Source organism: Pseudoduganella guangdongensis (assembly GCF_009857475.1).
GTDB lineage: Bacteria > Pseudomonadota > Gammaproteobacteria > Burkholderiales > Burkholderiaceae_D > Rugamonas > Rugamonas guangdongensis.
This window is the reverse complement of sequence record NZ_WWCJ01000004.1, coordinates 114,924-170,001: the sequence shown is the minus strand read 5'-3', so window position 1 is coordinate 170,001 and position 55,078 is coordinate 114,924. Positions and strand designations below refer to the sequence as shown.

Below are 55,078 nucleotides of genomic sequence, written 5' to 3'. Positions count from 1 at the left end.
GACGCCTTCTACGACCGCCTGTCGCCGGTCTACATCGCCGACTACGTGACCACCGAAAGCGGCACCGGCGTGGTGCACTCGGCCCCGGCCTACGGCCAGGACGACTTCGTGTCCTGCAAAGCGCACGGCATGAAGGACGACGAGATCCTGAAGCCTGTCATGGGCGACGGCAAATACATCCCTTCCCTGCCGCTGTTCGGCGGCCTGGGCATCTGGGAAGCCTCCAAACCGATCTGCGAAGCGCTGCGCGAAGCGGGCGCCCTGTTCGAACTGAAGATGTTCGACCACAGCTACATGCACTGCTGGCGCCACAAGACCCCGATCGTCTACCGCGCCACCTCGCAATGGTTCGCCGGCATGGACATCCAGCCGCTGGACGGCGGCTCCACCCTGCGCGAAACCGCGCTGGAAGGCATTGAAGCGACCGAATTCTTCCCTGACTGGGGCAAAGCGCGCCTGCACGGCATGATCGCCAACCGTCCGGACTGGACCCTGTCGCGCCAGCGCCAGTGGGGCGTGCCGATGGCCGTCTTCATCCACAAGGAAACCGGCGAACTGCACCCGCGCACCGCGGAACTGCTGGAGCAGGTGTCCAAGCTGATCGAGCAAGGCGGCATCGACGCCTGGCACGCGCTGGACGCCGCCACCCTGCTGGGCGAGGACGCGGCCCATTACGAGAAGAACAAGGACACGCTGGACGTGTGGTTCGACTCCGGCTGCACGCACCAGACCGTGCTGCGCGGCTCGCACCCGGAGCAGTCGCACTTCCCGGCCGACCTGTACCTGGAAGGCTCGGACCAGCACCGCGGCTGGTTCCACTCCTCGCTGCTGACCTCCTCCATGCTGAACGGCCGTCCGCCGTACAAGCAGCTGCTGACCCACGGCTTCGTGGTCGACGGCGAAGGCAAGAAGATGTCCAAGTCGATCGGCAACACGGTCGCGCCGCAAAAGGTGTCCGACACCCTGGGCGCCGACATCCTGCGCCTGTGGGTGGCCGCCACCGACTACACTTCCGAGCTGTCGATCTCCGACGAGATCCTGAAGCGCGTGACCGAGTCCTACCGCCGCATCCGCAACACCCTGCGCTTCCTGCTGGCCAACACCTCGGACTTCGACCACAAGGCGCACGCCGTGCCGGTCGCCGAGCTGCTGGAAATCGACCGCTACGCGCTGGCCAATATGGCCAAGCTGCAGGCCGACCTGAGCGCCCACTACGAGCGCTACGAGTTCCACCCGGTGGTGTCCAAGCTGCAGAACTTCTGCTCCGAGGACCTGGGCGGCTTCTACCTGGACATCCTGAAGGACCGCCTGTACACCAGCGCCGTCGATTCCAAGGCGCGCCGCTCGGCGCAGACCGCGCTGTGGCACATCACCCAGTCGCTGCTGCGCCTGATGTCGCCCGTGCTGTGCTTCACCGCCGAAGAGGCGTGGGGCTTCTTCGCCGGCGACGAGACCTTGAAGGCCAGCGACGAGACCATCTTCACCCAGACCTGGTGGCAGCTGCCGCAACTGGACGACGCCGATGCCCTGCTGGCCAAGTACGCCACCATCATCGCCGTGCGCGCCGATGTCACCAAGCAGCTGGAAGAACTGCGCGGCTCCGGCGCCATCGGCTCCTCGCTGCAGGCGGAACTGGAAATCAAGGCGGCCGGCGACAAGTTCAAGGCGCTGGCGTCGCTGGACGACGACCTGAAGTTCATCTTCATCACCTCCCTGGCCAAGGCCGTGGAAGTGGCGGCGGAAGCCGACGAAGCGGTGAACGTGGCCGCTTCCGCGGCGCCGAAGTGCGAGCGCTGCTGGCACTACCGCGCCGATGTTGGCGCGCACGCCGACCACCCGGGGCTGTGCGGCCGCTGCCACGCGAACCTGTTCGGGGCGGGCGAGGCGCGCAAGTTCGCTTAAAACCCTAAACCGGGACACCGGGGTCCGGCCGCAGGGCCGGCCCCCCGGCTTCCCGCTTCCCGGTTCGGGCAAGCACACAGACAAAGCAAAACATGGCCACCAAAAAGAAAACCTTCAGCAGCAACTCCAGCAGCGGCAGCATGACCCCATGGCTGGGCATTGCCTTCATCGTCATCCTGCTCGACCAGCTGACCAAGATCACCATCCTCAAGCTGTTCCACCACCGCGAAGTCATGCCGGTCACTGAATGGTTCAACCTGGTGCTGGTCTACAATCCCGGCGCCGCGTTCAGCTTCCTCGCCAACGAAGGCGGCTGGCAGCGCCACTTCTTCACCGCCATCGGCATTGGCGCCGCGCTGTACATCGTCTACCTGCTCAAACGCCACAGCGGCCAGCGCCTGTTCTGCTGGGCCCTCGCGCTGATCCTGGGCGGCGCCGTCGGCAACGTGATCGACCGCCTGGTGCACGGCAAAGTCGTCGACTTCCTCGACTTCCACTGGCGCGGCACCAGCTTCCCGGCCTTCAACCTGGCCGACACCGCCATCTGCATCGGCGCCGCCCTGTTCGTGCTGGACGAACTGCGCCGCGTGAACAAGTAGGAGCAGCACTATGGAACTGACTGGCAAAAAAATCGTGCTCGGCCTGTCCGGCGGCGTGGCGTGCTACAAGGCCGCTGAACTGTGCCGCGCGCTGACCAAGGAAGGGGCCTCGGTACAAGTCGTGATGACCGACGCCGCCACCCACTTCATCACCGCGGTGACGATGCAGGCCCTGTCCGGCAAGCCAGTGTTCAGCAGCCAGTGGGACCCGCGCGTGAACAACAATATGGCGCATATTGATGTCACGCGCGACGCCGACGCCATCCTGGTCGCGCCCTGCTCCGCCGACTTCATTGTCAAGCTGGCGCACGGCGTATGCGACGACCTGCTCTCGACCATGTGCCTGGCCCGCCCGCGCCATGTGCCGCTGCTGATCGCCCCGGCCATGAATGTGGAGATGTGGTCCAATCCGGCCACCCAGCGCAACGTGGACCAGGTGCGCCAGGACGGCATCACCGTCTTCGGCCCGGCCGCCGGCGACCAGGCGTGCGGCGAAGTGGGCCTGGGCCGCATGCTGGAACCGGAACAGCTGCTGGCCGAGATGATCGCCGCCTTCCAGCCGAAGGTCCTGGCCGGCAAACGCATCCTCATCACCGCCGGCCCGACCTTCGAAGCCATCGACCCGGTGCGCGGCATCACCAATCTTTCCTCCGGCAAGATGGGCTATGCCGTGGCGCGCGCCGCGCGTGAAGCCGGCGCCGACGTCACCCTGATCTCCGGCCCGACCGCGCTGGCCACCCCGTTCGGCGTCGCGCGCCAGAACGTCAAGAGCGCCCAGCAAATGTTCGACGCCGTGATGGACCATATCGGCGGCCAGCACGTGTTCATCTCCGTGGCCGCTGTGGCCGACTGGAAGGTGGTCAACCCGAGCGAGCAAAAGGTCAAGAAGACCGGCGACGGCAGCGTGCCCGAACTCAAATTCGAACAGAACCCCGACATCCTGGCCAGCGTCGCCACCCGCACCAGCCTGGCCGGCTGGCCCTACTGCGTCGGCTTCGCCGCCGAATCGGAGAACCTGATCGAATACGGCGCCAGCAAGCGCGAACGCAAGGGCATTCCCCTCCTGGTCGGCAATATCGGCCACAACACCTTCGGCCAGGACGACAACACCATTATTTTGTTTGACGAACACGGGCACACCATCCTGCCGCGCGCCGACAAGCTCACGCTGGCACGCCAACTGATCTCCGAAATCGCCAAACGCATCGACAAGAACTCGCTCTTCCAATGAAAACTGTAGACGTTAAAATCCTCGACCCGCGCATGAAAGACCAGATGCCGGCCTACGCCACCCCGGGCAGCGCCGGCCTCGACCTGCGCGCCTGCGTCGACGCCCCGCTCACCATCGAACCGGGCCAGACCGTGCTGGTGCCGACCGGCCTGGCGATCCATATTGGCGACCCCGGCTACGCCGCCATGATCCTGCCGCGCTCCGGCATGGGCCATAAGAACGGCATTGTTTTGGGGAATCTGGTAGGCTTGATCGACTCCGATTACCAGGGGCAATTGATGGTGTCTACCTGGAACCGGGGCTCAAGCACGTTTACGCTCAACCCAATGGAGCGTCTGGCGCAATTGATCATCGTGCCCGTGATGCAGGTTGGTTTCAATGTGGTCGACGACTTCGAAGCCAGCGACCGCGGCGCCGGCGGTTTCGGCAGCACTGGCAAGAACTAAGGAAATTGTTATGGCAGTAGAGCAAAAAAATCGTTCCCTCAACGCTAGCTGGCCGGTGTTCGCGGGCGCGCTGCTGCTCTCTGCCTGTTCCACGTTCCAGCCCGGCACCACCAGCGCGCCGGAAACCCCGGCCCCGCCGCCGCAACCGCTGCCGCCGCCGGCAGCGGTGGTGACGCCGCAAATGCAGGCCGCGCGCGACAACCTGAAGGTGATCGCCAGCCTGCAGGACCGCCTGTACCGCGTGGCGGCGCCGCTGCTGATCAATAACGCCGACCTGTGCAAATCGCAGGCGCGCAACCTGCTCGGCTTCACCGCCAAGAACAAGTATTCCTACCCCGGCGAATACGCCGACGCCTCGACCGCCGTGCTGGGCTACGACGACGTGCTGCAAGTGTCCGGCGTGCTGGCCGGCAGCGGCGCCGCCAAGGCCGGCCTGCGCAAGGGCGACGACCTGGTGGCCGCCGGCGGCAAAGCGCTGCCGAAAGGACGCGACGCCGAAAGCAAGGCCGCCGCCGTGTTCGCCCCGCTGGCCGCCGGCAGCGCCAACCTGAGCATGACCATCGCCCGCAACGGCAACAAGGAAACGCTGAACGTGCCGGTCACGCGTGCCTGCGCCTTCCGCGTCGACCTGGGCAATTCCGACAACGTCAACGCCTACAGCGACGGCAGCCGCGTGCTGCTCACGCGCGGCATGATCAACTTCGCCCAGAACGACGAGGCGATCGCCTACGTCATGGCCAAAGAGCTGGCGCACAATGTGCTCGGCCACGCCGGCCAGACGCGCAGCACCGCCACCGTCTCCAGCATCATCGACAACCTGGCCTCGATCCGCCCCGACCTGACCATGCTGGTCGGCAGCGCCGGCGTGCGCCCGATGCCGGCCGACTACGACGTGGCGGCCGACAACCTCGCCCTCTACATGCTGGCGCGCGCCGGCTACAACATCAGCAATGCGCGCGCGTTCTGGCAACGCCTGTCCGGCCAATACCCGGCCACGGTGCTGAACGGCTACACCGCGATCCACCCGAATGTCACGGCGCGCCTGGCCGCGATGGACCGCAGCGTTGCCGAGATCAAGGCCAAGCAGGCCGCCAAACGCCCGCTGCTGCCATGAAAGCGCTCGTCCCGGTGCTGGTGCTGGCGCCCACCCTGGCGCTGGCCGGCCCGTGGACCCCGCTTGCCAAAGAGCCGGACCACACCCTCCTGCTCGACCGCGGCAGTGTGCGCGCCAGCGACGGCAGCCGCAAAGCCTGGACCATGGAAAGCTACCGCAAGGCGCAGAGCACGCCCGACGGCAAACCCTACCTGTCCGTGCGTTCCCAGCACAGCTACGCCTGCGACGGCGCCACCCGCACCCTGCTGGCGCAAGCTTTCTACGCCGAGGTGCTGGGCAAGGGCGAACCGGTCGGCACCTTCAAGTACGAATCCTACGACCCCGAAGCGATCCCGCCCGGCAGCCTGGCCGAAAAGGCCCTCAAGGCAGTCTGCAAAAAACGCTGAGCCTTGCTATAGTTCCGGGCATGGACAGCATCGACCTCGAAGTGCTCAAGACTTGCGCCGCCTGGCTTGCCGCCGGCCACCGCTGCCAGTTGGTGACCGTGATCCGGACCTGGGGTTCCAGCCCGCGCCCGGTCGGCGCCACCCTCGCCATTTGCGACGACGGGCGCGTGATCGGCTCCGTCTCCGGCGGCTGCATCGAAGACGACCTGATCGAGCGCGTGCGCAAGGAAGGCATCGTGCGCGGACTGCCCGAAGTGGTCAGCTACGGCATCAGCGCCGACGAAGCCCACCGCTTCGGCCTGCCCTGCGGCGGCACCATCGAACTGGCCCTGGAACCGCTCGGCCCGCGCAGCCGCATCGACGAACTGCTGCAACGCCTGGCCGCGCATGAACTGGTGGCGCGCACCCTCGACCTGCGCAGCGGCGAAGTCAGGCTGGAACGCGCCCGGCCGGGCGCCGTGCTCGAACGCAGCGGCGAACTGCTGGTCACCCAGCACGGCCCGCGCTGGCGCCTGCTGATCATCGGCGCCGGCCAGCTCTCCCGCATGCTGGCGCAAATCGCCAGCGCCATGGACTACCACGTCACCGTCTGCGACCCGCGCGAAGAGTACCGCGCCGGCTGGCCGCTGCCCGAGGTGCCCTTGGTGCACGCCATGCCCGACGACCTGGTGCAGGAAATGCGGCTCGACACCCGCAGCGCCGTGGTCGCGCTTACGCACGACCCCAAGCTGGACGATCTGGCGCTGATGGAAGCGCTCAAATCGGACGCCTTCTATGTCGGCGCCATCGGCTCGCGCGCCAACAACGCCAAGCGGCGCGAACGGCTGCTGCAGTTCGACCTCAGCGAAGCCCAGATCGCCCGCCTGCACGGCCCGATCGGCCTTTACATCGGCAGCAAGACGCCGCCCGAGATCGCGATATCGATCCTTGCCGAGATGACCGCCGTCAAAAATGGCGTCCCCGAAATCCTCCGGCTCAACCACGCAACCGCCCTCGACACCCCGGCCAGCCCCGCCTGTCCCCGATGAGCCCCGAATTCAAAAGCAAGAACCGGGTTTCCCCAGCGTCGCGTCGATGTCAATCTTGGGGTCAGGTCCTTCGCTTGCCACGGGCAGGAAAAAAATGAATACATCGAATCTTTTGAAGTTGGTTTTGCTGGCTGCCATTTGGGGCGGCTCGTTTTTGTTTATGCGGATCGCGGCGCCGGTGCTGGGGCCGGGGGTGCTGATTGAGTACCGGGTGACCTTCGCGGCGCTGTTCCTGGCTATCGTGGCGCTGGTGCTGCGCAAGCGGCTCGACCTGGCCCGGCATTGGCGGCATTACCTGGTGCTGGGCTTCTTCAATTCGGCCCTGCCTTTCCTGCTCTTTGCCTTTGCGGCGAAGACCCTGACCGCTTCGGTCCTGTCGGTGCTGAACGCGACGGCCCCGATCTGGGGCGCCATTGTGGGGGCGGTCTGGCATCGGCACATGGTCAGCGGGCGTGTGCTGCTGGGCCTGGGGCTGGGAACCGTGGGCGTGGCAATGCTGGTGGGCTTTGACCATGTCAGCAGCCAGGACGGGGCGCTGCTGGCGATCGCGGCGGCGACCCTGGCGGCTTTCAGCTATAGCATTGCGACCACCTATACCAAGGTGGCGAAGTCGGCGCAGGGCGTTGAGCCATTCGCGAATGCGCATGGCAGCATGTGGGCGGCGGCCTTGCTGACCTTGCCTTCGCTGGCGATTTTCCCGCAGCCGGGCGAGCCGACCGTGGGCATCATGGGCGCGGCTTTAGCGCTGGGGGTGCTGTGCAGCGGGATTGCCTACCTGCTCTACTTCGGCCTGGTGCGCGATGTGGGACCGACGTCGGCGTTGACCGTGACTTTCCTGAACCCTCTGTTCGGCATCCTGTGGGGGGCGCTGTTCCTGCATGAGGTGGTGGGCTGGCATACCCTCGCCGGCGCGGCGACGGTGATCCTGGGGACCATGCTGGTGACTGGGTATAAGCCCAAATTGCCTTGGGCAAGCAAGCCCGAAGCGGTATGAAGCACGTATTTTCCTTGGAATTGCCGGCCGGCTATCGGGTGCAGGATGTGCTGGCTTTCCATAGCCGGGATGCGGAAAGCGTCGCCGAGCAGGTCGGCCCGGCCGCCATCCGCAAAGGCATGCTGCTGGGAGGGGTGCCGGTGGTGCTCGATGCGGCCCTGCCGTCTGGCGCCTGTACGGCGGAGATCGATTTGCCGCGCGCGCGCAACGTCCCGCCGGATTTGGCGGGACGCATCGAAGCGGCGGCGCGCAATATCCTTGGCTTGCGCATTGATCCGGCGCCTTTCGCCGCCTTCGCACGCGGCGATGCCTTGCTTGGGCCGCTGGTGGCGCGCCAGCCGGGCTTGCGGATTGTACAATCGGCAACGGTGTTCGAAGCCTTGACCTGGGCCATCATCGGCCAGCAAATCAACCTGCCGTTCGCGATCGCGCTGCGCCGCACCTTCATTTTGCAGGGTGGGCGCCAGCATAAGACGGGCCTCTGGTGCTACCCGGAGGCGGCCGACGTGGCGCGCCTGCAAGTCGAGGACCTGACCAGCCGCAAGTTTTCGCGCGCGAAAGCGGAAACGCTGATCCGTTTTGCGCAGCTGGTGGCGGATGGGGCGCTGGATATTGAGGAGCGCGCGGATAATCCGATCCCGGCCATCTGCAAAAACCTGCTGGCGGTGAAGGGCATCGGCCCGTGGACCGTCAATTATGCCCTGCTGCGCGGCTACGGCTACGCCGACTGTTCGCTGCATGGCGACGTGGCGATCCGTGCCGCGCTGCAGCGCTTGCTCGGCGAGGATAGCAAGCCGGATATGGCGCGCACGGAGCAGATCTTGCAGCAATGGCAACCACACCGCACAATGGCGGCGGCCCACCTGTGGGCCAGCCTTGCCGACCGCCCCAACGAAAGCGCTTGACCCTCACCTGACGTCAGGCTCCAGCATGTCGGTAACGTACACGATGACAAGGAGCTAAGATGATGTTGAAAGTGGGTGAACTGGCGCGCCGTTCCGGCCTGACCGTACGCACCCTGCACCATTACGACAGCATCGGCTTGCTCAAGCCATCGGGGCGTTCCGATGCCGGCTATCGTCTATACAACCGCGACGACGTGGCGCGCTTGCACCAGGTGCAGGCGCTGCGCCGTTTCGGCATGGCGCTGGCCGATATCGGTCATTTCCTGGCCCAGCCTGGTGCCTCCCTGCCCGACCTGATTGCCCGCCAGATCGATTCCCTCGATCACCAAATTGCCGAGGCTGCCAAGCTGCGCGCGCAGCTCTCGGCCTTGCGTGGGCAGTTGCTTGCAGGCGAGGAGCCGGAGCTGGCTTCCTGGCTCACCACATTGGAGCAAATGACCGTGTACGACAAATATTTTTCAAAACAGGAACTGGAACACATGCCCATTTACCGCGATGCGGCGGCGCGTGATGAATGGGCGCAACTGGTGGCGGCAGTTGGCGAGAAAATGGCGGCAGGAATCTCCCCGGCCGATCCGGCGGTGCAGCAACTGGCCGTGCGCTGGATGACAACGTTCTCCCAACATGCCGGTGGCAGTGCTGAAATCATGGCGCGGCTGGATAATATGTGGGCCCGCGAAGAAATCATCCGCGCCCAATCCGGCATTACGCCGGAAATGCGGGGATATATTGCGGCCGCTAATGGCGAAACCAAATTGGCGATTTACGCCAAATATATGCGGCCGCAGGAAATCGCAGTCATGCGAAAACATTTCCAATGCCGTGCACGCGAATGGCCGGAATTAATCGGCGCTATTCGTGCGCAAATGTCTTCGGATCCTTCGCCTGCCGCGCCAGCAGCGCGGGAGCTGGCGCATAAATGGTTCGAGCTATTTACCGATATGGTCGGCACGGCGCCCGACGCGCGCCTGCGGTTTCGCCAGGCCCACCAAAACGAGCCCGTACTGAATTCAGGGCGCTTGATGACTGACGAGCTGCTGGAGTTCTTGCGCCAGGCGCATGCAGGGGCATAAGCGGTACTTTTTATGCCAGCCATTAGCTTAATCGAGCTAATGGCTGGCGCAAATAATGCTGGCCGCCCAATTCGATCTCAGATAAGAAGTAAATAAGCCGCTTTCTACTGTGCGCACGCCGCAATTCAATATGGACGACGCCCGTCGCGCCGCGCGCTTTACAGTGGCAGTGGCCGTGGCATATTCATGTGGAAGCCGGCAATTTATTATCGGCGTGCGCGGCGCGGTCCCAGCTTTTCCTGGCGCAGCGCCCATGGCGATACCGCCGCAATCCGCGCTGGCAGTCCTGAGATTCAGGTGCCGCATTAATCCCGACGCGCGGACGAAAAAAAACCGTCATTCGCAATCTGCATAATGACGGCCTTCTTCGGAATTCTGGTTGCGGGGACAGGATTTGAACCTGTGACCTTCGGGTTATGAGCCCGACGAGCTGCCAGACTGCTCCACCCCGCGTCTGATGCAAGTATTATAGGGCAACGCGCCGCTTTAGGCAATATTTATCTCCCACGACCCGACGATAGATCCGATGTATGTCACCACATGCCGGGAAACGCGCATTCGGTGTAAAGTAGATGCCATGAAATTTTGCTCAGAATGCGCCCACCCTGTTGAGTTGATGGTGCCGGCCGGGGACAACCGGCCGCGTTACGTTTGCGTCAACTGTTCGGCAATCCATTATCAGAATCCCAAGATGGTGATCGGCACGCTGCCGCTCTGGGAACGCGACGGCGAGTTGCAGGTTTTGCTATGCAAGCGCGCCATCGAACCGCGCCGGGGTTTCTGGACCCTGCCGGCGGGTTTCATGGAGAACAACGAAACCACGGCTGAGGCAGCCCAGCGGGAAACCGAGGAAGAAGCCGGCGCCAATATCGATCTTGGCAAACTGTTCACATTATTGAACGTGCCGCGCGTGCACCAGGTGCATATGTTCTATATGGCGACCTTGCGCGATCTCGACTTTGCTCCGGGGGAAGAGAGCCTGGATGTCAAAATGTTCACGGAAGCGGAAATCCCATGGGATGACCTGGCCTTCCCCACCATCCGCACCACGCTGGAACTCTTCTTTGCCGACCGCGTGAATATGCGCGAAGGCGGCAGTTATGGCTTCCACACCCTGGACATCACCCAGCCGATGCGCCAGTCCGTCGCCACATGATTCCCTGGCTCGACGCCAACACCCCCTTTCCCGACGTTTCCCATGCTTTGACCACGGACGCGCCGGGGCTGTTGGCCGCCGGCGCCGACCTGTCACCGGCGCGCCTGTTGGCCGCCTATGAACGCGGCATCTTCCCCTGGTTTTCCGAGGGCCAGCCCATCCTGTGGTGGAGCACCGACCCGCGCATGGTCCTGCACACGGCCGAATTCAAAGTGTCGGACAGCCTGAAAAAGACGCTGAAGAAGGTGGCGCGCGACAGCGCACGCTGGCAGGTCCGCTTCGACAGCGCCTTTGAAGAGGTGATGCGCGCCTGTGCCGCCCCGCGGCGCGACGGCCCGGGCACCTGGATTTCGGACGACATCATCGCCGGCTACTCGGCCCTGCACCGCCAGGGCTATGCCCATTCATCCGAGTTATGGCTGGACGGGGAGCTGGTGGGCGGCGCTTATGGCGTCTCCATCGGCACCATGTTCTACGGCGAGTCGATGTTTGCGCGCGTGACCGATGGTTCCAAGGTGGCCCTGGCCTATCTCGTGCACTTTTTACGACAGCATGGCGTGCAACTGATCGACTGCCAACAGGAGACTGGCCACCTGGCGTCGCTGGGCGCGCGCCCTATAGCGCGCCGCGACTTCATCGCCCACCTGCAAAAGAACATTGTGATGCCGCAGATACGCGATTGGTGCCCTACCGCACCGTTCTAGGCCAACTACGCGTTATGATATGACGCATGACGCAGCTTAACGACCTCCCCTTCGCCACGTTGCAGTTTTATACAACGGCGCCTTATCCGTGCAGCTATCTCGACGCACGGCAAGCCCGTTCGCAAGTGGCCACGCCGTCCCACCTGATCAATGCCGACGTGTATTCGGAGCTGGTGAAGAACGGCTTCCGCCGCAGCGGCATCTTTACTTATCGTCCATATTGCGATGGCTGCCAGGCCTGCATCCCGGTGCGGGTGGAGGCGAAGGCGTTCGCGCCGACGCGCGGCCAGCGCCGGGCCTGGGCGCGCCACGCCCACCTGGAGGCGGGCGTGGCCAGCCTGTCGTTCTCGGACGAGCATTACGACTTGTACCTGCGCTACCAGAGCACGCGCCACGCGGGCGGCGGCATGGACCAGGATTCGCGCGACCAGTACGCGCAATTCCTGCTGCAAAGCCGGGTCAATACGCGCCTGGTGGAGTTCCGCGAGCCGGACGGCACGCTGCGCATGGTGTCGATTATCGACGTGCTGTCGGACGGGCTGTCGTCGGTCTACACCTTTTTCGACCCGGACGTGCCTGGCGCCTCCTTCGGCACCTTCAACGTCATGTGGCAGATCGCGCAGGCGCACGAACTGGGGCTGGATTATGTCTACCTGGGCTACTGGATCGAGGAAAGCCCGAAGATGAACTACAAGATCAAGTTCCAGCCCCTGCAAGCGCGCATCAAGGGCGCATGGGGTCCACTTAGCGCTTCATCAGGTCCAGTAACGCCGTAGTCGTGGCCAGCACGCCGGTCTGGATCGACTTCTCCGCATCGACGCGGAACAGGGGGCTATGGTTGTAGGCGATCGTGCCCTTGCCGGCGCGCGCTGCGGCCACCTGCCCGCCCGGCGTGCCGCCAATTACGAAGTAGACGCTCGGGATGCCCTGGCCGTAAATGAAGTGGGCATAGTCCTCGCCCACCATGCCGCCGCGCTGGTAACCCTTGTCGAAAATGCCCTCGCCCAGTTTGGACGACCACACGCCGCGCAGGCGCTGCATCAATGCCTTGTCGTTCAGGGTGGGCGGCACAGGGCGGTCGGTATGGCGGATTTCGGGCAGTTTATCCTCCGGCATGCCGGCGGCGCGCGCGGTGTTTTCCGCCACGCGCTTGATACCGGCCAGCAGCTTGGCACGCGCGTCGTCGCTTTCCGAGCGCACAGTCAGCTCCAGGCGCGCGCTGTCGCCGATCACGTTGCCCTTGGTGCCGGCATGGAAGGAGCCCACGGTAATCAGGGCCGCTTCGCGCGGGGCGATATCGCGCGTGACGACAGTTTGCAAGGCCAGCACGATCTGCGAGGCGATCACCACCGGATCTTTACCCATATGCGGGCTGGCGCCGTGCGTGCCGATGCCGTGCACCACGATCTCAAGCAAGTCGGCGCCGGAGAATGGCGCTTCGCTGACCTCGATCTTGCCGGCTTCGACGTCGGCAATAACGTGCATGGCCAGGGCGTAGTCCGGCTTGCCGAATCGTTTGAAGATGCCGTCGGCCATCATGTCCAGCGCGCCGCCGGTGCGTTCTTCGGCGGGTTGGCCGACCAGCATCAGGGTGCCCTTCCAGTCGCTCTTGCGCGCCGCCATCTGGTGCGCGGTGCCGACCAGGCTGGTCATGTGCACGTCATGGCCGCAGGCGTGCATCACCGGCACGATATTGCCGTTCATGTCCTTCACCTTGACCTTGGAGGCGTTCGGCGCGTCCGACTTCTCCTCCACCGGCAGCGCGTCCATGTCGGCGCGCACCATCACGGTCGGGCCTTTGCCGTTGCGCAGGATGGCCACCAGGCCGGTCTTGCCCACGCCTTCCGTCACCTCGAAGCCCGCTGCGCGCAGCTCGGACGCCATGCGCGCGGCCGTCTGCACTTCCATATAGGAGAGTTCAGGGTTGGCGTGCAGGTAGTCGTACAGCGGTGCCAGTTTGGCTTGGTAGTCGCGCGCAATGGCGGCGGCGAGCGGGTTTTCGACAGGGGCAGGGGCTGCGGCGGCAGGCAGGGCGAGGCAGGCCAGCAAGGCTAGTCCGGGCTTGATCACGTCAGGTTCTCCGTGTGGTGCAGTGTAAAATGCTACAAAATACACCAAAGCCGCCCAATAATGTCCGATAAATTCCTGTACGCCCTCGCCCGCCCCATCCTGTTCTCGGTGGACGCGGAATCCGCCCACCATTTCACCCTGCCAGCACTGAAACGCCTGTCGGCCCTGGGCCTGACGCGCGCCATGGTGCGCCGCCCGAAGGACGATCCGCGCACCGTAATGGGCCTGACCTTCCGCAATCCGGTCGGCCTGGCCGCCGGCCTGGACAAGGACGGCGCCTTCATCGACGCGCTGGCCGACCTGGGCTTCGGCTCGATCGAGGTGGGCACCGTGACCCCGCGCGCGCAGGCGGGGAACCCGAAGCCGCGCATGTTCCGCCTGCCTGCGGCGCACGGCATCATCAACCGCATGGGCTTCAATAACGGCGGCGTGGATGCCTTCGTCGCCAACGTGCAGTCGTCGCGCTTCTACCAGAACCGCGAGGGCGTGCTGGGCCTGAATATCGGCAAAAACGCCGACACGCCGATTGAGCGCGCGGCCGACGACTACCTGCACTGCCTGCAGAAGGTCTACCCTTACGCCAGCTATGTGACGGTGAATATCTCTTCGCCCAACACCAAGAATCTGCGCCAGCTGCAGGGCGCGTCGGAAGTGGACGGCCTGCTGTCGCAGCTGAAGGAGGCGCAACTGCGCCTGGCCGACCAGCACAAGCGCTACGTGCCGATGACCCTGAAAATTGCGCCGGACATGGACAGCGACCAGGTGAAGAACATCGCCGACGCCCTGCTGCGGCACAAGATCGACGGCGTGATCGCCACCAACACCACCCTCAGCCGCACCGCCGTGGAAGGCATGCAGCATGGCGCGGAAGCCGGTGGCCTGTCGGGCGCGCCGGTGTTCGAACTGTCGAACAAGGTGATCCGTGCCCTGAAGGCGGAGCTGGGCGATGCGCTGCCGATCATCGGCGTGGGCGGCATCATGCAGGGCAAGGACGCCAAGGCCAAGATCGACGCCGGCGCGCAGCTGGTGCAGCTGTATTCCGGCCTGATTTACGCCGGTCCTGCCCTGGTGCACGAATGCGCCGACGCGCTGCGGGGCTAAGATGGAAAAGATCACCCTGGGCCGCAGCGACCTGCAGGTCAGCAAAATCTGCCTCGGTACGATGACCTTCGGCGAGCAGAACACCGAAGCCGAAGCGCACGCGCAAATCGACTACGCGCTGGAACGCGGCATCAATTTCATCGACACGGCGGAGCTGTATCCAGTACGTCCCGCCGCTGAGACCCAGGGTGCCACCGAGCGCTTTATCGGCAGCTGGCTGAAAAAATCGGGCCGCCGCGGCGATGTGGTGCTGGCCACCAAGATCGTCGGCCCGAATCCTTATATGCACTGGATCCGCAAGGGCAAGAGCAACCACAACGCGGCCCATATCCGCGCGGCGGTGGAGACCAGCCTGCAGCGTCTGCAGACCGACTATATCGACCTGTACCAGCTGCACTGGCCAAGCCGCAATGTGCCGATCTTCGGCGCCAGCCAGTTCGACCCTGAGAAGGAGCGCCACAGCGTGGCGCTGGAGGAATCGCTGGCGGTGCTGGGCGAATTGATCAAGGAAGGCAAGATCCGCCACATCGGCGTGTCGAACGAAAGCTGCTGGGGCGTGTCGGAATGCATCAAGCAGGCCGAGATGAAAGGCCTGCCGCGCATTGCCACCATCCAGAACCTGTACAACCTGACCGCGCGCCATTTCGAAACCAGCTTCCTGGACGAAACCTGTTTCCGCGAGCAAGTAAGCCTGCTGGCATATAGCCCGCTGGCTTTCGGCCAGCTCACGGCCAAGTACCTCGACAATCCAAAAGCGCACGGCCGCCTGACCATCTTCCCGGCCAGCTGGAGCCCGCGCTACCTGCGTCAGGGCGTGCTGGACGCGGTGGCGCAATACGCCAAACTGGCGCGCGACAACGGTCTGACACCGACCCAGCTGGCACTAGGCTGGTGCTACTCGCGCTGGTTCGTCGCCTCCACCATTGTCGGCGCCACCTCGCTGGCGCAACTGGGCGAGAATATCGACGCAATCAACGTCAGGCTGTCGCCGCAAGTCATGGCGGCGGTGGACGCGATCCACGCCAGCCTGCCCAATCCGGGCCAGTAGGCCGTTCACATCCGCTTCACAGGCGGTCGCTTAAGGTAGATGCTTCACCACTACCTTAGGGCGCCGCCATGAAAATACTCCTGCTTATCGTTGCACTCTGCCTGCCTGCCGCCGCCATGGCGCAGGAGCAGCGCCTCACGCACCAGGACGTGAAGCGCAAGTACATCGTCTACACACCGGCTTCCTACGCCGAGCAAACGCAGCGCCAATTCCCCGTCGTGATCAACTACCACGGCGGCGGCATGACCATGCGCGAGCAAATGCTCTACACCCAAATGAACCGCACGGCGGAACGCGAGCATTTCATCGTGGTCTACCCGCAAGGGATCAAGCAGGATTGGAACGTCGGCTTTGAGCACACGCCAAGCGAGGGGCCGGACGACATCGGCTTTACCGAGGCGATGTTGGCCAAGCTGAAACAGGACTTCCGCATCGACCCGCGCCGCGTCTACGCCACCGGCCTGTCGCGCGGCGGCTTCTTCAGCTTGCGCCTGGCGGCCGAGCTGCCGCACCTGTTCGCGGCCGTGGCGGCGGTCGGCGCCACCACACCGCATCGGCTGGCCGCGCAGGCGGCCCGGCGCGGAAGAGTCGGCGTCCTGCACCTGCACGGGACGGCTGACCAGATCGTTGCCTTTGCTGGCAAGGACGAAGGCTACCTGTCGGCGAACGCATCCTATCAATACTGGCTGAAGAACAACGGCATCACCGACGCCGCCATGACGGAGCGCAGCGTGGATACCGACCAGCATGACGGCACCAGCGTCGCGTTCACCGAGCAAAGCCAGGCTGGCGTGGGTGTGGCGCTAGTCACGGTGCGGAATGGTGGCCACACCTGGCCCGGCGCCGATGCTTTCAATGTCGGGCTGCCGCTCGGGAGAACCAGCCGCGATATCGACGCCAATGGCGTGATCTGGGACTTCCTGAGCAGGCATCGCCAGCAGCCGTTGTAACTATCTGTCACCGCCCCGCCACATTCTCACACATTATCACTTGCCATAAGGGAAGCTTTGTTGCTAGCATCGAGGTTCAGGGTGACCGAAAAATAGCGCGTCCAAGCGCCCTGCCTCCTCGCCGCCCCACCTTCGCGGCTTCTACACATCCCAAAGAAGTTATTTCTTCCAGGCGCAGCCGCGCCCTCGGATGGAGCCGTCCATGCTTAAAAATCTTTCGATCAAAGCCCGCCTGGTGGCGGCACTAGCAATCCTATCCCTCATCATGACGGTGGTCGGCATCGCCGGCGTTACCAGCCTGTCCAAGTCCAACAGTGCGCTGGAGACAGTCTATAAGGACCGCCTGGTCGCGCTGGGGCAGCTGGATGGTGTGATCCGCACGGTCAACCGCAACCAGATCGCCATCAGCAAGGCTGCCAGCGACGATGCCTCCAAGCTGCCCGCCCTGGTCGCGACGGTGGAGAAGAATGTCGTGCGCGCCAACGAGTTATGGAAGGCCTATGCCGAAACCTTCGTCACGCCGGATGAAAAAGTGCTGGCAGACCGTTTCGCCTCGGCCCGCGCCACGTTCGTGCAAGATGGCCTGAAGCCAGCGCTGGAAGCGGCCAAACAAGGCGACATCGAACAGCTCAAGAGCGTGCTGCACGGCCCGATGGAGACCAACTTCCTGCCATTGCGCGATGCCATGAACGAACTGATCGAGTTGCAGATCGAAGTGGGCAAGAAGGAATTCGAGACGTCACAGAGCACTTACGAAACGCTGCGCGTCGAGGTCATTGTCCTGCTGGTGGGGGGCCTGTCGCTGGCCGCTGCCATCGGCTGGTGGCTGGTGCGCAGCATTACCCTGCCCCTGAACCGCGCCGTGCGCGTGGCCGAAGCAGTAGCTGCCGGCGACCTGACGCAATACATTGAAGTGAACAGCAACGACGAAACGGGCAAGCTGCTGGCCGCGCTGCGCGCCATGAACGACAGCCTGTCCGGCATCGTCGGCAACGTGCGCCAGGCTACCGATTCGATCAGCACCGCTTCAGCGGAAATCGCCAGCGGCAATATGGACCTGTCCTCGCGCACCGAGCAGCAGGCCGGCTCGCTGGAGGAAACCGCGTCCTCGATGGAAGAGCTGACCTCCACCGTGCGCCAGAACGCCGACAACGCGCGCCAGGCCAACCAGCTGGCGGGCAATGCGTCCGAGGTGGCGCAGCGCGGCGGGGTGGTGGTGTCGCAGGTGGTGGACAAGATGAGCGCCATCAACGAATCGGCCTACAAGATCGTGGAAATCATCTCGGTTATCGACGGCATCGCCTTCCAGACCAATATCCTGGCGCTGAATGCGGCGGTGGAAGCGGCGCGCGCGGGCGAACAGGGGCGCGGCTTTGCGGTGGTGGCGTCGGAAGTGCGCAACCTGGCGCAGCGCGCCTCGGGCGCTGCCAAGGAAATCAAACAGCTGATCGACAATTCTGTGGCGCAGGTTGAAGAAGGCAGCCGCCTGGTCGACCAGGCCGGCAGCACCATGCAGGAAGTGGTCACCAGCGTGCGCCAGGTGTCGGATATCATTGCCGAAATTTCGTCCGCCAGCGGCGAACAAAGCGCGGGCATCGAACAAATCAATGAAGCCGTGGTGCAGATGGATAATGCGACGCAGCAGAACGCCGCGCTGGTGGAGCAAGCGGCTGCAGCGGCAGGCGCCTTGCAGGATCAGGCGGCCTCGCTGTCGCAGGCGGTCAGCGTGTTCCGCCTGGCGAATGCCCCCCACGCTGCGGTAGCAGTGCTATCCAAGCCTTCGGCGCAGCGCGCACGCCTGGCCGCGCCGCAGCCCAAAGCAAGCGTCACGCCCCTGCGCCCGCACACCAAGGCACGGCCGGCCCCAGCTGCAGCTAAGAAGGCGGCCGTCGCCGCCAACGGCAGCGACGGTTGGGAGGAGTTTTAAGCACCAGCCAGGGGATTGAAACGCTTCCCAATCCCCTTCAGCCTTGCTGCTTGAATTGACTTGCCCCGGCTGACAATGCCGGTGACGGCAATCAACCATGAAGGCCAGTACGAGACCCAATCCGGCGGCCAGGCGGACGCCGATGTTCCAGTTACCGATTCCCATACAACCTCCTCAAGGTTGCAGGGCATCGCCTCCCTGCAAGGCTTGCTCGATTTCGCTGCGTTTCAGATCCGGGGCAAACTGCGAGATAAATTCATAGGCGTACGAGCGCAAATATGCTCCCTTACGCAACGCCAGTCTTGTTGTATTTACCGCAAACAGGTGCGAGGCTTCAATGGCGCGCAGGCCCTTGTCGCGGCCATGGTCAAAGGCCATGGAGGCCACCACGCCAACGCCCAGGCCGAGCGCCACGTACTGCTTGATCACGTCCGAATCCATCGCGGTCAGCACGATGTCCGGGCGCACGCCGGCCTTCTCGAAGGCGGCGTCGATGTGTCCGCGGCCAGTGAAACCCAGGTCGTAGGTGATCAGCGGGTAGTCGGCCAGGTCTTCCAGGCGGATCGGGGAGCGCGTCAGCAGCGGATGGTGATCCGGCACCACGATCAAATGGCTCCAGCGGTAGCAGGGGAAGGAGACCAGGTCGGGGAATTGCGACAGGCCCTCGGTGGCGATGCCGATATCCGCCTTGCCCGACAGGACCCATTCCGCGATATGGTCGGGCGCGCTTTGCTGCAAGGCGATGCGCACGTCCGGGAACTCGTTGCGGAAATGCGAGACCGCCTTCGGCAGCGCGTAGCGCGCCTGGGTGTGGGTCGCTGCAATGGACAAGGTGCCGCTTTTCTGGCCGGTGAATTCCAGGCTGGCCTGCTGCAGGTTTTCCGCCTCCACCAGCAGGCGGTCGACGATCTTCAGGATGCCCTTGCCCGGCTCGGTCAGGCCGGTCAGGCGCTTGCCGTTGCGCTCGAAGATGACGACACCCAGTTCATCCTCCAGCTCGCGGATCTGGCGGCTCACGCCGGGCTGCGAAGTGAAGAGCGCGTTGGCGACATCGGTCAGGTTGTAGTTGCGGCGCGCGGCTTCGCGCACGGAGCGTAGCTGTTGGAAATTCATGCGTGAGCGCCCTCGTCGACAAAGACGCGCAGGCGCTTGGGACGTACCACCAGCGTCTCGCCGTCTTTCAGGTTCAATGCGATATAGCGTTCGTTGGAAATCGTCGCTTCAATAATCTGCGCGTTGTCGGTGCGTTCCAGGTCCAGTTGGGCCAGCGGGCCGATCGCGTGCGCGCGGCGCAGCTTGACCACGATGCCTTCCGCGCCCGGTTCGTAGCGTTCCACTTCCAGGTCGTGCGGGCGGATGTAGGCCGCGCCTTTGCCGCTGCCGTGGCCTTCCACGTCGAATTCCACGCCGTCGCTGGCCAGCACGCCTTCATGCACACGGCCATGGAACACGTTGACGTTGCCCAGGAAGCCGTACACGAAGGGCGAGGCGGGATGGTTATAGACCTCGTCCGGCGAGCCCAGTTGCTCGACGTGGCCTTTGTTCATCAGCACCACGCGGTCCGCCACTTCCAGCGCCTCTTCCTGGTCGTGGGTGACGAAGATGGAGGTCACGTGCAGCTCGTCGTGCAGGCGGCGCAGCCAGCGGCGCAGCTCCTTGCGCACCTTGGCGTCCAGCGCGCCGAACGGCTCGTCCAGCAGCAGCACGCGCGGCTCCACGGCCAGGGCGCGCGCCAGGGCGATACGCTGGCGTTGGCCGCCGGACAGCTGCGGCGGATAGCGGTCGGCCAGCCAGTCGAGCTGCACCAGCTCCAGCAAGTCTTTCACCTTGCGCCGGATCTGCTCTTCCGACGGACGCTCCTTGCGCGGCTTGACGCGCAGGCCGAACGCCACGTTCTCGAACACGGTCATATGCTTGAACAGCGCATAGTGCTGGAACACGAAACCCACCTGGCGTTCGCGCACATGGCGGTCCGAGGCATCTTCGCCATCGAGCAGAACGGAGCCGGAGTCCGGGTGCTCCAGGCCGGCGATGCAGCGCAGCAGCGTGGTCTTGCCGCAGCCCGACGGGCCCAGCAGCGCGGTCAGCTCGCCTTGCGGGAAATCGAGCGAGACATTATCCAGGGCGACAAAGTCGCCGAAACGCTTGTTGATGTTCTTGACTGCGATCGTCATATCATTGCTCCTTCGCGTCGTCGTAGTTCTCGTGCAGACGCCATTCGATAAAGGTTTTCACCGCCAGGGTCACCAGCGCCAGCAGCGCCAGCAGCGATGCCACGGCAAAGGCGGCGGCGAAGTTGTATTCGTTGTAGAGTATCTCCACCTGCAGCGGCATGGTGTTGGTCTCGCCGCGGATATGGCCGGACACCACCGACACCGCGCCGAACTCGCCCATGGCACGGGCGTTACACAGGATCACGCCGTACAGCAGGCCCCACTTGATATTCGGCAGGGTCACACGGAAGAAGGTCTGCCAGCCGTTGGCGCCCAGCACCACGGCCGCCTCCTCTTCTTCACTGCCCTGCGCCTGCATCAGCGGGATCAGTTCACGCGCCACGAACGGGAAGGTGATGAACACGGTGGCGATCACAATGCCCGGCACCGCGAACAGGATCTTGATGTCGTGCTCCGCCAGCCACGGGCCGAACCAGCCCTGGGCGCCAAACAGCAGCACATAGATCAGGCCCGAAATCACCGGCGACACCGAGAACGGCAGGTCGATCAGCGTGAGCAGCAGGCTTTTGCCGCGGAACTCGAACTTGGTGATGGCCCAGGACGCGGCCACGCCGAACACCAGGTTGAACGGCACCGCAATGGCGGCGGTCAGCAAAGTCAGTTTGATGGCGGAGATCGCATCTTCATCGATGATCGCCTCGGCGTACACGTCCCAGCCCTTTTTCAGCGCCTCGGTGAAGACAGCCACCAGCGGCACGAACAGGAACAGGGTGAGGAAGGTCAGCGCCACGCCGATCAGGGTCCAGCGCACCCAGCGCGGCTCCAGCACGTCATGGCGTTGCGGCAGTTCGCCGCGGCGGATTGGAGTTGCGGTGCCGCTCATTTGCCAGTCCTCCGGGTCCAGGCCTGCAGCAGGTTAATCGCCAGCAGCATGATGAAGGAAGCGACCAGCATCACCACGGCAATGGCGGTAGCGCCAGCGTAGTCGTACTGTTCCAGCTTGGTGATGATGAACAGCGGGGTAATCTCGGACACCAGCGGCATATTGCCGGCGATGAAAATGACAGAGCCGAATTCGCCGGTAGCACGCGCAAAGGCCAGCGCAAAGCCGGTCAGCAGAGAAGGCAGGATGGTCGGGAACACCACGCGGCGGAAGGTCTGGAAGGCCGAAGCGCCCAGGCTGGCCGCGGCTTCTTCCAGCTCGCGCTCGGCATCCTCCAGCACCGGCTGCACGGTACGCACCACGAATGGCAGGCCGATGAAGGTCAGCGCCACCACCACGCCCAGCGGGGTGAAGGCCACCTTGATACCCAGCACGCCTTCGATAAAGCGGCCGAACCAGCCGTTGGACGAATACAGCGCCGTCAGGGTAATGCCGGCGACGGCGGTCGGCAGCGCGAACGGCAGGTCGACCAGCGCGTCGACAATGCGCTTGCCGGGGAATTTATAGCGCACCAGCACCCAGGCCACGATGCCGCCGAAGAAGACATTCACCACCGCGCCAATGAAGGAAGCGCCGAAGGTCAGCTTATAGGAAGCCACCACGCGCTCGGACGTCACGGCCGCCCAGAAGCCTTCCCAGGTCATGGTGAAGGTCTTGAGGAAGATCGCCGACAGCGGGATCAGCACGATCAGGGTCAGGTACAGGATGGTGAATCCCAGCGACAGGTTAAAGCCCGGCATCACCCGATAGGGCGCCTTCCTGGCCTTGACCTTCCCCGCCGCCAGCGGCGCCGGGGTTGGGACTGATGCAGCAACTGCAGACATGCGCGCTCCCTTATTACATTTTCGACTAACAGGGACGCATCGTCGCATTGGCGCGTTATAAACCAAACTAACCTTTTGTCATTTGCTTAGATGATGGAACGCTAGTTATTATCTTTCTGCTAAAATATTTTCTTTACCCAAAGCATCTTCCCCATGAGCCACTTCCTTTCCCGTTTGGCCCTGCTCTTTATTGCCGGGTTGACAATCGGCACTACTGCTATCGCCGCCAACAACGCCAGGTTCCTCACCCAAAGCGTGCCGCACACCATGGAAGTGGGCCGCCCCTACCAGGTTTCGGTAACCGTAAAGAACACGGGCAGCACCAATTGGACTGCCGACCGCTTCAAGCTAGGCTTCCGCGCCCAGACAGACAGCATCGTCTGGGGCACGAACCGTATCCTGCTGGCGCCTGGGGAAGTGGTCGCGCCCGGCCAGCTCAAGCAATTTTCTTTCACGGTCACCGCGCCGCCTGCCGGCGAACAATACGGCCGCGCCAAGAGTTATGAATTCGGCTGGCAGTTGGTCGAGGAAGGCGCCGAATGGTTCGGCGACGCCACCCCGCTGGTCTCGGTCGATGTCTTCCGCGCCCCCGGCGTGGATGTGGCCACCGGCGCAACGGACGCGGCGTTCCGCCTCTTCCCACCCGTCAAGGCACCGCCGCCGGCGCCGCCGGGCCTGTTCGACCACAGTTTCCGGGGCGCCAACGTGCTGGAACAGACTTACGAGGACGAACGCAAGTGCGACCACACGGCCTGGATTCCGAATGCCGAGCAAATCGACGTTATCGCCCGCAATGCGGTCGACATGGGCCTGAGCTACCTGCGCATGCCGGTCATCGTACCGCCCGTGGTGCCCGGCAATTCGCTCGGCCCGCAATACTGCGACAGCGTACACCTGGAGTGGTACGGCCCGGACAATGCCACGAATATGGCGGCCGTTACCGATAAGTTGCGCACCGTGCTCGATACGGCACAGCGCCACGGCCTGAAAATGGTCGTGGTGATCGATGGCTATACCAAATATGACGAGCAGTGCTACTGGAAGCGCAGCTTCAAGGATATCGAAGCCAATGCCCGCACCCTGGTGCAGACCTTCAGCCCGCACCCAGCGGTGCTGGCCTGGGACATCCTGAACGAACCGCTATGGAATGCCGGCTACTTTGGCTGCCTGAACTCCGACGCCGACTATGCCTCGGTGGTCAACGCGGTGCATGCCATGTACAACTTGGTGCGCGCCAACGACCCTTACGACCACCCAACGACCGTGGGCGAGGCCCAGACCCCGAACTTCAAATACTGGCGCGACATATCCTCCTACGCCAGCCCGCACCTGTACATCACGCCGCACCAGGCCAGGGTGGCGAAGGATCCAGGCACCAATTTCGTCAACGTCGACCAGGTGGTCTATGTGCAAGGTGCCGCCCTGCGCGAGATCGAGAGGATCTTCGGCCAACTGCCGGTGGTGATCGGCGAGTTTGGCGAGGCCACCGGCGGTGGCCGGCCGGACGACACCTTCGACGATGCCGCTAAGGAGCGCTATATCAACAAGTTCCTCGATGGCCTGAGCATTGCCAACCATGGCCACATGCTGTGGTCGCTCTCCATGTCTAGCCTACCGTCCCAGCAAGGCCACTCCTTCCTGGAACCGGACGGCGCCCTGAAGCCGGCGGCGGAAGCGCTTGCCCGGCGCACATGGTATCCCGTGGTGCAGCAGCTGTACCTGGGCTACCTGGGCCGCTCAGCCGACCCGGTCGCCTTGCAGCAAGCTGCCAGCCAGTTGCTCGCCGTTGCGCGTGCAAGCAGCTACACCGACCATGACGGACGCGAGATCCGCATGGCGCCCACCCTGCAAGGGCTTGACCAGCATTACGACAGCAACGCCCAGCTCCGGGAATTGATCGACAGCCTGGGCGCCAGCGCAGAATCGCAAGGCTTCCACAATTACAAGGACACCGGCGCCTTGGTGCGCGGCATTTTTGCTGGCGCCTTCAAACGCCTGCCGGAAGGGGAAGGCGCGCAATACTGGATAAACGAGATCAATAGTGGCCGCACCAGCAAGGGACGCGCGGTCCTCTCCATCCTGGCCGGCGCCACGGCCAACACCACGCCGCAAGGCCTGGTGGACGCGGCCACCATGCGCGCCAAAGGACAGGTCTCCGCCAACTTCACGGCCAGCCTGAACACCGATGCCTGGGTGCAGTGCTACAGCAACCTGTGGGCCGCCAACGCCAACCGCCGCCTGCTGGACACCGTCGACAGCAGCACCAACGTCAAAGCCTATCAGGCCAAGATCGACGCCCTGCTGCGCGAAATGGCCAGCGGCCTGCCGCACACGCAGCAAAAGGAAAGCCGCCCAGTCTGCCACTAAGGAAAAAATGGGGTACATCCCCATTTTTCCTTTCGCTATCTTTGTGCTATTCTGTCCAGGACGCCACCTCCCCGCGTTCGACATGCAGCTTGCTGCTGCTCCAAGGCTCCCTGCCCCGAGCCTGCCTGCTTATCCGTTTGCCATGATTAAAAAAATCGCCATCAACCAGGTGCGCCGCGGTATGTACGTGCACGCCATGCGCGGCTCCTGGATCAAGAATCCTTTCTGGGCACCTTCTTTTGCACTGGATAGCCAGGAAATCGTTCATAAACTGCTGGCAAGCGGGGTGAAGGAATTGTGGATCGACCTGGAAAAAGGCCTCGACGTGGCCGAGGCCGAGTCGCCCGTCCCGCCCCTGCCCGCGCCAGCGCCGGCCGCGCCCCCGGCGCCCTTCCGTTTCGAAAACGTGCAGGCGACCAGCATGGCCGAGGAGTTGCAGCACGCGGCGCGCCTGGTGAGGCAATCGAAACAAGCCGTCAGCAGTATGTTTGACGATGCCCGCATGGGCCGCCTGCAGAACTTCGGCTCCATCATGCCGCTGGTGGAAGACCTGGCCTCATCCGTCCTGCGCAACCCGGGCGCGCTGGTCAGCCTGCTACGCCTGAAACAGGCGGATGACTATACCTACCTGCATTCCGTTGCCGTGTCCGCCATGATGGTGGCGCTGGGCAAGCAAATTGGCCTAGCCGATGCGGAGCTGCGCGAGTGCGGCCTGGCCGGGCTGCTGCACGATATCGGCAAAATGGCGATTCCGCTGGACATCCTGAACAAGCCCGGCCGCTTGACCGATGTTGAATTCGGCAAGGTCAAGGGCCACCCCATGGCCGGCTACGATATGCTGGCCGGCACCGGCAATGTGCCGCCCATGGTGCTCGACGTGTGCCTGCACCACCATGAGAAATTCAACGGCAGCGGCTACCCGCACGGCTTGAAGGGGGAAGAAATCAGCCTGTACGCGCGCATGGGCGCCATTTGCGATGTGTACGACGCGATCACCTCGAACCGCCCCTACAAGGCGGGCTGGTGCCCGGCGGAGTCGCTGCGCCGCATGGCGGACTGGAGCAAGGAGGGCCACTTCGACCCGCAGCTGTTTGGCGCCTTCGTCAAATGCATCGGCATCTTCCCGGTCGGCACCCTGGTCAAGCTCAAGTCGGGCCGGCTGGCGGTCGTGGTCGATAACAGCAAGTCGCTGCTGCAGCCCCTGGTGCGCGTCTTTTATTCGACCAAGTCGCGGACATACCTGCCCCCTCTCACCCTGGACCTGGCCACCGCCGGCGCACTGGACAGTATCACCGGCCGCGAAGACCAGGAGCAATGGGGCTTGCAGGACCTGGACCGCTACTGGCTGGACGCGGCCTAAGCCTAGCCGTCCTGGCCGCCCACCGGCACGCCCTGCGCCAGCCAGCCGGCAATGGTCTGGCACATGCGGGCCGGTTGGATGGGTTTGGAAATGAAGTCGTTCATGCCGGCCTCGATGCAGCGCAGGCGCGCCTCCGTGGTGGCGGTGGCGGTCATGGCCAGCACCGGCAAGCCGGCCAGGCGCGGGTCGGCGCGGATGCGGCGCGTCGCCTCCAGGCCGTCCATCTGCGGCATTTGCACGTCCATCAGCACGCAGTCGAATTCGTACTGGGCGAACAGCGCAAGCGCTTCGGCGCCATTGCCGGCCACATGGACCAGCGCCCCCTCCTCTTCCAGCATTTCCTGGGCAATCTGCTGATTGAAGGCATTGTCTTCCGCCAGCAGGATGCGGGCGCCACGCAGCGCTGCGGTCGCCGGCGCCGGGTGCGCCGAGGCCAGCAGCCCGCTGGCGGCGTCATGCAGCTGCTCGGCCAGGATGGACAGCTGCATGGCCGGGATACCCAGACGGGCCGTGAACCAGAAAGTGCTGCCCCGGCCCGGCTCACTGTTGACGCCGACTTCGCCGCCCATCAGCCCGGCCAGCTCCCTGCAAATCGCCAGGCCCAGTCCGCTGCCGCCATACGCGCGCGTGGTGGAGGTGTCCGCCTGCTGGAAGGAGACGAACAGGCGCGCGATTTCCGCCGGCGACAGGCCGATGCCCTGGTCGCTCACCTCAAACCGCACCAGGCAGCCCCGGCTGACGCCCGCCTGCTTGCGCACGCGGATCTCGATCCGCCCCTGCTCGCTGAACTTGATGGCATTGCTGGTGTAGTTGATCAGCACCTGCCCCAGCCGCAGCGGGTCGCCCACCAGCATGGGCGGCAAGGCCGGATCGATATCGAAGGCCAGCTCCAGCGCGCGTCCGGCCAGCTTCGGCGCCACCACCGTGGTCAGCGTCTCCAGCACCTGGCCGAGGGAAAAGTCGACCTGCTGCAATTCCATCTTGCCCGCCTCGATTTTCGAGATGTCGAGGATGTCGTCGATCAGGCCCAGCACGTGCTCGCCGGCAAAGCGGATCTTCTCCAGGTAATCGCGCTGGCGCGGGTCGAGCTCGGTTTTCAGGGCCAGGTAGGCCATGCCGATCACGCAGTTGAGTGGCGTGCGGATCTCGTGGCTCATATTCGACAGGAAATGGCCCTTGGCCTGGCTGGCTGCCTCGGCCTGCTGCCAGGCATGCTCCAGCTCGCGGTTCTTGGCCTCCAGCTCCGCCTCGTGGCGCCGCTCGGCTGTCACATCGTGGTAGATGGTCACGAAGCCGCTGACCGCGCCATCGGCGCCAATGATCGGGCGGCCGATGATGTTCAACTGCAGGCCGTTGGCCATGGTGCGGGTGAATTGATGCGGCTCGAACTTCAGGCACAGGGCGACGCGCTGCGCGACAGACGCTTCGATGTCGCCCGGCCCGTAATCGCCGCGCAGCGCGATATGGCGGAACACGTCGGCCATCGTAATGCCGGGATGCATCACACCCGCGGCAAACCCCTGCACCTGGCAGAACGCCGGGTTCCAGAAGCGGATGGTCAGGTCGCGGTCAACAATGGTCACGCCCACCGGCATGTATTCCAGTGCCGCCGCCAGGCGGGGGAAGTTGACGCGGATGAACTCTTCACTTTGCGCTGTCGATTCCATGGCCCAGAATACCATCCGCCACATCGCGCAAAATGCGCGAATTCCCACCAACGATTGCCGCAAACGACAAGGGGCGCCGCAGCGCCCCTTGCCGGGATTACCGCCGCTTAGAAGGCGGTATCAAACTTCACGTACATCGAACGGCCGTTCACGCCGAACGGGCAGGTTTCCCAGCAGTACTTGAAGCCCAGTTTCGGGAAGTCGCCGCCATTGGTCCACTCAGACGGATAGGTATCGAACACGTTGTTGAACCCGACCGACACGCTGGTCTTTTTGCTGATGTTGTAGCGGCCGCTCAAATCGGCGATCCACTTCGCTTCCCAGGTTTGCAGCGGGCTGAAGCCTTCGCCTTGCACTTCACCGTAGTAGTTGGCGCGCGCATTCACGTTCCACTTGCCGAAGGTGTAGTCGGCCGCCACCACGTGGTGCTTGCGTGGCTGGCCGCGTTCGATCAGGGTCACCTGCGCCTGGTTGAACAGCTGTTCGCCGCTCAGCAGGCTGGATGGCGAGTGGCGCTTGGTCACTTCGGTCTTGTTGAAGCCCAACTGGCCGGACAGCACCAGGGTCGCGCCTTCGAAGCGGGTGGTGTGATCCGCCACGATGTCCAGGCCGCGCGTGGTGGTGTCCACCGCGTTGGTGAAGAACTGCGCCTGGCCAACCTTCAGCGGGTTCAGCACGTTGGCGATCGGGCCGCCATTGGCTTCCGGCGAAATTTCGCTGGAGAACACGATGCGGTCCTTGATCTTGATCTGGTACACGTCAGCCGCCAGCGACATATTCTTCGCCGGGCGCAGCACCAGGCCGACCGAGGCGTTGCGCGAGGTTTCTTCCTTCAGCGGCTTGATGCCCAGCGCGGTGGTGACAGCGCTGCCCTCACGTGCGGTCAGGGTTTCGGTCAGTTCACCCGCCTGGTTCAGGTTGGTCGATACCGAGCTGTAGAACTTCTGCTGCACGCCCGGCGCGCGGAAGCCGGAGGAAACGCTGCCGCGTACGCCGACCGACTTGCTCGGATCCCAACGCATGCTCAGCTTGCCAGTCGCGGTGCTGCCGAAGTCGGAGTACTTCTCGTAGCGCACGGCGCCCGCCAGCAGCAGTTCCTGGAATGGACGGTATTCGGTATCCAGGAACAGGGCGATATTGTGGCGGCCTTCATCCACGGCGGTGGCCGGGGTGTAGCCTGGGAAGCCCTGGGTGCCGGAAGCGGCCACGCCGCCCACCTGGTTGGTGATCGGGATCAGCGGGTTGTTGGTACGGCCGTACTGGTAGGATACCGGGTCGCCGGCGATGATCTGGTAGTTGTCGCGGCGGTATTCAAAGCCGGTCGCCACGAACACTTCTTCGCCGCCCAGCTTGACCGGGCCTTTGATGTCGGCGTTGAAGGTGGTCTGGTTGAACTTCAGCTTGCCGGTCTCGGCGTCGCGTGGCGATTCGGCGTAGATGCCGCCGCCTGGTTTTGGCTCGTACCAGTAGGACACGTTGATGGTGTTGGCTTCACGGAAGGCCAGTTCGCTCATGCCGTGATTGATGCTGACGTCGGCCTTCCACTCGTTCGGCAGGTCGCGGCGGTAGCCGAAGGCGTAGGAGCCGTCGCTGACGGTGGTGCGGATGTTCGGCAGGAAGCCTTCCGGATACACGGCAGGCACGTTGCGGCCGTCACCCTTGGAGCGGAAGAAGCCGGAGGAATCGCCCTTGCGCTTGGAGAAGCCGCCGAAGGCGTAGAACTCGCTCGACTTGTCGATCGGCAGCGAAGCGTTCCACCACAGGTAGGCATCTTTGGCATCGCTGTCGCCGATGCGCTGGGTCACGCGCGGCGGATTGACGCGCAGCGAGTCTTCGGTGGCACGGTTGGTTTCATCGCGCTTGCGGTACTCCAGCGACAGGTTCAGGAAGCCGCCGTTCTCGCCCAGCGCCCAGCCGCGGTTGACGCTGCCGGAGATCATGTCGCCGTCGCCTTCGCTGGTGGTGCCGACCTGGCCGCTCAGCGCGGTTTCGTTGACGTTCGATTTCAGCACGATGTTGATCACGCCGGCAATCGCGTCCGAACCGTACTGGGCGGCAGCGCCGTCACGCAGCACCTCGATGTGGTGGATGGCCGACAGCGGGATGGCGTTGATGTCGGTACCGGCCGAGCCACGGCCAATGGTTTGCTGCACGTTCACCAGCGCTTGCTGGTGGCGGCGCTTGCCGTTCACCAGCACCAGCAGCTGGTCCGGGCCGAGCGAGCGCAGGGTCGCCGGACGGATGATGTCGGTGCCGTCGCTGATGAAGGTGGTGGAGAAGTTGAACGAAGGGTCCAGGGTTTGCAGCAGCTTGCCCAGCTCCAGCGGGCCGGCGCTTTGCATATCCTTGGCATTGATCAGGCCGACAGGCGCGGCGGTATCGAGCGCAGTCTTCGCGGTGGAGCGCGAGCCCAGCACCACCACGGTTTGCTGCTGTTCTTCAGCAGCCGGCGCGGAGGCAGTCGTTTGTGCGTAAACCTGGGAAGTGGCCAGCAGGACGGCGCTGGCAATGAGGGTGCGTTGGAAACGTACTGCTTTCTTCATGTGGTGATCCAATCATATCGTTGCAGGTGCAAAAATACTAACGCGCACGATTTGAACTTACCAAGGGGGAAACCGTTTATTCTTCTGGCAGTGTTGTTTAATTGAATAATATTTAGTCGTTTGCATGCTTTCCTCCTAGAAATGCTACGCTCTGGTATGTGCTTTACAACCGTGCTACATTGTCTGCAAGCGATTCAAGGGAGGAAGTGATGACTGATGCTCTGTTGCTGACTGACCGCCTGTGCGACCTGACCGAGATGGCCTTGCAGGCCTACACCAAGTTCGAGAAGGCCACGGTGTACTGCACCGCCAAACAGCTGATGCTGGATTTCGAAGAGGCCGGCCTGCCACTGGCGGCGCACGAAAAGCTGGAGTCGATCCAGGCCAGCATCCTGGCCGCCGTCGAATTCGCCCCGCCTTGCGGCAAGAACAATCCCCAGTGCATCGTCTGCGCCCGCAAGGAGATTGCGGCCCTGCGCGCCATGCTGAACGAAAAAAAGCGCCCCGAAGGGCGCTTGCAAGAACATCTGCACTAGCCGTTCCAGGGGCCTGGTGATCATTCCCCCTTTCACGGCTGGCATATTTCTAAACTGTTAAAAAGCTCGCTGGTGCGGCAACCCGCAGGAAGGGGCGCGCCGCTTTCCTGGGCGCGGCGAAGCGTTCGCCCAGGCTGATATTGCTGGCGCGCTGCGCCAACACTTGCAGCAGGCGCTGGCCAAAGCGCCAGTCGCCCAGGCCCGATTCGGCGTTGATATGCCCGAGTGCGCCCGCGTTCACGAAATCGCTGCCCCAGCGCCGCGCCCACTGCTCGGCGCGCTGCTCGGTCATCCATGGGTCGTTGCTGCTGGCCACCATGATCGAGGGGCATGGCAGTTCGCCGTGCGGCAGCAGGGCGCTGACTTTGAATTTATCGGGATCGGCCGGCCCCACCAGCAACACCCCCGCCACATGGGGGGAGGATGCACGTGACAGGCTCAGTGCTGTGGTGAGGCAGCCGAAACTATGCGCAACGATCAGGGTGGGACGGCGGTCCTGGTCCAACACCTCATCCAGGCGGTCGGCCCAGCGCAGCAGGACCGGATCGCTCCAGCGCTCCTGCTCGACCCGCTCAAAGCGCGGGTACAGGCGCTGCCAGCGTGACTGCCAGTGGTCCGGGCCGCTGTTATGCAGGCCGGGGGCGACCAGCACGCGGAATTGGTTCAGTTGTTGGATCGCCATGCGGCCCTCCTGCGTTGCAGTTGATTACTGGCCGGCCAGCTTGGCGCCAGGCTGGTAGATCTGGTCGAACACGCCGCCGTCGGAGAAGTGGGTCTTCTGCGCGGTAGTCCAGTCGCCAGCCACGTCGGTGATCTTGAACAGCTTCACGTTGGGGAACTGGGCAGCATATTTCTTAGCTTCCTTCTCCACGCTCGGGCGATAGTAGTTCTGGGCGATGATCGCCTGCGCCTGGTCGGTGTACAGGAACTGCAGGTAAGCCTCCGCCACTTTGCGGGTGCCGCGCTTGTCCACGACTTTATCAACGATGGCGATGGGCGGTTCGGCCAGGATGGAGACGGACGGCGCCACGATTTCCACCTTATCCGGGCCCAGTTCCTTGATCGCCAACAGGGCTTCGTTTTCCCAGGCGATCAGCACGTCGCCGATGCCACGTTCCACGAAGGTGGTGGTGGCGCCGCGCGCGCCGGAGTCCAGCACCGGCACGTTCTTGTACAGCTTCTTCAGGTATTCCTTGGCTCTGGCGTCGCTGCCGCCTGGCTGGCGCAGGGCGTAGCCGTAAGCGGCCAGGTGGTTCCAGCGGGCGCCGCCGGAGGTTTTAGGGTTGGGGGTAATCACCGCCACGTTCGGCTTGACCAGGTCGCCCCAATCCTTGATGGCTTTCGGGTTGCCCTTGCGCACCAGGAAGACGATGGTCGAGCTGTAAGGCGCCGAGTTAAGACCCAGGCGTTTCTGCCAATCCTTGTTCAGCAGGCCGCGTTCGGCGATGGCGTCGATGTCATAGGCCAGGGCCAGGGTCACCACGTCCGCCTCCAGGCCGTCGATCACGGCGCGCGCCTGCTTGCCGGAACCGCCGTGCGACTGCTTGATCTTGACGTTGTCGCCAGTCTTGGCCTTCCACTCCTTGGCGAAGGCGGTGTTGACGTCCTGGTACAGCTCGCGGGTCGGGTCGTAAGAGACGTTGAGCAAGCTCACGTCGGCAGCCTGCGCCACGCTGGCGGTGGCGATCAAGGCAGCGGCAATCAGTTTCTTGGACAGCATCTGGGTCCCCCTCTTTGTGTTTGGAGACGCCAGATTACCGGCCACTTATATAAATAGGAACGAATACTTTCTTCGTTCGTTATACCAGAAAGTAATTAAAAGAAGCGATTGAACAGGACGACCGCCCAGGCCGCCGCCGACAACAGGCAGGCCAGCAGCACCGCCGCGCTGCCAAAGTCCTTGGCATTCTTGGACAGCGGATGGCGTTCCAGCGACACGCGGTCGACCACCGCCTCAATGGCGGAGTTGATCAGTTCGACAATCAGCACGATCACCATGCTGCCGATCAACACCAGTTTCTGGAAGGCAGAAACGGGCAATAGCAGCGCCGCAATGCTGCCGATCACGAACAGCACCAGTTCCTGCCGGAAGGCGTGCTCCGAGCGGATGGCTGTTTTCAGGCCGTCCATCGAGTAGAAAAAGGCCGAGAAAATGCGCTTCAGGCCACTCTTGCTTTTGAATTCACTGACAGGTTCCATGGTGACGGATTATAGCGACAGAATTCCCATTTTTTTCACATCATGGTATAAATAAGTCTGCTTATACCGCACCGCACCAACCACAATATGAAAAGCGAATCCCTGCCCCCACAGGAACCGAAAACGACGATCCAGGTCATCGACCGCATGACGGCCCTGCTCGACGCCCTGGCGCGATACCCGGACCCGGTTCCCCTGAAAGAGCTGTCCAAGGTCTCCGGCCTGCACCCGTCCACCGCACACCGCATCCTGAACGACCTGGTGGTGACGCGCTTTGTCGACCGCGTGGAACCAGGCACCTACCGCCTGGGCATGCGCCTGCTGGAGCTGGGCAATGTGGTGAAGAGCCGCTTGTCGGTGCGGGAAGCGGCGCTGGATTCCATGCGTGCACTGCACAAAAAGACGCAGCAGACCATCAACCTGTCGGTGCGCCAGGGCGATGAGATCGTGTACATCGACCGCGCCTATTCGGAACGCTCGGGCATGCAGGTGGTGCGCGCCATTGGCGCGCGCGGCCCGCTGCACCTGACTTCGACCGGCAAGCTGTTCCTGTCGGTGGACGAGCCAAAAGCGATCCGCGCCTATGCCACCCGCACCGGGCTGGCTGGCCACAACAAGAATTCGATTACCGACCTGGGCCGCCTGGAACGCGAGCTGAGCCTGGTGCGCGCGCGCGGCTATGCGCGTGACAATGAGGAATTGGAACTGGGGGTGCGCTGCATGGCGGCCGGCATCCGTGACGATTCCGGCAAACTGGTGGCAGGCTTGTCGATTTCCGCGCCGGCCGACCGGCTGCAGGAGGAGTGGCTGGAAGACCTGGTCAATACCGCCAACCAGATCTCCGCCACCCTGGGTTACATTCCCGAGTAAGACTGGGCGCTGGTGCTAGCGCCGCTGACCGTGTCGCCGAAGGTCGGCTTCAGCGCGGTCAGCCATTTCTTCATGCGGTTGGCGTCGGCCACCCGGGCCGCAGCGCCCTTGGCGTCGAGCAGCACCATGATGACGGCGCGCCCTTCCACCATGGCTTGCATGATCAGGCAACGGCCGGCTTCATTGATGAAGCCGGTTTTCTGCAGGCCAATTTCCCAGCCCGAGTTCGGCGCCACCAGGCGGTTGGTGGTGCCAAAGGTCACCGGACGGCCATTGTTTTCGACCACGGCTTTCGGGTCGGTCGAGAATTCACGCAGGATCGGGTGCTCGTAAGACGCCTGCACCAGCTTGGCCAGGTCGCGCGCGCTGGCCACATTCTTCTTGGACAGGCCGCTCGAATCCACATAGCGGGTGTCGCTCATGCCCAGCTCCTGCGCCTTGGCGTTCATGGCGTCGACAAAGGCCGGCAAGCCACCCGGATAGTTGCGGCCCAGCGCGGACGCGGCGCGGTTCTCGGAGCTCATCAGGGCGATGTGCAGCATATTGCGGCGGGTCAGGCGGTCGCCCACTTTCAGGCGCGACGAGCTGAACTTCTCGCGATCGACGTCTTCATCGGTCACGGTCAGCTCTTCGTCCAGATCCTGGCCGGATTCCACCACCACCAGGCCGGTCATCATCTTGGTGATCGACGCGATCGGCAGCGCCACACCGGCATTCTTTTCAAACAGGACTTCGGAATTGGCCTGGTCCAGCATCAGGGCCACATTGGACTTCAGGTCGAGGGGATCGCGCACCAGGTTCAGGCCGGCCAGGTCGCCCATGGTTGGACGGCCGAAATCCGCCACCTTGGTCACGCGCTGGTACACCACCTTGTTCTTGCCGCGTACCTTGACGACGCGCTTGACCATCTGGGTCTTGGCCGCCGGCGCCGCGTAGCGCACGCCCGCTTTCTTGGTAGCCGCCTGCGCAGAACCCATAGACGCAGTTGCGCAGAACAAGGACACCAGCAGACCGATAGCAAGTTTGTTCATTCGTCATTCCCCGGAGTGAATCAGCAGAATCGCTAGTTGCAGTGTAGCAAAATGAGATTCCGGCGCAAGCGAAATCGGACTTTTCCGCACCAATGTTTTCAGCCCCACAATACACATTTCCTATAGTGACGCAGGGTTACAACGAAAGCTTGCTCACTCCATAAATTTAACAAAATTCGCAATTGGCTCGCGTTCTGTTAGCAAGCTGTTTTCAATTTTGCCATGATCGGCGAAACCAAGCGACATCCCGCATACAACAGTTTCGCTGGCCGGCAGGCCCAGTACTTCGCTGATGATGCGGTGGTACTGGGTGAAAGCCGCCTGCGGGCAGGTATCGAGGCCGCGTCCGCGCGCCGCCACCATGATGTTTTGCAGGAACATGCCATAGTCGAGCCAGGAGCCCTGCTCCATGATGCGGTCGATGGTAAAGATCATGCCGACCGGGGCGTCGAAGAAGGCGAAATTGCGGCCGTGCTGCGCCGCCATGCCGGCCTTGTTCTCGCGCGTCAGGCCCAGCAAAGCATACAGGTCCCAGCCTACTTTGCGGCGGCGGTCGATGTAAGGCGACACCCACTCGCGCGGGTAGTACGCGTATTCCTCGGTGTGCAGCTTGTTTTGCTCGGGGTCGGCGTAGGCCGCCAGGATCCTGGCCGACAGCGCCTCCTTCATGGCGCCGGTCAGCACATAGACTTTCCACGGCTGGGTATTGGTGCCGGACGGCGCGCGCGCCGCCACCTGCAGGATGGCCGCGATATCCTCCTGCGCCACCGGGGTCGGCAGGAAGGCGCGGATCGAGCGGCGCGAAGTAATGGCCGCATCAACGGCCTGCTGGTCTGGGGTGTGAATCATGGTTGTGCCGTGTTGGGTTGCTTAACTACAAATAGTACCCCAATCACCGCCAAGGCCATACCGGCAAGGCCCATCCAGTTCAGTACTTCGCCGAACATGGCCCAGGCCATGAGCGCGGTGGTGGGTGGGGTCAAATAAAGCAAGCTCGTGACCTGGGTCGCATCGCTGCGACGAATCAACGCAAAGAGGAGGAAGATCGCACCGATGGACAAGGCGAGCACGGACCAGGCCCAGGCGCCCACGAACTGCGGCGTCCATTGGACCGAGCCCATGTCCTCCAATAGCCAGGCGACCGGCAGCACGGCAGCGAGCGAGGCGGCAAACTGGATAACGGTGCCGGTGCGCAGGTCGAACTGCGGACAGAAATGTTTTTGGTAGAGCGTACCGGCCGTGATCGACAGCAGCGCAAAGATGGCCAGGGCGATCGCCTGCCAACTGAGGCCAACCAGCGTGATCTTGGCGTACACCACCAGCGCAACCCCGCCCAGGCCGAACGCCAGGCCAAGCCACTGGCGCGGCCGCACCCGTTCGCCGATCAGGGGCGCGGCGAACGCCGTCAGGACCGGCTGCATGCCGACAATCAGGGCCGAAAGGCCGGCCGGCATGCCGAGCTTGATGGCGCACCAGACGCCACTCAGGTACCCGGCCTGCAGCAGCAAGCCGGCCAGCGCCACGTGGCCCACCTTCCCTTTCGGCCACGGCGCGCGCAGCAGCACCACCAGCGGACCGAGGATCGCCAGCACGCCCAAAAAGCGCAGCAACAGGAAAGTCAGCGGCGGCGCATATGGCAAGCCATAGCGGGCCACGATAAAGCCGGTGCTCCATAAGAAGACAAAGAACAGCGGAATGGGGGAAAAGAGCGAACGCATCCCGGGGATTCTAGCACTAGACGAACAACTCCTGCCGGGCAGCAATATTTTTTACCGTTCCTCCCAGAAAGCCTTACACAACAAGGAGTTGATACCTTTGTGCAATGCACAAAAACTGCTTGACTTTGACTCCCGAACCCGGATAATCGACTTTGTTGCGTTGCACAATATGTTGTTTTCCGTTGTAGAAGCAGCAAGTTTCAACGACTAATTTAATTTTGGAGAGTCCAATGTTTGCGATTCCTGAGCAGTTTTCTAACGCCACCAAGGCGAACTTCGAGAGCCAATTCGCGCTGTTTTCCTCGTTGACCAACAAGGCCTTCGAAGGCGTTGAGAAGTTCGTCGACCTGAACATCACCGCTGCCAAGGCTTCGCTGGAAGAATCGTCGGTCGCCACCAAGCAGTTGCTGGCCGCCAAGGATCCACAAGAATTCTTCACCCTGAGCGCAGCCCAGGCCCAGCCAGCCGCCGAAAAAGCCATCGCTTACGGCCGCCACCTGGCATCGATCGCTTCCGGCACCGGCGCTGAATTCAGCAAGGCCGCCGAAACCCAGATCGCGGAAACCAACCGGAAGGTGATTTCCCTGGTGGACGAAGTGAGCAAGAACGCCCCCGCCGGCAGCGAAAGCGCCGTTGCCCTGTTCAAATCCGCACTGAACAACGCCAACGCCGGTTACGAGCAGTTCACCAAGAGCGCCAAGGCCGCTGCAGAAACCTTCGAAGCCAATGTGAACGCCGCTGTGAACCAGTTCACCACGGTTGCCAGCAACGCCGCCAAGAAGCAGTAATCCCGAAATACCCGCCGGCCCCAGCGGCCGGCTATGAAGCAACGCTGTACGCAGGTCTCCTCGGCATCCGTGGTTTCCTCTCAGCGGGTGTCCTTCCAGAGCCCCGGCATTGACCGGGGCTTTTTTTATTCAAACCCGCGGGGGGCTGGAATCATCCCTTGTCTTGGGCGTCGATTCAGCCATCATCGCTTTCACCATCTCCCCGATCTTGTCTTCGATCCCCTGCCGTGCGGACGGCGGCATGCTGGCCAGGTCAGCTTCAGTCAAACCGAGTTTCTTCAGCACGGCTTCGCGGATACGCTCGGCTGGCGTGAGCTTCATATAATTTTCCAGCTCCTGGGCAAGGTAGCTGCCGAAGGATTTGCCGGTGGCGCGGGCGGAGTCTTTAAGGTCTTGCGCCACGATGGGACCAATAGGTGTCAGTTTCATAAGGGGCCCTTGCCGGGGGCACTGGAAAAGCAATTAGACATTTTATCCAAGTTGAGATAATCTGTCTTTATGACAAAACGCACTCCCGACCAGCAGCACCTGCTGGAGCAAATGCAACACGTGGCGGAAGGCCTCGGCCGCACGCTGGCGCCCTTCACCGAGGTAGTACTGCACGACCTGCTCGACCCCAGCCACGCCGTGCTGGCGATCCACAACAACCTGTCCGGCCGCGAGGTCGGCGATCCCGCGACCGAACTGGGCCTGGCCCGCATTGCCGACCCGGCCTTCCCGCAAGTGCTGGCCAACTACGCCAACACCTTCCCCGACGGCCGCCCGGCGAAAAGCACTTCGATCGGCATCAAGGACCGCGACCAGCAATACATCGCCGCCTTGTGCCTGAACGTGGACCTGAACCTGTTCCGCAGCCTGCAGGCGATGCTGGGCCAGTTCAGCAACGTCGACCCCACCGCGGTGCTGGAATCGCTGGCGCCGGCGGCGGGGGCGGACGCGATCCGCGCCCATATCGAACAATTCGCGGCGCGGCTGTCCACCACCCCGCGTGCGCTGAAAGCCGAGGACTGCCGCGCCCTGATGCGCGAACTGGGCGACGCGGGCCTGCTGGAAACGCGGCGCGCCATGGAAACCATCGCCGCCCACCTCGGCGTCTCACGCGCCACGGCCTACAACTATGCGAAATAACGACGCCCGCCTGCTGCTGCTGGATCGCGATGCCGTCGCCGCCCTGTTGCAGCCCGACGCCGTGCGCGCCGCCGTGCGCGAAGCCTTTGCGCTGCATGCCGCGCGCGCAGCGCGCGTCTTCCCGTTGGTGCGCGAAGAGCTGCCCGGCAGCGCCATCTTCGGCATCAAGTCCGGCGACGTGCCATCGCAAGAGCTGCTTGGATTCAAGGCCGCCGGCTTCTGGCCCGCCAACCGCGAAGCCGGCGGCGAAGCGCATCAGGCCACCATCATGCTGCTCGACCCGCGCACCGGCCGCCCGCTCTGCATTGCCGACGGCAACGCCGTCACCACCGCCCGCACCGCCGCCGCCGGCGCGCTTGGCCTGCAGTTGCTGGCGCGCCCCGACAGCGAGCAGTTGTGCGTGTTCGGCACCGGCGTGCAGGCGCGCGGCCATGTGGAATATGCGCTGCATGCCCTGCCCTCGCTGAAGCGCGTGCATTACGTCAGCTCCGACGGCCGCCGCGAGCATGCATTCGAAGCGCAATTCGCGGCACGCTGCGAGGTGGTTCCGGCCAGCGCTGCGGCTGTCGCGTCGGCGGACGTCATCATCACCGCCACGCCCGGCCGCGCGCCACTATTTGACGCCGACGCGGTGCGCGCCGGCACCCATATCAACGCCGTGGGCGCCGACACGCAAGGCAAGCGCGAGCTGCCGCCCGGCCTGCTGGAACGCGCCCGCGTGTGGGCCGACGACCTGCCACAGGCACGCCGTATCGGCGAACTGCAATGGGCCGGCACGCTGCCCGCCGCCGAACTGGGCGAACTGTTGGACGCACCGGCAGCACGCGCGCCGGGCGACATCACGATTTTCGATATGACGGGCATTGCCCTGCAAGACCTGACCACGGTGCGCATGCTGTACGAGCGCGCCCTCTCCAACAATATCGGCCAGAACATTCCCTGGCCCTGGTAAGGAAAGTGACTATGACCATCCCAACTTATGCAGACGTCGTCGCGGCAGCCGGCCGCATCCAGGGCCACGCCCACCGCACGCCGGTGCTGACCTCGCGCACCGCCAACGAGGAGCTGGGGGCCGAGATCTTCTTCAAGGCCGAGAACCTGCAGCGCATGGGCGCCTTCAAATTCCGTGGCGCCTTCAACGCCCTGTCGCGCTTTAGCGAAGCGCAGCGCAAGGCAGGCGTGGTGGCCTTCTCGTCCGGCAACCACGCGCAGGCGATTGCGCTGTCGGCAAAGCTGATGGGTATTCCCGCCACCATCATCATGCCGCAGGACGCGCCGGCGTCGAAAATCGCCGCCACGCGCGGCTACGGCGGCAACGTGGTGACCTACGACCGCTATACGGAGGACCGCGAAGCGATCGGCCGCAAGCTGGCGCGGGAACAGGGCATGACCTTGATCCCGCCCTACGACCATGCGGACGTGATCGCGGGCCAGGGTACGGCGGCGAAGGAGCTGTTCGAGGAGGTGGGCGAGCTGGATTACTTCTTCGTCTGCCTGGGCGGCGGCGGGCTGCTGGGCGGCTCGGCGCTGGCCACGCGCGCGCTGGCGCCGAAGTGCAAGCTGTATGGCGTGGAGCCGGAGGCGGGCAATGACGGGCAGCTGTCGTTCCGCAGCGGTTCGATCGTGCATATCGATACGCCGAAGACAATTGCGGATGGGGCGCAGACGCAGCACCTGGGTTCACTCACCTTCCCCATCATCCGGCGCGATGTGGATGATGTACTGACCGTCAGCGATGCGGAGCTGGTGGATGCGATGCGCTTCTTCGCTGCCCGCATGAAGATTGTGGTGGAGCCGACCGGGTGCCTGGGGTTTGCGGCGGCGCGCAAGATGAAGGATCAGTTGCGCGGCAAGCGCGTGGGGGTGTTGATCAGCGGGGGCAACGTCGATATCGAACGCTTTGCTGCACTGCTCGCTTAAACCCGGTAAACCAGGGTCGGACCCAAGGGTCCGACCCTGGCGGCGGCGCCCGCATCTCAGGGGGCTGGCCGCGCCTTACCGGCTTTACTCGCCCAGGTAAGCGGCTTTGACGCGTGGGTCGTGCAGCATGTCTTCCGCGTTGCCGGTCATGGTGACTGCGCCCGATTCCATCACGTAGCCCCGGTTCGCGGCTTGCAGCGCCAGCTTGGCGTTCTGCTCCACCAGCAGGATGGTAATGCCCTGTTTGTGCACATCGCGGATCACTTCGAAGATCTTCTCGACCATGATCGGCGACAGTCCCATCGAAGGCTCGTCCAACAGCAGCAGGTGCGGATGGCACATCAGCGCGCGCGCCATGGCCAGCATCTGCTGTTCGCCGCCGGACAGCGTACCGGCCAGTTGCGCAGCACGCTCCTTCAAGCGCGGGAAAACGCCGAACCACTTCTCGATGTCGGCCGCAATCGCCGCCTTGTCGTTCATGGTGTAAGCGCCCATCATCAGGTTCTCGGTGATGGTCATGCGCGTGAACACGCCACGGCCTTCCGGCACCATGGCCAGCTTCTTCTGCACCAGATGGAAGGACTGCGTGCCTTTCAGCGACTGGCCCATATAGGACACGCTGCCCTCCACTTTGCATGGCGGCAGGGTGCCGGTGATGGCTTTCAGCGTGGTGGTCTTGCCGGCGCCGTTGGCGCCGATCAGCGTCACCAGCTCGCCTTCGTTCACTTCCAGGTCGATGCCTTTAACTGCCTTGATGCCGCCGTAAGCGACCTTCAGGCCCGATACTTTCAACACATTGGCGCCCATCAGTGCGCTCCTCCCAGATAGGCTTCGATCACGGCTTTATTACTTTGGATTTCGGCTGGCAAGCCTTCGGCAATCAGCTTGCCGTATTCCAGCACGCTGATGCGGTCGCACAGGCCCATCATCAGCTTCACGTCGTGCTCGATCAGCAGCACGGTCTTGCCTTCGTTCTTGATCTTGACCAGCAGCTCGCGCAGCGCCAGCTTTTCGGTGGCGTTCATGCCGGCGGCCGGCTCGTCCAGCGCCAGCAGCTGCGGGTCGGTCGCCAGCGCGCGGGCGATCTCCAGGCGGCGCTGGTCGCCGTAGGACAGGTACTTGGAGGTGCGGCTGGCAAACTGGCCGATGCCGACGAAGTCCAGCAGCTCCTGCGCGCGCTTGCGGATCGACGCTTCTTCTTCACGCGCCGCCTTGTGGCGGAACACCGCGCCGAACACGCCCTGGTGCGAGCGCACGTGGCGTCCCACCATCACGTTTTCCAGCGCGGTCATCTCGCCGAACAGGCGGATGTTCTGGAAGGTGCGGGCGATGCCGGCCTTCGCCACGGCGTGCGGGGCGGACGGCGAATACGGTTTGCCGGCCAGCTCAAAGGTGCCGGTGTCCGGCTGGTACAGGCCGGTGATCACGTTGAAGAAGGTGGTCTTGCCGGCGCCGTTGGGGCCGATCAGGCCGTAGATCTGGCCTTTGTTGATCTTGATGCGCACATCGGTCAGCGCCTGCAGGCCGCCGAAACGTTTGTTGACGCCTTCGATATTCAGGATTACTTGTTCGCTCATCTCACTCAACCTCACGCTGCCACAACGCCGGACGACTGTCCTTTGGAATCCGAATCGGCGTCCGGACGGTCTTCATGCTTGGGCGAAGGCCACAGGCCCGCAGGACGCGTCAGCATGATCACCACCATGGCCAGGCCGTACAGCAGCTGGCGCAGCACTTCGGATTCGATCAGCACTTTGCCGAACAGCTTCATTTGCAGCGGCTCCACCACGTGGCGCAGGATTTCCGGCAGGGCCGCCAGCAGCGCGCCGCCCAGCACCACGCCGGGAATGTGGCCGATACCGCCCAGCACCACCATGGCCAGCACGGCGATCGACTCGGTCAGCGAGAACGATTCCGGCGAGACGAAGCCCTGGAAGGAAGCGAACATGGCGCCGGCCACGCCGCCGAAGGTGGCGCCCATGGAGAAGGCCAGCAGCTTCACATTACGGGTATTGATGCCCATGGCCTTGGCCGCGATCTCGTCTTCGCGGATGGCGACCCAGGCGCGGCCCAGGCGCGAGTGCTGCAGGCGCGAGGTGATGAACACGGTGGCAATGGTCAACGCCAGGAACAGGAAGTAGTAGGCGTTCACCGATGGCATGCCGAAGTCGCCGATAAAGACGGTAGCGCGCGAGCCGGGTTCGCCGGCCAGGTTGATGCCGAACACGCGGATCGGATCGATCAGGTTGATGCCCTGCGGGCCGTTGGTGATGTTGACCGGATCATTCAGGTTGTTCATGAAGATGCGGATGATTTCACCGAAGCCCAGGGTGACGATGGCCAGGTAATCGCCGCGCAGCTTCAGCGTCGGTGCGCCCAGCAGCGCGCCGAACAGGCCGGCCAGTGCGGCCGCCAGCGGCACGATCACCCACAGCGACAAATGGATGCCGTTGGTGCGGATCTCCTCGCCCAGCATGGCGGCCAGCGCCTCGCCAAAGGCTGGATGCATATTGATCAGCGATTCCAGCACCGTGGCGAACTGCGGCGACGCCAGCAGGCCGGTCATGTAGGCGCCCACCGCGTAGAAGGCGATATAGCCCAGGTCCAGCAGGCCGGCAAAGCCCACCACGATATTCAGGCCCACCGCCAGCATGATGTAGAGCAGGGCCAGGTCGGCGATGCGCACCCACGAATTACCGAACGGCGCGGCGGCGAACGGGAAAATGATCAGCGCGGCCAACAACAGCGCCATGCTGGTGTAGGCCTGCTTTGGATTCTTTTGTACGTCGAAAGTCAGCATAGTCGAAGTCCCAATCAGGCGCGGTCGGCGACGCGCTCACCCATGATGCCGGACGGACGCACCGTCAGCACCAGGATCAGCACGATGAAGGCGAAGATGTCCTGGTAGTGCGAGCCCAGGAAGCCGCCGGTCAGTTCGCCGATATAGCCGGCGCCCAGCGCTTCGATAATGCCCAGCACGATACCGCCGATCATGGCGCCGTAAATATTGCCGATACCGCCCAGCACCGCGGCGCAGAAGGCTTTCAGGCCCGGCATGAAGCCCATGGCGAACTGGATCGAGGCGTAATTGGCGCCCCACATCACGCCTGCCACGGCGGCCAGCGCAGCGCCGATGGCGAAGGTGGCGACGATGATCTTGTTCGAGTCCACGCCCATCAGGCCGGCGACGCGCGGATTCTCCGCCACGGCGCGCATGGCGCGGCCCATGCGGGTGCGTTCCACCAGCATGACCAACCCGAACATCGACACGGCGGCCAGCACCAGCAGCAGCACCTGGGTGGTGGTGATGACCGCGCCGCCGATCATGATCGGCTCGGACGACAGCAGCTGCGGGAACGGCAGCGGGTTGCGGCCCCAGATCATCATGGCGAAGGTCTGCAGCAGGTAGGACACGCCGATGGCGGTGATCAGCGGCGCCAGGCGCGGCGCGTTGCGCAGGCGGCGGTAAGCCACGCGCTCAATGATGATATTCACCAGCATGCAGGCCGGGATGGCGCCAAGGATGGCGATACCGAGTTTCAGGTAGCCCGGCATATCAGGCACATACACGCCCAGCAAATTCAGGATGGAGAGGCCGATCATCGCGCCAATCATCAGCACGTCGCCGTGGGCGAAGTTGATCAGGTTCAGCACGCCGTACACCATCGTATAACCGAGGGCGACCAGCGCATACATACTACCCAGCACCAGGCCGTTCAGAATTTGTTGGATAAAAGTATCCATCGAGTATGCCCTTAATAACTAATAAAAACGGCACCCGAAGTTTCCCTCGTGGTGCCGCCGTTTGGAAGCGTTCGCCATGATAGCGAGGTTTCCGAAAAACTAATCGTGGAAAATCCGCAATATTCTAAATTAAATTTTTCCCGATCCGTCCCAAATCACTGGGCGCTGTTGTTTTTGCCGCCATCAAGGCCTTTTGGCAGGGGGAAAGTCACCGCCTCCTCCACGCCGTCCAGGGTCCGCACGCTTTTCGCGCCCAGTTCCTTCAGGCGGTTGATGACCGCGTCGACCAGCACTTCCGGCGCCGAGGCACCGGCGGTGACGCCCACGCGCAGCTTGCCCGCCAGCCAGCCGGGATCGATCTGGGCGGCGTTGTCCACCATATACGCCGGGGTGCCCTTCTTTTCCGCCACCTCGCGCAGGCGGTTGGAATTGGAGCTGTTGGGCGAGCCCACCACGATCACCACTTCCACCTGCGGCGCCATGAATTTCACGGCTTCCTGGCGGTTGGTGGTGGCGTAGCAAATATCGCCTTTTTTCGGCTCAATAATATTCGGGTATTTTGCCTTCAGGGCTTCGATGATTTGTGCCGTATCATCCACGGAAAGTGTCGTTTGCGACACATAGGCCAGCTGCTCCGGGTTTTGCACCTGCAGGCCGGCCACATCCTCCACCGTTTCGACCAGGTACATGCCCTCTTCCGTCTGGCCCATGGTGCCTTCGACTTCCGGGTGGCCGTCGTGGCCGATCATGATGATTTCGCAGCCCTGCTTGCGCATCTTGGCCACTTCCACGTGCACCTTGGTCACCAGCGGGCAGGTAGCGTCGAAGATCGACAGGCCGCGCGCCTCGGCTTCCGCGCGCACGGCTTTGGACACGCCGTGGGCCGAGAACACCAGGGTATTGCCGGCCGGGACATCGTCCAGCTCTTCGATGAAGATGGCGCCCTTGGCGCGCAGGTCGGCCACCACATAGGCGTTGTGCACGATTTCGTGGCGCACATAGATCGGCGCGCCGAACTGCTGCAAGGCGCGCTCGACGATCTCGATGGCGCGGTCCACGCCGGCGCAAAAGCCGCGCGGCTGAGCAAGGAGGATTTCTTTGTCCATGTCGATTTACAGCACAGAGATAAGGTTCACTTCAAACTTGACCGGCTGGCCGGCCAGCGGGTGGTTGAAGTCGAAAATGGCAACGTCGTCGCGCAATTCGCGCAGCACGCCGGCGAAACGGCCGCCGTTGGGCGCATTGAATTCCACCAGGTCGCCGATCGCGTATTCGTTTTCCGGGTCCGAGTTTTCATCCAGGGTGGCGCGCGACACCGCCTGCACCAGGTCCGGGTTGCGCGGGCCGAAGGCTTCGCCCGGCGCCAGTTCAAACACCTTGTGCGTGCCTTCCGGCAGGCCGATCAGCAGCGCTTCCAGATTCGGCGCCAGTTGTCCCTGGCCCAGCATCAGCGTGGCGGGGTTGCCTTCGAAGGTGGAAACGATATTGGTGCCATCCATGGAGGCAAGACGGTATTGCAGGGTAAGGTAGGCCGAAGCGGTGACGACGTTGGACATGGCAGACTTGCGTAAACGGACAATCCTCTATTGTAAGCCAAGGCGAATGGTAGCGGCCAAGCCGCGTAAAGTTAGGCGGCTGGCAACCATGCTACAATATTTCCTTTCAACAATATATATTACATTGGGAGAAATATCGTGCTCAAATGCTTGCTGGGCGCCGCCCTGACCCTTGCCGCCATGAATGCCAGTGCCTGCACTTTTTCGTGGCACACCTACGGCGAAAATGCGATCAGGAACAAGCTCGATGACAAAATCGGTGCGCATGTGCCAGACCTGTACTGCAAAAAATTCAACAAGAACCACCAAATCGTCATACAGTTCAACGCCTATACCTTGAACAATATGTGTGTGGGGCACGCGATCGCCTCCATCCGCAAGCGCGGTACCGAGACCCTGCAGGTGAACACCCGGAATGCCGTCGTCACGGATACCAACTGCCGCACCTCCGGCGGCGCCAACGAGCTGGCGGCGCAGGCCTCGCTCAACGCCCTCGACGACCTGATGTCCGAACTGGACTCCTGGAAGGTGAAGTAAGGCTGACGCCTGCGCAAGTACTGAGGCAACGCAAACGCGCCTTCCGTGCGGCATCCGATAATGGATGTCGCACTGCACAGAGGGAGGCGACCATGGGTATTTCCGACTGGCCAGAACAATTGCGGCCACGTGAGCGATTGCTGAAAGCCGGACCGCAAGCCCTGTCCGACGCCGAATTGCTGGCCATCTTCCTGCGGGTCGGCATTCCCGGCAAGGATGCGGTGGCGCTGGCGACCGAGCTGCTGACGCGTTTCGGCACCCTGCGCGCCCTGATCCATGCCAGCCGCGCCGATTTCACCTCCCTGCCTGGTTTGGGCGACGCCAAGTATGCCCAGTTGCAAGCTGTGGTCGAACTGGCACGGCGTGCCATTGCCGAGGAATTGGCCAGCGGCGAGGAGCTGTCCTCGCCCCATGCGGTCAAAGATTTCCTGCGCCTGTCGTTGGCCCACCAGCCCTATGAATCCTTCCACGTCCTGTTCCTGGACGTAAAAAACCGCCTGATCGAAGCCTGCGAACTATTCCGCGGCACCCTGACCCACACCAGTGTCTACCCGCGCGAAGTGGTGCGCGAGGCGCTGGCGCGCAATGCCGCCGCCGTCATGCTGGCCCATAACCACCCGTCCGGCTCGCCCGCGCCCAGCGAATCGGACGTGCTGCTGACGCGGGCGCTGGTGCAAGCCCTGGCCCTGGTCGATATCCGCATCCTCGACCACTTCGTGGTGGCCGGCCACCAGGTGCATTCCTTCGCCGAGCACGGCCAGATCTGACTCAGGCGGCTGCCGCGCCAAACATCGCCGCCGCGCCATCCAGGATGCGGCGCACCGCCGGGTGGTCGTAGGCGCGCTCGACCGACACCGCGTAGAACTGCTCCACCACCGAATCGATGGTGCCGACCTGCTGCAAACCGTACTCGGCGCACACCTCGCGCACCAGCACTTGCGGCGCCACGATAAAGCCGTCGCCGGCGCGGGCGAAGGATTTCAGCAGCGCGCCATCGTCAAACTCGCCCATCACAATCGGGCGCAGGTCGTGCGCGTCGAACCAGGCCTCCAGCTGGCTGCGCACGGTCGCCTCGGAGCCAGGGAGCAGGAAGGGCGCCAGGCGCAGGCAGCCGGGGAATGCCCCCGGCCAGGCCCGGCACAGGTCCGGATGGGCCAGCACTGCCAGCCCGCTGGCCCCGAGCAGGCTGCTATGCCCGCGCAGCACGCCGCCCGGCGGCAGCGCACGGTCGGACAGCACCAGATCGAGCCGGTGCGCGCCCAAATCGAGCAGCAAGTCTTCAAAGCGGCCCTCGCGGCAGATCAGGTGCATGGCCATGCCCGCCGCGCGCGCCGGCTGCAGCAGGCGGAACGCCATGGCCTTGGGGATGATGTCGCAAATGCCGACGCGCAGCGTTTCCTGCCCCGCCAGCACGCCGCGCCGCACCACCTGCTCCAGCTCGTTGCCCAGGTCGAAGATGCGGCTGGCGTAGTGCAGCACCGTCTTGCCAGCCTCGGTCAGTTGCAGCAGCCGGCCCTGCTTTTGGAACAAATCCTCGCCCACCTGCTCTTCCAGCAGTTGGAGCTGCATGCTGATGGCCTGGGCCGACACGTGCAACTGCTGCGCCGCCTTGGCCACCGTGCCCTGGGTGGCGACGGCGTGGAAATACAGCAAGTGCTTATAGTTAAGCAAGCAACACCTCAGAAAAAGTTGATGATTAACGAAGTTTAATTGATTTTACTTTAGCATTAGGCGGCTTTACAGTGAATCCACTTTCAATCGAGGAGAACTGTAATGAAAAGCTATGTCATCGACGGGCCGCAAGCTATGTCGCGCATCCTGGCCTTGACCATGATTGTGGACGGGCACGTCAGCCCGTCCGAAGTCAGCGCCATGCACAACGCGCCATTCCTGGACCAGATCGGGGTGGATGCCGACACCTTCGACCTGACCATGCAGGAGCTGTGTGAAGACTTGCTGCTGGCGGTGCCGAACCGTAACGCCGGCCTGGTTGAAATCCACCCTGCCCTGCTGGACGAGGTGCTGGACGAAATCCGCGATCCCGTGGTGCAAATGTGCATGCTGAAGGCAATGCTCGACATCGTGTATGCCGACGGCATCATCGACAGCCGCGAAACCGTGCTGGTGCGCCGTGCCGCCCAGAGCTGGACCCACGTCTTACACTGAAAGGAATAAATCATGGAATGGTTATCTGCCCTGTGGCTCGGGGCGCCAGCCTGGACCTGGCTGGTGTTCCTGACGGTGGTGGTGGTGCTGCTGGTGCTCGACCTCGGCATCCTGAACCGCGACGAACACGTGATCGGCGTGCGCGAAAGCCTGAAACTGTCGGCGCTCTACATCGCGGCCGGCCTGCTGTTCGGCGCCTGGGTCTGGCATGAGTTCGGCGGCGAGAAGGGTTTGCATTTTTACACCGGCTTCCTGATCGAGAAGAGCCTGTCACTCGATAACATCTTTGTGATCTCGCTGATCTTCTCGACCCTGGCCATCCCGGCCGCCTACCAGCACCGCGTGCTGTTCTGGGGCATTGTGGGCGTGATTGTTACGCGCGGCATCATGATCGGCGCCGGCTCGGCCCTGGTCGCCAGCTATTACTGGACGCTGTATATCTTCGGCGCGATCCTGGTCATCACCGGTATCCGCATGTTCTTTGTGAGCACCAGCGGCGACGATATCCGCGACAGTGCCATCCTGGGCTGGCTCAAGCGCCACCTGCGCGTGACCGACAAGCTGCACGGCAACGCCTTCCTGGTGCGCCAGCCGGACGCGTCCGGCAAGCCCCTGCTGTACGCCACGCCGCTGTTCCTGGCGCTGTGTATGGTGGAGGCGACCGACGTGGTGTTTGCCGTGGACAGCGTGCCGGCGATCTTTGCGATCACCAGCGACCCGTTCATCGTGTACACCTCGAATATCTTCGCGGTACTCGGTTTGCGCGCCCTCTACTTCGCCTTGGCGGCGATGGTGAAGCGCTTTACCTACCTCAAGTATTCGCTGGCGGCGGTGCTGGTCTTCATCGGCTCCAAGATCTTCCTGGGCGACTTTGTGTTCAATGGCAAGGTTCCCGCCACCCTGTCGCTGGCGGTGACCGCCCTGCTGATCATGGCCGGTATCGGCTACTCGCTGTGGCGTACCCGGGGCGAAGGTGCAAAGGTGTAAACCACTTGAAAAACGGGGCCGTAACCCGGCCCCGTTAAATGTTAAATTATTGAATTAGCGCATGACACAATTGTTTTTCGCAAGTGCTTGAAAAACTTGGGAAATTTCCCTATACTCTTGTTTTTCCAATTTCGGAAGTAATTCAAGGAGTGTGCCATGGCACGTGTTTGCCAAGTAACTGGGAAGAAGCCGATGGTCGGCAACAACGTTTCCCACGCAAACAACAAAACCAAGCGTCGTTTCCTGCCAAACCTGCAGAACCGTCGTATTTTTGTTGAATCTGAAAACCGCTGGGTCTCCCTGCGTCTGTCTAACGCCGGTCTGCGCGTAATCGACAAGGTCGGCATCGACGCCGTCCTGGCCGACATGCGTGCGCGTGGCGAGAAAGTTTAATAGGGAGCTGAATCATGGCAAAAACTGGCCGCGACAAGATCAAGCTGGAATCGACCGCTGGTACTGGTCACTTCTACACCACGACCAAAAACAAGCGCACCATGCCTTCCAAAATGGAAATCATGAAGTTCGATCCTAAAGCACGTAAGCACGTGATGTACAAGGAAACCAAGATCAAGTAATCGATCTTTGCTTCGAACCAAAAACCGCCCTTCGGGGCGGTTTTTTTATTTGCAGCTGTCAACCTTGACAGTTACGCGCCGATGGCGCGAGCGGGTAAATTGCCGCCATATCAACATGGAGAGCAAATGCGCAAGATATCCCTATTGCTGTGCGGGCTGGCACTGACCGCCCCATCCACCCAGGCGGGTGAACTGGACCAACTGGTGGCAGCGGCCCTGAAGGACCGCACCATACCTGCCATGGCCGTCACCGTGGTCCGCAATGGAAAAGTCGAGGAGCAGTCCGTCGGCGGTGTGCGTGCCCGGGGCAGCGCGGCGCGCGCCAGCCTGGACGATGCATGGCATATCGGTTCGGACGCCAAGGCAATGACCGCCACGCTGATCGCGCGCCTGGTCGAAAACGGCACCCTTTCCTGGGCCACGCCCCTGAAACAGATGCTGCCGCTGGAAGGAATGCGCGCCGAGTACGCCGATGTGACGCTGGCCGACTTGCTGTCGCACCGCGCCGGCCTGCCGCCGAACAGCGATGAAAAACGCATCGAGGCCACGCGCAGCGACCCGCGCCCGCTGCCCGCCCTGCGCCTGGAATACGCGCAGCGCGCCTTGTCCGAGGCGCCGGTCGGCGCGATCCGCACCGAGGCTCGCTATTCCAACAGCGGCTACCTGATCGCGGCCGCCATTGCCGAACGGGCCACCGGCCAGGATTTCGAAAGCCTGCTGCGACAGCAAGTATTCCAGCCGCTCGGCATGCAGGTGGACACGAGCACGGCGCGGCGTGGCCAATTGCTTGGCCACAAAGCGGGCAAGCCCTTGAGTGGGGCGCGCTCTGACATCCCGCCCTTCTTCGCTCCTGCCGGCGCCACCATCCGGCTCACCATGCGCGACTGGGCCACTTTCGCCATCGACCAGATGGCCGGCGAAGCGGGCAAGGGCAAGTTGTTAAGCGCCGAAGGCTACCGCTACCTGCATAGCGTGCAAGGCGAGTCCGGCAGCGCCCTCGGCTGGGGCGTAAAAACCAACTGGCCGGCGCATGCCCCGATCCGGCTGCTGATGCATGCCGGCTCCAACGGCTACTGGAATGCGCTCGTGGCGCTGGCGCCGGACCTGCAGGGCGGGGTCCTGGTCGCCGCCAATGCAGGCGAAGGCAGCGGCGCCGAGCAGCAGCAAATGCAGATCGTCATGCGCCTGATGGCCGGCTTCGCCAAGCCGGATCAAGCGAAAGCGGCCCCGTAGGGCTGTGTCCAAAGCCGCGCACGATCCTCTCTAAGCGCAGCCTGCCAGCGTTTGCAATTGCGCCCGCTTTCCAGCATGGATGGCAGCCACCCGGCCCCCGCGCATGATGTAGCGGATCGACAACTCGCGGTCACCCGTGTCCGCCATCAGCCAGTCCGCGTTCCCGGGATGCGGCTTCACTGCTTCGCCGTACACGCGCTGCAGCTTGGCCAAGGGATCGCCCACCGCCACGCCGCGGTCGGTACGGTAGCCTGCGGCCACGTCGACCCGCACCGCCACTTTGCGGACAAAGGTCACTTGCAGGTTCGGATAGCGCTTGGAGCGCGCTATCCGGCACGACTTGTCGGCACTGAGCGTTTCCGCGCCCAGTCCGCCGAAAGTCTGCCCCAGGTTCTCATAGCGCGCCCCCACCTTGTAGGGCCCCAGGCCGTTCGGCCGGATCTCCCAGTTCTTGGCCTGCGCCCCACCCGCCAGCAACATGCCCAGTGCAATGCTGTAGAAATATTTATTCATGGAAACAGCATACTCGCAACTTGGGAGTCACGCCAACACGATTTGCCTTCAGGCCCTACTTGGCGACGACTGAAAAGCAAAACGGCCCCGAAGGGCCGTCTCAGCGGGATGCGGCAGCTTAAGCGTAGCTGCGCAGGCGCAGGGAGAATTCCTGCAGCGACTTGATGCCCGACGCTTCCGCGCGCTCGCACCAGTCTTGCAGCTTCTGCACCAGCTCATCGCGGCTGAAGTGCGAACGCTCCCACAGCACGCTTAGTTCCGCGCGCATATTGTGCATGGTTTCCAGCGCCTTCGAGTGCTGGAACAGTTCCACCAGCTGCTGCTTCTGCGGCGCTTCCAGCTTGCCCGGCTCGCGCTGCAGCAGCTTGCGCGACGACTTCAGGAAACGCGATTCCAGCTTCGCCTTATCCTTCAGGTGCTCCAGCTCTTCCTTCCAGGCCGACTTGACGGACTTGGCGTACTTCGCCATCACATCGTAGCGGTTGGCGATCACGGACTGCAGCGTTTCGAAGTCGGCCTTCACCTTGGCGGTGTCGAACTTCGGCTTCGGCGGCATCTTCTTCACTTTGGCCAGGCCAACGATTTCCATGGCGCGGATGTAGCCCCAGCCGATATCGAACTCATACCACTTGGACGACAGCTTGGCCGACGTCGCATAAGTGTGATGGTTGTTGTGCAGCTCTTCGCCGCCGATGATGATGCCCCAAGGGACGATGTTGGTGGCCGCATCGGAGCAGTCGTAGTTGCGGTAACCCCACCAGTGGCCGATACCGTTGATGATGCCGGCGGCCGTCACAGGAATCCACAGCATCTGCACTGCCCACACGGTAATGCCCTTGGCGCCGAACAGGATCACGTCCAGGATCAGCATCAGCGCCACGCCCTGCCACGAGAAGCGGGTGTACAGGTTGCGCTCGATCCAATCGTCCGGCGTGCCATGGCCGTACTTTTCCATGGTTTCCTTGTTCTTGGATTCAGCGCGGTACAACTCGGCGCCTTCCCAGAACACTTTCTTGATGCCGCGGGTGACCGGGCTATGCGGATCTTCTTCCGTATCGCACTTGGCGTGGTGCTTACGGTGGATTGCGGCCCACTCCTTGGTCACCTGGCCGGTGGTCAGCCACAGCCAGAAGCGGAAGAAGTGCGAAGGAATCGCGTGCAGCTCCAACGCACGGTGCGCTTGGTGGCGATGCAGGAAGATCGTCACGCTGGCGATGGTGATATGGGTCAGGATCAAGGTCGCGACAACGGTGCCCCACGCACCCAGGCCAGTCACGCCGTTACTGAAGAAAGCAAGAACTGCACTTAAATCCATTACAACTCCAAATGTATAGCTCGAATGGCGCCATTGTACGCGCATTCATTACCGATTTGATGGTGCTTTAGGCAACCGCCGCCACGGCAGAGCCAAGCACGCGCACCTCGCGTTGCGGGAACGGTACAGAGATACCGTTTTCTTTCAACGCCTTCCAGATTGCACGATTGACATCGGAAGTCACGCCGCCGCGGCCATTTTCGGGATCGTTAATCCAGAATGACACCGCCAGCTCCAGGCCATCGGCACCGAAAGCCTGCAGCGCGCCCGACGGCGGCTTATCCTTCAGCACGCGCTCCACGCTCTGGGCCGCGTCTTCCAGCAGCTTCAGCACGGCGTCCACATCGCACTCGTAACCGACGGTGACGCGCGTGGTCAGCACCACCGCCTTGTTCGTCAGCGAAGAATTGAGCACCGCGCCCGACACCAGCATTTCGTTCGGCACGATGGCCTCCACGCCGTCCGTGCCTTGCAGCACGGTGTAGCGCGTATTGATCTGGGTCACCTGGCCGCTGTACTTATCGACCGTGATCACGTTGCCGATGGTCAAGCTGCGATCGAGCAGGATGATGAAGCCGGACACGTAGTTGCTCGCGATCTTCTGCAAGCCCAGACCAAGTCCGACACCCAGCGCACCGCCGAAGACCGACAGCACGGTCAGGTCGATACCCACCAGCGACAGGCTGGCCAGCACCGCCACCAGGATCAGCACCGCGCGGCCCATGCGCGCCATCACCACGCGCAGGCTGGAATGCATGGACGACACGTTCATCAAACGCTCTTCCAGCGCCGCCCCGGCCCACATCGCCAGCAACAGCAGCACGACCACCGAAACAGCGGCCTGCAGGATTGCCGCGATCGACACCTTGTGTTTACCCAGCGGCACCAGCGTGTCATCGAGGAAGGCAAAGACATCGCGGTAAATGCCCGTGATGTACAGCACGAAGGCCAGCCACACCAGCAGCTGGAACACCTTCTCGAAGGTCAGCACGCCCTCGCCCACCACGCCACCGCGCACGAAGACACGGCGCAGCAGGTAAAAGCCAAAGCGGATCACCGCCAGCGAGCTGAAGATCGGCAGCGCAATGCTGATCAAGTTGGTGTGATGCCAGCGGCCCAGCACCTTCTGCGAAATCCACAGCAGCACCAGGATCGCCAGCGGCCCGACCACGCGGCCAAAGCTCTCCACGCCGAAGCGCGCCATCCCGTTATGCGGCTCACGCGACTCCACATTGCGGCGCAAGAAGCGCGACAAGGTCCAGCCCAGCAAGATGGACAGCGCAATCGCCCCCACCTGCCACATCAACCCCGGATCGCGCAGATCCCCCAGCAGATCATCCAGCAAATTCGCCAACGGCATTCAATTCCTCCCATAAATGTCCAGTATGGGGTCAGGAAGAAAAGTGGACATTTTTCGCAAGAAATGTCCACTTTTCTTCCTGACCCCAGGGTGGACATTTGCGGTTTTACGCTTCGTCAGTGTCGGCCTCGGCCTTGGCGGGCTTGGCCATTGGTTTGCGCTCGAAGACGGCGGCGAAGAAGCCGTCGGTCTGGTGCTTGTGCGGCAGCAGCTTGAGGTAGTCGCCCATTTCGAGGTTGGCGATCTTTTGCTCGGCCAGCACTTGCGACATCGGTACCAGCACGAAGTCCGGGTGCGTTTCGATGAACTGCTTGGCGACGGCGTCGTTCTCTTCGTTCAGCAGCGAGCAGGTGGCGTACACCAGGCGGCCGCCGCCTTTCACCAGGCGCG

The 55,078-nt window shown here is 63.1% G+C and carries 57 protein-coding genes and 1 tRNA gene (2 of these 58 only partly in view); 32 read left to right on the top strand and 26 right to left on the bottom strand.

From position 1 onward, the window contains the following. The 10 genes from ileS to GTP41_RS06795 form a co-directional block, all read left to right on the top strand. On the top strand, positions 1–1,902 hold the 3' portion of the coding sequence (ileS, locus tag GTP41_RS06840) for an isoleucine--tRNA ligase (protein WP_161024822.1). 963 nt of this gene lie to the left of the window's left edge; only the last 1,902 of its 2,865 coding nucleotides appear in the window; its start codon lies beyond the left edge, outside the window; it ends in the stop codon at positions 1,900–1,902. 92 nt (positions 1,903–1,994) lie between these two features. Then, on the top strand, positions 1,995–2,501 hold the full coding sequence (lspA, locus tag GTP41_RS06835) for a signal peptidase II (RefSeq protein ID WP_161024821.1): 507 nt from the start codon (positions 1,995–1,997) through the stop codon (positions 2,499–2,501). A gap of 10 nt (positions 2,502–2,511) precedes the next feature. Further along, on the top strand, positions 2,512–3,732 hold the full coding sequence (gene coaBC, locus GTP41_RS06830; RefSeq protein WP_161024820.1) for a bifunctional phosphopantothenoylcysteine decarboxylase/phosphopantothenate--cysteine ligase CoaBC: 1,221 nt from the start codon (positions 2,512–2,514) through the stop codon (positions 3,730–3,732). Further along, the gene (gene dut / locus GTP41_RS06825; RefSeq protein WP_161024819.1) at positions 3,729–4,178 is read left to right on the top strand and encodes a dUTP diphosphatase; all 450 of its coding nucleotides are present in this window, start codon (positions 3,729–3,731) and stop codon (positions 4,176–4,178) included. The genes coaBC and dut overlap by 4 nt, the downstream gene beginning before the upstream one ends. Positions 4,179–4,188: 10 nt before the next feature. After that, positions 4,189–5,292: a M48 family metallopeptidase gene (locus GTP41_RS06820; protein WP_161024818.1), complete on the top strand. Its 1,104-nt coding sequence runs from the start codon at positions 4,189–4,191 to the stop codon at positions 5,290–5,292. Then, the gene (locus GTP41_RS06815) at positions 5,289–5,678 is read left to right on the top strand and encodes a surface-adhesin E family protein (protein WP_161024817.1); all 390 of its coding nucleotides are present in this window, start codon (positions 5,289–5,291) and stop codon (positions 5,676–5,678) included. The genes GTP41_RS06820 and GTP41_RS06815 overlap by 4 nt, the downstream gene beginning before the upstream one ends. Positions 5,679–5,698: 20 nt before the next feature. After that, on the top strand, positions 5,699–6,706 hold the full coding sequence (locus GTP41_RS06810) for an XdhC family protein (RefSeq protein ID WP_161024816.1): 1,008 nt from the start codon (positions 5,699–5,701) through the stop codon (positions 6,704–6,706). 94 nt (positions 6,707–6,800) lie between these two features. Further along, positions 6,801–7,700, top strand: a complete 900-nt coding sequence (locus tag GTP41_RS06805; protein WP_161024815.1) for a DMT family transporter — start codon at positions 6,801–6,803, stop codon at positions 7,698–7,700. Further along, positions 7,697–8,605, top strand: coding sequence for a DNA-3-methyladenine glycosylase 2 (locus tag GTP41_RS06800; protein ID WP_161024814.1), 909 nt, complete (start codon positions 7,697–7,699; stop codon positions 8,603–8,605). Before GTP41_RS06805 ends, GTP41_RS06800 begins: the two co-directional genes overlap by 4 nt. Before the next feature lie 59 nt (positions 8,606–8,664). Next, positions 8,665–9,678, top strand: a complete 1,014-nt coding sequence (locus tag GTP41_RS06795) for a MerR family transcriptional regulator (RefSeq protein WP_161024813.1) — start codon at positions 8,665–8,667, stop codon at positions 9,676–9,678. Positions 9,679–10,054: 376 nt separating this feature from the next. On the opposite strand, the gene GTP41_RS06790 is transcribed toward GTP41_RS06795, so the two are convergent. Then, positions 10,055–10,131: transfer RNA gene (locus tag GTP41_RS06790), tRNA-Met, on the bottom strand. Positions 10,132–10,255: 124 nt separating this feature from the next. On the opposite strand from GTP41_RS06790, the gene GTP41_RS06785 reads away from it, so the two are divergent. The 3 genes from GTP41_RS06785 to GTP41_RS06775 are packed head-to-tail and all read left to right on the top strand — an operon-like array spanning position 10,256 to position 12,314. Further along, positions 10,256–10,834: an NUDIX hydrolase gene (locus GTP41_RS06785; RefSeq protein ID WP_161024812.1), complete on the top strand. Its 579-nt coding sequence runs from the start codon at positions 10,256–10,258 to the stop codon at positions 10,832–10,834. After that, positions 10,831–11,538: a leucyl/phenylalanyl-tRNA--protein transferase gene (gene aat / locus GTP41_RS06780; RefSeq protein ID WP_161024811.1), complete on the top strand. Its 708-nt coding sequence runs from the start codon at positions 10,831–10,833 to the stop codon at positions 11,536–11,538. Before GTP41_RS06785 ends, aat begins: the two co-directional genes overlap by 4 nt. A gap of 26 nt (positions 11,539–11,564) precedes the next feature. Beyond that, positions 11,565–12,314, top strand: coding sequence for an arginyltransferase (locus GTP41_RS06775; RefSeq protein WP_161024810.1), 750 nt, complete (start codon positions 11,565–11,567; stop codon positions 12,312–12,314). On the opposite strand, the gene GTP41_RS06770 is transcribed toward GTP41_RS06775, so the two are convergent. Beyond that, entirely contained in the window at positions 12,283–13,608 is a 1,326-nt protein-coding gene (locus tag GTP41_RS06770) for an amidohydrolase (protein ID WP_371867291.1), read from the bottom strand. The two genes, GTP41_RS06775 and GTP41_RS06770, sit on opposite strands and share 32 nt — an antisense overlap. A 60-nt stretch (positions 13,609–13,668) precedes the next feature. On the opposite strand from GTP41_RS06770, the gene GTP41_RS06765 reads away from it, so the two are divergent. From GTP41_RS06765 to GTP41_RS06750, 4 genes are all read left to right on the top strand, one after another. Beyond that, the gene (locus tag GTP41_RS06765; RefSeq protein ID WP_161024808.1) at positions 13,669–14,709 is read left to right on the top strand and encodes a quinone-dependent dihydroorotate dehydrogenase; all 1,041 of its coding nucleotides are present in this window, start codon (positions 13,669–13,671) and stop codon (positions 14,707–14,709) included. 1 nt (position 14,710) lies between these two features. After that, entirely contained in the window at positions 14,711–15,757 is a 1,047-nt protein-coding gene (locus tag GTP41_RS06760) for an aldo/keto reductase (RefSeq protein WP_161024807.1), read from the top strand. A 68-nt stretch (positions 15,758–15,825) separates the two neighbouring features. Continuing rightward, entirely contained in the window at positions 15,826–16,707 is an 882-nt protein-coding gene (locus GTP41_RS06755) for an extracellular catalytic domain type 1 short-chain-length polyhydroxyalkanoate depolymerase (RefSeq protein ID WP_161024806.1), read from the top strand. A 202-nt stretch (positions 16,708–16,909) separates the two neighbouring features. Then, complete coding sequence (locus GTP41_RS06750; RefSeq protein ID WP_161024805.1) at positions 16,910–18,634, top strand: methyl-accepting chemotaxis protein; 1,725 nt, start codon at positions 16,910–16,912, stop codon at positions 18,632–18,634. Between the two features lie 174 nt (positions 18,635–18,808). Here the strand turns inward: GTP41_RS06750 and GTP41_RS06745 are convergent, their stop codons facing one another. Genes GTP41_RS06745 through cysT form a run of 4 tightly spaced genes read right to left on the bottom strand, consistent with a single transcriptional unit; the run spans position 18,809 to position 22,575 of the window. Next, complete coding sequence (locus GTP41_RS06745) at positions 18,809–19,747, bottom strand: CysB family HTH-type transcriptional regulator (protein ID WP_161024804.1); 939 nt, start codon at positions 19,745–19,747, stop codon at positions 18,809–18,811. Further along, a complete protein-coding gene (locus GTP41_RS06740) occupies positions 19,744–20,808 on the bottom strand; it encodes a sulfate/molybdate ABC transporter ATP-binding protein (protein ID WP_161024803.1) in 1,065 nt (354 codons plus the stop codon). The genes GTP41_RS06745 and GTP41_RS06740 overlap by 4 nt, the downstream gene beginning before the upstream one ends. A gap of 1 nt (position 20,809) precedes the next feature. Next, positions 20,810–21,691, bottom strand: a complete 882-nt coding sequence (gene cysW, locus GTP41_RS06735) for a sulfate ABC transporter permease subunit CysW (protein ID WP_161024802.1) — start codon at positions 21,689–21,691, stop codon at positions 20,810–20,812. Then, complete coding sequence (gene cysT, locus GTP41_RS06730) at positions 21,688–22,575, bottom strand: sulfate ABC transporter permease subunit CysT (RefSeq protein ID WP_371867289.1); 888 nt, start codon at positions 22,573–22,575, stop codon at positions 21,688–21,690. Before cysT ends, cysW begins: the two co-directional genes overlap by 4 nt. A 153-nt stretch (positions 22,576–22,728) precedes the next feature. On the opposite strand from cysT, the gene GTP41_RS06725 reads away from it, so the two are divergent. Together GTP41_RS06725 and GTP41_RS06720 are read left to right on the top strand one after the other, a co-directional pair. Then, positions 22,729–24,942, top strand: coding sequence for a cellulase family glycosylhydrolase (locus GTP41_RS06725; RefSeq protein WP_161024801.1), 2,214 nt, complete (start codon positions 22,729–22,731; stop codon positions 24,940–24,942). 142 nt (positions 24,943–25,084) lie between these two features. Beyond that, positions 25,085–26,302 (top strand): HD-GYP domain-containing protein, encoded by a 1,218-nt coding sequence (locus GTP41_RS06720; RefSeq protein ID WP_161024800.1) that lies wholly within the window; start codon positions 25,085–25,087, stop codon positions 26,300–26,302. A 2-nt stretch (positions 26,303–26,304) separates the two neighbouring features. Here the strand turns inward: GTP41_RS06720 and GTP41_RS06715 are convergent, their stop codons facing one another. Then, positions 26,305–27,969 (bottom strand): response regulator, encoded by a 1,665-nt coding sequence (locus tag GTP41_RS06715; protein ID WP_161024799.1) that lies wholly within the window; start codon positions 27,967–27,969, stop codon positions 26,305–26,307. A 107-nt stretch (positions 27,970–28,076) separates the two neighbouring features. After that, positions 28,077–30,512 carry a TonB-dependent receptor plug domain-containing protein gene (locus GTP41_RS06710; RefSeq protein ID WP_161024798.1) on the bottom strand — a complete coding sequence of 812 codons (2,436 nt, stop codon included), beginning with the start codon at positions 30,510–30,512 and terminating at the stop codon, positions 28,077–28,079. Between the two features lie 209 nt (positions 30,513–30,721). On the opposite strand from GTP41_RS06710, the gene GTP41_RS06705 reads away from it, so the two are divergent. After that, a complete protein-coding gene (locus GTP41_RS06705) occupies positions 30,722–31,048 on the top strand; it encodes a hypothetical protein (RefSeq protein ID WP_161024797.1) in 327 nt (108 codons plus the stop codon). Between the two features lie 49 nt (positions 31,049–31,097). Here the strand turns inward: GTP41_RS06705 and GTP41_RS06700 are convergent, their stop codons facing one another. From GTP41_RS06700 to GTP41_RS06690, 3 genes are all read right to left on the bottom strand, one after another. Continuing rightward, positions 31,098–31,730 carry an RBBP9/YdeN family alpha/beta hydrolase gene (locus tag GTP41_RS06700; RefSeq protein WP_161024796.1) on the bottom strand — a complete coding sequence of 211 codons (633 nt, stop codon included), beginning with the start codon at positions 31,728–31,730 and terminating at the stop codon, positions 31,098–31,100. 24 nt (positions 31,731–31,754) lie between these two features. Beyond that, on the bottom strand, positions 31,755–32,768 hold the full coding sequence (locus tag GTP41_RS06695; RefSeq protein ID WP_161024795.1) for a sulfate ABC transporter substrate-binding protein: 1,014 nt from the start codon (positions 32,766–32,768) through the stop codon (positions 31,755–31,757). 95 nt (positions 32,769–32,863) lie between these two features. Then, complete coding sequence (locus GTP41_RS06690; protein ID WP_161024794.1) at positions 32,864–33,247, bottom strand: diacylglycerol kinase; 384 nt, start codon at positions 33,245–33,247, stop codon at positions 32,864–32,866. 87 nt (positions 33,248–33,334) lie between these two features. Between GTP41_RS06690 and GTP41_RS06685 the strand changes: the two genes are divergently transcribed. Further along, positions 33,335–34,117 (top strand): IclR family transcriptional regulator, encoded by a 783-nt coding sequence (locus tag GTP41_RS06685; protein ID WP_161024793.1) that lies wholly within the window; start codon positions 33,335–33,337, stop codon positions 34,115–34,117. Here the strand turns inward: GTP41_RS06685 and GTP41_RS06680 are convergent. The 3 genes from GTP41_RS06680 to GTP41_RS06670 all read right to left on the bottom strand — a co-directional run bounded on the left by GTP41_RS06680 (position 34,102) and on the right by GTP41_RS06670 (position 36,866). Then, a complete protein-coding gene (locus GTP41_RS06680; protein ID WP_161024792.1) occupies positions 34,102–35,148 on the bottom strand; it encodes a serine hydrolase in 1,047 nt (348 codons plus the stop codon). The two genes, GTP41_RS06685 and GTP41_RS06680, sit on opposite strands and share 16 nt — an antisense overlap. 153 nt (positions 35,149–35,301) lie before the next feature. After that, complete coding sequence (locus GTP41_RS06675; RefSeq protein ID WP_161024791.1) at positions 35,302–35,997, bottom strand: nitroreductase; 696 nt, start codon at positions 35,995–35,997, stop codon at positions 35,302–35,304. Further along, positions 35,994–36,866, bottom strand: coding sequence for a DMT family transporter (locus GTP41_RS06670; protein WP_161024790.1), 873 nt, complete (start codon positions 36,864–36,866; stop codon positions 35,994–35,996). The genes GTP41_RS06675 and GTP41_RS06670 overlap by 4 nt, the downstream gene beginning before the upstream one ends. Before the next feature lie 230 nt (positions 36,867–37,096). Here GTP41_RS06670 and phaP point away from each other — a divergent pair, with 230 nt between their 5' ends. Next, positions 37,097–37,654 carry a TIGR01841 family phasin gene (phaP, locus tag GTP41_RS06665; protein WP_161024789.1) on the top strand — a complete coding sequence of 186 codons (558 nt, stop codon included), beginning with the start codon at positions 37,097–37,099 and terminating at the stop codon, positions 37,652–37,654. Between the two features lie 129 nt (positions 37,655–37,783). Here phaP and GTP41_RS06660 read toward each other — a convergent pair whose 3' ends face one another. Next, a complete protein-coding gene (locus GTP41_RS06660; protein WP_161024788.1) occupies positions 37,784–38,083 on the bottom strand; it encodes a hypothetical protein in 300 nt (99 codons plus the stop codon). Between the two features lie 69 nt (positions 38,084–38,152). Between GTP41_RS06660 and GTP41_RS06655 the strand changes: the two genes are divergently transcribed. The 3 genes from GTP41_RS06655 to GTP41_RS06645 are packed head-to-tail and all read left to right on the top strand — an operon-like array spanning position 38,153 to position 40,702. Then, entirely contained in the window at positions 38,153–38,782 is a 630-nt protein-coding gene (locus GTP41_RS06655) for a helix-turn-helix transcriptional regulator (RefSeq protein WP_161024787.1), read from the top strand. Continuing rightward, on the top strand, positions 38,772–39,734 hold the full coding sequence (locus GTP41_RS06650) for an ornithine cyclodeaminase family protein (RefSeq protein WP_161024786.1): 963 nt from the start codon (positions 38,772–38,774) through the stop codon (positions 39,732–39,734). The genes GTP41_RS06655 and GTP41_RS06650 overlap by 11 nt, the downstream gene beginning before the upstream one ends. Before the next feature lie 11 nt (positions 39,735–39,745). Continuing rightward, positions 39,746–40,702 (top strand): threo-3-hydroxy-L-aspartate ammonia-lyase, encoded by a 957-nt coding sequence (locus tag GTP41_RS06645; RefSeq protein WP_161024785.1) that lies wholly within the window; start codon positions 39,746–39,748, stop codon positions 40,700–40,702. Positions 40,703–40,786: 84 nt separating this feature from the next. Here GTP41_RS06645 and GTP41_RS06640 read toward each other — a convergent pair whose 3' ends face one another. The 6 genes from GTP41_RS06640 to GTP41_RS06615 all read right to left on the bottom strand — a co-directional run bounded on the left by GTP41_RS06640 (position 40,787) and on the right by GTP41_RS06615 (position 46,002). Beyond that, on the bottom strand, positions 40,787–41,509 hold the full coding sequence (locus GTP41_RS06640) for an ABC transporter ATP-binding protein (protein ID WP_161024784.1): 723 nt from the start codon (positions 41,507–41,509) through the stop codon (positions 40,787–40,789). After that, positions 41,509–42,279, bottom strand: coding sequence for an ABC transporter ATP-binding protein (locus GTP41_RS06635; protein WP_161024783.1), 771 nt, complete (start codon positions 42,277–42,279; stop codon positions 41,509–41,511). Before GTP41_RS06635 ends, GTP41_RS06640 begins: the two co-directional genes overlap by 1 nt. Positions 42,280–42,290: 11 nt before the next feature. After that, positions 42,291–43,502: an ABC transporter permease subunit gene (locus GTP41_RS06630; RefSeq protein ID WP_161024782.1), complete on the bottom strand. Its 1,212-nt coding sequence runs from the start codon at positions 43,500–43,502 to the stop codon at positions 42,291–42,293. A gap of 14 nt (positions 43,503–43,516) precedes the next feature. Next, positions 43,517–44,446: a branched-chain amino acid ABC transporter permease gene (locus tag GTP41_RS06625; RefSeq protein ID WP_161024781.1), complete on the bottom strand. Its 930-nt coding sequence runs from the start codon at positions 44,444–44,446 to the stop codon at positions 43,517–43,519. A 155-nt stretch (positions 44,447–44,601) separates the two neighbouring features. Continuing rightward, positions 44,602–45,552 (bottom strand): 4-hydroxy-3-methylbut-2-enyl diphosphate reductase, encoded by a 951-nt coding sequence (gene ispH, locus GTP41_RS06620; RefSeq protein ID WP_161024780.1) that lies wholly within the window; start codon positions 45,550–45,552, stop codon positions 44,602–44,604. Positions 45,553–45,558: 6 nt separating this feature from the next. Next, positions 45,559–46,002 carry an FKBP-type peptidyl-prolyl cis-trans isomerase gene (locus GTP41_RS06615; RefSeq protein WP_161024779.1) on the bottom strand — a complete coding sequence of 148 codons (444 nt, stop codon included), beginning with the start codon at positions 46,000–46,002 and terminating at the stop codon, positions 45,559–45,561. 138 nt (positions 46,003–46,140) lie between these two features. Here GTP41_RS06615 and GTP41_RS06610 point away from each other — a divergent pair, with 138 nt between their 5' ends. Together GTP41_RS06610 and radC are read left to right on the top strand one after the other, a co-directional pair. Next, positions 46,141–46,539, top strand: coding sequence for a hypothetical protein (locus tag GTP41_RS06610; protein WP_161024778.1), 399 nt, complete (start codon positions 46,141–46,143; stop codon positions 46,537–46,539). A 92-nt stretch (positions 46,540–46,631) separates the two neighbouring features. Next, positions 46,632–47,306, top strand: coding sequence for a RadC family protein (radC, locus tag GTP41_RS06605; RefSeq protein ID WP_161024777.1), 675 nt, complete (start codon positions 46,632–46,634; stop codon positions 47,304–47,306). A 1-nt stretch (position 47,307) separates the two neighbouring features. On the opposite strand, the gene GTP41_RS06600 is transcribed toward radC, so the two are convergent. Beyond that, on the bottom strand, positions 47,308–48,210 hold the full coding sequence (locus GTP41_RS06600) for a LysR family transcriptional regulator (RefSeq protein ID WP_161024776.1): 903 nt from the start codon (positions 48,208–48,210) through the stop codon (positions 47,308–47,310). A gap of 102 nt (positions 48,211–48,312) precedes the next feature. On the opposite strand from GTP41_RS06600, the gene GTP41_RS06595 reads away from it, so the two are divergent. From GTP41_RS06595 to GTP41_RS06575, 5 genes are all read left to right on the top strand, one after another. Further along, positions 48,313–48,705 carry a tellurite resistance TerB family protein gene (locus tag GTP41_RS06595; RefSeq protein ID WP_161024775.1) on the top strand — a complete coding sequence of 131 codons (393 nt, stop codon included), beginning with the start codon at positions 48,313–48,315 and terminating at the stop codon, positions 48,703–48,705. A gap of 12 nt (positions 48,706–48,717) precedes the next feature. Continuing rightward, entirely contained in the window at positions 48,718–49,692 is a 975-nt protein-coding gene (locus GTP41_RS06590) for a TerC family protein (protein WP_161024774.1), read from the top strand. A gap of 156 nt (positions 49,693–49,848) precedes the next feature. Next, on the top strand, positions 49,849–50,085 hold the full coding sequence (gene rpmB / locus GTP41_RS06585; RefSeq protein ID WP_008451488.1) for a 50S ribosomal protein L28: 237 nt from the start codon (positions 49,849–49,851) through the stop codon (positions 50,083–50,085). A gap of 11 nt (positions 50,086–50,096) precedes the next feature. Continuing rightward, a complete protein-coding gene (gene rpmG / locus GTP41_RS06580) occupies positions 50,097–50,267 on the top strand; it encodes a 50S ribosomal protein L33 (protein ID WP_028101815.1) in 171 nt (56 codons plus the stop codon). Positions 50,268–50,393: 126 nt separating this feature from the next. After that, positions 50,394–51,500 (top strand): serine hydrolase domain-containing protein, encoded by a 1,107-nt coding sequence (locus tag GTP41_RS06575; protein ID WP_161024773.1) that lies wholly within the window; start codon positions 50,394–50,396, stop codon positions 51,498–51,500. A gap of 30 nt (positions 51,501–51,530) precedes the next feature. Here the strand turns inward: GTP41_RS06575 and GTP41_RS06570 are convergent, their stop codons facing one another. The 4 genes from GTP41_RS06570 to GTP41_RS06555 form a co-directional block, all read right to left on the bottom strand. Next, positions 51,531–52,013 (bottom strand): hypothetical protein, encoded by a 483-nt coding sequence (locus GTP41_RS06570; RefSeq protein WP_161024772.1) that lies wholly within the window; start codon positions 52,011–52,013, stop codon positions 51,531–51,533. Positions 52,014–52,131: 118 nt separating this feature from the next. Beyond that, positions 52,132–53,328: a DesA family fatty acid desaturase gene (locus GTP41_RS06565; RefSeq protein ID WP_161024771.1), complete on the bottom strand. Its 1,197-nt coding sequence runs from the start codon at positions 53,326–53,328 to the stop codon at positions 52,132–52,134. Positions 53,329–53,395: 67 nt separating this feature from the next. After that, complete coding sequence (locus tag GTP41_RS06560) at positions 53,396–54,688, bottom strand: mechanosensitive ion channel family protein (protein ID WP_161024770.1); 1,293 nt, start codon at positions 54,686–54,688, stop codon at positions 53,396–53,398. A 106-nt stretch (positions 54,689–54,794) separates the two neighbouring features. Then, on the bottom strand, positions 54,795–55,078 hold the final stretch of the coding sequence (locus tag GTP41_RS06555; RefSeq protein WP_161024769.1) for an RsmB/NOP family class I SAM-dependent RNA methyltransferase. Its footprint extends 1,021 nt past the window's final position; the window shows 284 of its 1,305 coding nt (coding positions 1,022–1,305); its start codon lies off the right edge, out of view — the gene reads right to left on this strand; it ends in the stop codon at positions 54,795–54,797.

Excerpts from the sequence above, each read along its gene's own strand:
- lspA (WP_161024821.1), top strand. The coding sequence starts at position 1,995 with ATGGCCACCAAAAAGAAAACCTTCAGCAGCAACTCCAGCAGCGGCAGC.
- coaBC (WP_161024820.1), top strand. The coding sequence starts at position 2,512 with ATGGAACTGACTGGCAAAAAAATCGTGCTCGGCCTGTCCGGCGGCGTG.
- dut (WP_161024819.1), top strand. The coding sequence starts at position 3,729 with ATGAAAACTGTAGACGTTAAAATCCTCGACCCGCGCATGAAAGACCAG.
- GTP41_RS06820 (WP_161024818.1), top strand. The coding sequence starts at position 4,189 with ATGGCAGTAGAGCAAAAAAATCGTTCCCTCAACGCTAGCTGGCCGGTG.
- GTP41_RS06815 (WP_161024817.1), top strand. The coding sequence starts at position 5,289 with ATGAAAGCGCTCGTCCCGGTGCTGGTGCTGGCGCCCACCCTGGCGCTG.
- GTP41_RS06810 (WP_161024816.1), top strand. The coding sequence starts at position 5,699 with ATGGACAGCATCGACCTCGAAGTGCTCAAGACTTGCGCCGCCTGGCTT.
- GTP41_RS06805 (WP_161024815.1), top strand. The coding sequence starts at position 6,801 with ATGAATACATCGAATCTTTTGAAGTTGGTTTTGCTGGCTGCCATTTGG.
- GTP41_RS06800 (WP_161024814.1), top strand. The coding sequence starts at position 7,697 with ATGAAGCACGTATTTTCCTTGGAATTGCCGGCCGGCTATCGGGTGCAG.
- GTP41_RS06795 (WP_161024813.1), top strand. The coding sequence starts at position 8,665 with ATGATGTTGAAAGTGGGTGAACTGGCGCGCCGTTCCGGCCTGACCGTA.
- GTP41_RS06785 (WP_161024812.1), top strand. The coding sequence starts at position 10,256 with ATGAAATTTTGCTCAGAATGCGCCCACCCTGTTGAGTTGATGGTGCCG.
- aat (WP_161024811.1), top strand. The coding sequence starts at position 10,831 with ATGATTCCCTGGCTCGACGCCAACACCCCCTTTCCCGACGTTTCCCAT.
- GTP41_RS06775 (WP_161024810.1), top strand. The coding sequence starts at position 11,565 with ATGACGCAGCTTAACGACCTCCCCTTCGCCACGTTGCAGTTTTATACA.
- GTP41_RS06765 (WP_161024808.1), top strand. The coding sequence starts at position 13,669 with ATGTCCGATAAATTCCTGTACGCCCTCGCCCGCCCCATCCTGTTCTCG.
- GTP41_RS06760 (WP_161024807.1), top strand. The coding sequence starts at position 14,711 with ATGGAAAAGATCACCCTGGGCCGCAGCGACCTGCAGGTCAGCAAAATC.
- GTP41_RS06755 (WP_161024806.1), top strand. The coding sequence starts at position 15,826 with ATGAAAATACTCCTGCTTATCGTTGCACTCTGCCTGCCTGCCGCCGCC.
- GTP41_RS06750 (WP_161024805.1), top strand. The coding sequence starts at position 16,910 with ATGCTTAAAAATCTTTCGATCAAAGCCCGCCTGGTGGCGGCACTAGCA.
- GTP41_RS06745 (WP_161024804.1), bottom strand. The coding sequence starts at position 19,747 with ATGAATTTCCAACAGCTACGCTCCGTGCGCGAAGCCGCGCGCCGCAAC.
- GTP41_RS06740 (WP_161024803.1), bottom strand. The coding sequence starts at position 20,808 with ATGACGATCGCAGTCAAGAACATCAACAAGCGTTTCGGCGACTTTGTC.
- cysW (WP_161024802.1), bottom strand. The coding sequence starts at position 21,691 with ATGAGCGGCACCGCAACTCCAATCCGCCGCGGCGAACTGCCGCAACGC.
- cysT (WP_371867289.1), bottom strand. The coding sequence starts at position 22,575 with ATGTCTGCAGTTGCTGCATCAGTCCCAACCCCGGCGCCGCTGGCGGCG.
- GTP41_RS06725 (WP_161024801.1), top strand. The coding sequence starts at position 22,729 with ATGAGCCACTTCCTTTCCCGTTTGGCCCTGCTCTTTATTGCCGGGTTG.
- GTP41_RS06720 (WP_161024800.1), top strand. The coding sequence starts at position 25,085 with ATGATTAAAAAAATCGCCATCAACCAGGTGCGCCGCGGTATGTACGTG.
- GTP41_RS06715 (WP_161024799.1), bottom strand. The coding sequence starts at position 27,969 with ATGGAATCGACAGCGCAAAGTGAAGAGTTCATCCGCGTCAACTTCCCC.
- GTP41_RS06710 (WP_161024798.1), bottom strand. The coding sequence starts at position 30,512 with ATGAAGAAAGCAGTACGTTTCCAACGCACCCTCATTGCCAGCGCCGTC.
- GTP41_RS06705 (WP_161024797.1), top strand. The coding sequence starts at position 30,722 with ATGACTGATGCTCTGTTGCTGACTGACCGCCTGTGCGACCTGACCGAG.
- GTP41_RS06700 (WP_161024796.1), bottom strand. The coding sequence starts at position 31,730 with ATGGCGATCCAACAACTGAACCAATTCCGCGTGCTGGTCGCCCCCGGC.
- GTP41_RS06695 (WP_161024795.1), bottom strand. The coding sequence starts at position 32,768 with ATGCTGTCCAAGAAACTGATTGCCGCTGCCTTGATCGCCACCGCCAGC.
- GTP41_RS06690 (WP_161024794.1), bottom strand. The coding sequence starts at position 33,247 with ATGGAACCTGTCAGTGAATTCAAAAGCAAGAGTGGCCTGAAGCGCATT.
- GTP41_RS06685 (WP_161024793.1), top strand. The coding sequence starts at position 33,335 with ATGAAAAGCGAATCCCTGCCCCCACAGGAACCGAAAACGACGATCCAG.
- GTP41_RS06680 (WP_161024792.1), bottom strand. The coding sequence starts at position 35,148 with ATGAACAAACTTGCTATCGGTCTGCTGGTGTCCTTGTTCTGCGCAACT.
- GTP41_RS06675 (WP_161024791.1), bottom strand. The coding sequence starts at position 35,997 with ATGATTCACACCCCAGACCAGCAGGCCGTTGATGCGGCCATTACTTCG.
- GTP41_RS06670 (WP_161024790.1), bottom strand. The coding sequence starts at position 36,866 with ATGCGTTCGCTCTTTTCCCCCATTCCGCTGTTCTTTGTCTTCTTATGG.
- phaP (WP_161024789.1), top strand. The coding sequence starts at position 37,097 with ATGTTTGCGATTCCTGAGCAGTTTTCTAACGCCACCAAGGCGAACTTC.
- GTP41_RS06660 (WP_161024788.1), bottom strand. The coding sequence starts at position 38,083 with ATGAAACTGACACCTATTGGTCCCATCGTGGCGCAAGACCTTAAAGAC.
- GTP41_RS06655 (WP_161024787.1), top strand. The coding sequence starts at position 38,153 with ATGACAAAACGCACTCCCGACCAGCAGCACCTGCTGGAGCAAATGCAA.
- GTP41_RS06650 (WP_161024786.1), top strand. The coding sequence starts at position 38,772 with ATGCGAAATAACGACGCCCGCCTGCTGCTGCTGGATCGCGATGCCGTC.
- GTP41_RS06645 (WP_161024785.1), top strand. The coding sequence starts at position 39,746 with ATGACCATCCCAACTTATGCAGACGTCGTCGCGGCAGCCGGCCGCATC.
- GTP41_RS06640 (WP_161024784.1), bottom strand. The coding sequence starts at position 41,509 with ATGGGCGCCAATGTGTTGAAAGTATCGGGCCTGAAGGTCGCTTACGGC.
- GTP41_RS06635 (WP_161024783.1), bottom strand. The coding sequence starts at position 42,279 with ATGAGCGAACAAGTAATCCTGAATATCGAAGGCGTCAACAAACGTTTC.
- GTP41_RS06630 (WP_161024782.1), bottom strand. The coding sequence starts at position 43,502 with ATGCTGACTTTCGACGTACAAAAGAATCCAAAGCAGGCCTACACCAGC.
- GTP41_RS06625 (WP_161024781.1), bottom strand. The coding sequence starts at position 44,446 with ATGGATACTTTTATCCAACAAATTCTGAACGGCCTGGTGCTGGGTAGT.
- ispH (WP_161024780.1), bottom strand. The coding sequence starts at position 45,552 with ATGGACAAAGAAATCCTCCTTGCTCAGCCGCGCGGCTTTTGCGCCGGC.
- GTP41_RS06615 (WP_161024779.1), bottom strand. The coding sequence starts at position 46,002 with ATGTCCAACGTCGTCACCGCTTCGGCCTACCTTACCCTGCAATACCGT.
- radC (WP_161024777.1), top strand. The coding sequence starts at position 46,632 with ATGGGTATTTCCGACTGGCCAGAACAATTGCGGCCACGTGAGCGATTG.
- GTP41_RS06595 (WP_161024775.1), top strand. The coding sequence starts at position 48,313 with ATGAAAAGCTATGTCATCGACGGGCCGCAAGCTATGTCGCGCATCCTG.
- GTP41_RS06590 (WP_161024774.1), top strand. The coding sequence starts at position 48,718 with ATGGAATGGTTATCTGCCCTGTGGCTCGGGGCGCCAGCCTGGACCTGG.
- rpmB (WP_008451488.1), top strand. The coding sequence starts at position 49,849 with ATGGCACGTGTTTGCCAAGTAACTGGGAAGAAGCCGATGGTCGGCAAC.
- GTP41_RS06575 (WP_161024773.1), top strand. The coding sequence starts at position 50,394 with ATGCGCAAGATATCCCTATTGCTGTGCGGGCTGGCACTGACCGCCCCA.
- GTP41_RS06570 (WP_161024772.1), bottom strand. The coding sequence starts at position 52,013 with ATGAATAAATATTTCTACAGCATTGCACTGGGCATGTTGCTGGCGGGT.
- GTP41_RS06565 (WP_161024771.1), bottom strand. The coding sequence starts at position 53,328 with ATGGATTTAAGTGCAGTTCTTGCTTTCTTCAGTAACGGCGTGACTGGC.
- GTP41_RS06560 (WP_161024770.1), bottom strand. The coding sequence starts at position 54,688 with ATGCCGTTGGCGAATTTGCTGGATGATCTGCTGGGGGATCTGCGCGAT.